General features: G+C 69.5%; 47 protein-coding genes and 1 pseudogene. 27 read left to right on the forward strand and 21 right to left on the reverse strand.

Features of this window, described 5'->3' with window-relative positions:
- Positions 1-21: 21 nt before the first annotated feature.
- From E1161_RS22355 to E1161_RS22365, 3 genes are all read right to left on the reverse strand, one after another.
- Positions 22-1,239, reverse strand: a complete 1,218-nt coding sequence (locus E1161_RS22355; protein WP_132626447.1) for an acyl-CoA dehydrogenase family protein — start codon at positions 1,237-1,239, stop codon at positions 22-24.
- A 3-nt stretch (positions 1,240-1,242) separates the two neighbouring features.
- A complete protein-coding gene (locus E1161_RS22360; protein WP_132626529.1) occupies positions 1,243-2,208 on the reverse strand; it encodes a phosphotransferase family protein in 966 nt (321 codons plus the stop codon).
- Between the two features lie 68 nt (positions 2,209-2,276).
- Complete coding sequence (locus E1161_RS22365; RefSeq protein ID WP_132626449.1) at positions 2,277-2,960, reverse strand: HAD family hydrolase; 684 nt, start codon at positions 2,958-2,960, stop codon at positions 2,277-2,279.
- Between the two features lie 348 nt (positions 2,961-3,308).
- Here E1161_RS22365 and E1161_RS22370 point away from each other — a divergent pair, with 348 nt between their 5' ends.
- Positions 3,309-3,944, forward strand: a complete 636-nt coding sequence (locus E1161_RS22370; RefSeq protein ID WP_132626451.1) for a cyclase — start codon at positions 3,309-3,311, stop codon at positions 3,942-3,944.
- A 35-nt stretch (positions 3,945-3,979) separates the two neighbouring features.
- On the opposite strand, the gene E1161_RS22375 is transcribed toward E1161_RS22370, so the two are convergent.
- On the reverse strand, positions 3,980-5,146 hold the full coding sequence (locus tag E1161_RS22375) for a benzoate/H(+) symporter BenE family transporter (RefSeq protein ID WP_132626453.1): 1,167 nt from the start codon (positions 5,144-5,146) through the stop codon (positions 3,980-3,982).
- A gap of 51 nt (positions 5,147-5,197) precedes the next feature.
- Between E1161_RS22375 and E1161_RS22380 the strand changes: the two genes are divergently transcribed.
- Positions 5,198-5,755, forward strand: coding sequence for a helix-turn-helix domain-containing protein (locus E1161_RS22380; protein WP_132626455.1), 558 nt, complete (start codon positions 5,198-5,200; stop codon positions 5,753-5,755).
- Between the two features lie 144 nt (positions 5,756-5,899).
- On the opposite strand, the gene E1161_RS22385 is transcribed toward E1161_RS22380, so the two are convergent.
- From E1161_RS22385 to E1161_RS22395, 3 genes are all read right to left on the reverse strand, one after another.
- Entirely contained in the window at positions 5,900-7,453 is a 1,554-nt protein-coding gene (locus E1161_RS22385) for a GMC family oxidoreductase (protein ID WP_132626457.1), read from the reverse strand.
- An 18-nt stretch (positions 7,454-7,471) separates the two neighbouring features.
- Positions 7,472-9,019: an APC family permease gene (locus tag E1161_RS22390; RefSeq protein ID WP_132626459.1), complete on the reverse strand. Its 1,548-nt coding sequence runs from the start codon at positions 9,017-9,019 to the stop codon at positions 7,472-7,474.
- A gap of 160 nt (positions 9,020-9,179) precedes the next feature.
- On the reverse strand, positions 9,180-10,673 hold the full coding sequence (locus E1161_RS22395; RefSeq protein WP_132626461.1) for an aldehyde dehydrogenase family protein: 1,494 nt from the start codon (positions 10,671-10,673) through the stop codon (positions 9,180-9,182).
- Between the two features lie 522 nt (positions 10,674-11,195).
- Between E1161_RS22395 and E1161_RS22400 the strand changes: the two genes are divergently transcribed.
- From E1161_RS22400 to E1161_RS22410, 3 genes are all read left to right on the forward strand, one after another.
- Positions 11,196-11,771 carry a TetR/AcrR family transcriptional regulator gene (locus E1161_RS22400; protein WP_132626463.1) on the forward strand — a complete coding sequence of 192 codons (576 nt, stop codon included), beginning with the start codon at positions 11,196-11,198 and terminating at the stop codon, positions 11,769-11,771.
- 271 nt (positions 11,772-12,042) lie between these two features.
- Positions 12,043-12,978 carry a coiled-coil domain-containing protein gene (locus tag E1161_RS22405; RefSeq protein ID WP_132626465.1) on the forward strand — a complete coding sequence of 312 codons (936 nt, stop codon included), beginning with the start codon at positions 12,043-12,045 and terminating at the stop codon, positions 12,976-12,978.
- A gap of 152 nt (positions 12,979-13,130) precedes the next feature.
- Positions 13,131-14,492, forward strand: a complete 1,362-nt coding sequence (locus E1161_RS22410; protein WP_132626467.1) for a S28 family serine protease — start codon at positions 13,131-13,133, stop codon at positions 14,490-14,492.
- On the opposite strand, the gene E1161_RS22415 is transcribed toward E1161_RS22410, so the two are convergent.
- Both E1161_RS22415 and E1161_RS22420 read right to left on the reverse strand, forming a co-directional pair.
- Positions 14,480-15,586 carry an acyltransferase family protein gene (locus tag E1161_RS22415; protein WP_132626469.1) on the reverse strand — a complete coding sequence of 369 codons (1,107 nt, stop codon included), beginning with the start codon at positions 15,584-15,586 and terminating at the stop codon, positions 14,480-14,482. The two genes, E1161_RS22410 and E1161_RS22415, sit on opposite strands and share 13 nt — an antisense overlap.
- A gap of 66 nt (positions 15,587-15,652) precedes the next feature.
- Complete coding sequence (locus E1161_RS22420) at positions 15,653-16,456, reverse strand: SAM-dependent methyltransferase (RefSeq protein ID WP_132626471.1); 804 nt, start codon at positions 16,454-16,456, stop codon at positions 15,653-15,655.
- 382 nt (positions 16,457-16,838) lie between these two features.
- Between E1161_RS22420 and E1161_RS22425 the strand changes: the two genes are divergently transcribed.
- The 5 genes from E1161_RS22425 to E1161_RS22445 all read left to right on the forward strand — a co-directional run bounded on the left by E1161_RS22425 (position 16,839) and on the right by E1161_RS22445 (position 20,780).
- The gene (locus E1161_RS22425; protein WP_132626473.1) at positions 16,839-18,176 is read left to right on the forward strand and encodes a sensor histidine kinase; all 1,338 of its coding nucleotides are present in this window, start codon (positions 16,839-16,841) and stop codon (positions 18,174-18,176) included.
- Positions 18,177-18,243: 67 nt separating this feature from the next.
- The gene (locus E1161_RS22430) at positions 18,244-18,648 is read left to right on the forward strand and encodes a roadblock/LC7 domain-containing protein (RefSeq protein WP_132626475.1); all 405 of its coding nucleotides are present in this window, start codon (positions 18,244-18,246) and stop codon (positions 18,646-18,648) included.
- Positions 18,645-19,004 (forward strand): DUF742 domain-containing protein, encoded by a 360-nt coding sequence (locus tag E1161_RS22435; protein WP_132626477.1) that lies wholly within the window; start codon positions 18,645-18,647, stop codon positions 19,002-19,004. Before E1161_RS22430 ends, E1161_RS22435 begins: the two co-directional genes overlap by 4 nt.
- Positions 19,005-19,014: 10 nt before the next feature.
- On the forward strand, positions 19,015-19,578 hold the full coding sequence (locus tag E1161_RS22440; protein WP_235875227.1) for a GTP-binding protein: 564 nt from the start codon (positions 19,015-19,017) through the stop codon (positions 19,576-19,578).
- Positions 19,578-20,780 carry a cytochrome P450 gene (locus E1161_RS22445; RefSeq protein ID WP_132626481.1) on the forward strand — a complete coding sequence of 401 codons (1,203 nt, stop codon included), beginning with the start codon at positions 19,578-19,580 and terminating at the stop codon, positions 20,778-20,780. Before E1161_RS22440 ends, E1161_RS22445 begins: the two co-directional genes overlap by 1 nt.
- 86 nt (positions 20,781-20,866) lie before the next feature.
- Here E1161_RS22445 and E1161_RS22450 read toward each other — a convergent pair whose 3' ends face one another.
- Positions 20,867-21,550, reverse strand: coding sequence for a response regulator (locus E1161_RS22450; RefSeq protein ID WP_132626483.1), 684 nt, complete (start codon positions 21,548-21,550; stop codon positions 20,867-20,869).
- The gene (locus tag E1161_RS22455) at positions 21,547-23,109 is read right to left on the reverse strand and encodes a sensor histidine kinase (protein ID WP_408012014.1); all 1,563 of its coding nucleotides are present in this window, start codon (positions 23,107-23,109) and stop codon (positions 21,547-21,549) included. The genes E1161_RS22450 and E1161_RS22455 overlap by 4 nt, the downstream gene beginning before the upstream one ends.
- A 287-nt stretch (positions 23,110-23,396) precedes the next feature.
- Between E1161_RS22455 and E1161_RS22460 the strand changes: the two genes are divergently transcribed.
- From E1161_RS22460 to E1161_RS22480, 5 genes are all read left to right on the forward strand, one after another.
- Positions 23,397-24,383, forward strand: coding sequence for a Bug family tripartite tricarboxylate transporter substrate binding protein (locus tag E1161_RS22460; protein WP_132626485.1), 987 nt, complete (start codon positions 23,397-23,399; stop codon positions 24,381-24,383).
- The gene (locus tag E1161_RS22465; protein ID WP_132626487.1) at positions 24,380-24,916 is read left to right on the forward strand and encodes a tripartite tricarboxylate transporter TctB family protein; all 537 of its coding nucleotides are present in this window, start codon (positions 24,380-24,382) and stop codon (positions 24,914-24,916) included. Before E1161_RS22460 ends, E1161_RS22465 begins: the two co-directional genes overlap by 4 nt.
- A 3-nt stretch (positions 24,917-24,919) precedes the next feature.
- Positions 24,920-26,446: a tripartite tricarboxylate transporter permease gene (locus E1161_RS22470; protein WP_132626489.1), complete on the forward strand. Its 1,527-nt coding sequence runs from the start codon at positions 24,920-24,922 to the stop codon at positions 26,444-26,446.
- 250 nt (positions 26,447-26,696) lie between these two features.
- Positions 26,697-27,458, forward strand: a complete 762-nt coding sequence (locus E1161_RS22475) for a MerR family transcriptional regulator (protein ID WP_132626491.1) — start codon at positions 26,697-26,699, stop codon at positions 27,456-27,458.
- 227 nt (positions 27,459-27,685) lie between these two features.
- The gene (locus E1161_RS22480) at positions 27,686-27,880 is read left to right on the forward strand and encodes a DUF397 domain-containing protein (RefSeq protein WP_132626493.1); all 195 of its coding nucleotides are present in this window, start codon (positions 27,686-27,688) and stop codon (positions 27,878-27,880) included.
- A 53-nt stretch (positions 27,881-27,933) separates the two neighbouring features.
- Here the strand turns inward: E1161_RS22480 and E1161_RS22485 are convergent, their stop codons facing one another.
- Positions 27,934-30,339 carry a Tex family protein gene (locus E1161_RS22485; RefSeq protein WP_132626495.1) on the reverse strand — a complete coding sequence of 802 codons (2,406 nt, stop codon included), beginning with the start codon at positions 30,337-30,339 and terminating at the stop codon, positions 27,934-27,936.
- A 228-nt stretch (positions 30,340-30,567) separates the two neighbouring features.
- Between E1161_RS22485 and E1161_RS22490 the strand changes: the two genes are divergently transcribed.
- From E1161_RS22490 to E1161_RS22510, 5 genes and pseudogenes are all read left to right on the forward strand, one after another.
- Positions 30,568-31,566, forward strand: coding sequence for a tripartite tricarboxylate transporter substrate binding protein (locus E1161_RS22490; RefSeq protein ID WP_132626497.1), 999 nt, complete (start codon positions 30,568-30,570; stop codon positions 31,564-31,566).
- Between the two features lie 5 nt (positions 31,567-31,571).
- Entirely contained in the window at positions 31,572-32,033 is a 462-nt protein-coding gene (locus E1161_RS22495; RefSeq protein WP_165939908.1) for a tripartite tricarboxylate transporter TctB family protein, read from the forward strand.
- 101 nt (positions 32,034-32,134) lie between these two features.
- Positions 32,135-33,528, forward strand: a pseudogene (locus E1161_RS22500) (tripartite tricarboxylate transporter permease).
- 196 nt (positions 33,529-33,724) lie between these two features.
- Entirely contained in the window at positions 33,725-34,912 is a 1,188-nt protein-coding gene (locus E1161_RS22505; RefSeq protein ID WP_235875228.1) for a lysozyme, read from the forward strand.
- Between the two features lie 153 nt (positions 34,913-35,065).
- Positions 35,066-39,106: a tetratricopeptide repeat protein gene (locus tag E1161_RS22510; protein WP_132626501.1), complete on the forward strand. Its 4,041-nt coding sequence runs from the start codon at positions 35,066-35,068 to the stop codon at positions 39,104-39,106.
- Positions 39,107-39,118: 12 nt separating this feature from the next.
- Here E1161_RS22510 and E1161_RS22515 read toward each other — a convergent pair whose 3' ends face one another.
- Positions 39,119-39,433: a hypothetical protein gene (locus E1161_RS22515; protein WP_132626503.1), complete on the reverse strand. Its 315-nt coding sequence runs from the start codon at positions 39,431-39,433 to the stop codon at positions 39,119-39,121.
- A gap of 224 nt (positions 39,434-39,657) precedes the next feature.
- Here E1161_RS22515 and E1161_RS22520 point away from each other — a divergent pair, with 224 nt between their 5' ends.
- From E1161_RS22520 to E1161_RS22530, 3 genes are all read left to right on the forward strand, one after another.
- The gene (locus E1161_RS22520) at positions 39,658-40,818 is read left to right on the forward strand and encodes an acetyl-CoA C-acetyltransferase (RefSeq protein ID WP_132626505.1); all 1,161 of its coding nucleotides are present in this window, start codon (positions 39,658-39,660) and stop codon (positions 40,816-40,818) included.
- Between the two features lie 137 nt (positions 40,819-40,955).
- Positions 40,956-41,417, forward strand: coding sequence for a MaoC family dehydratase N-terminal domain-containing protein (locus E1161_RS22525; RefSeq protein ID WP_132626507.1), 462 nt, complete (start codon positions 40,956-40,958; stop codon positions 41,415-41,417).
- 2 nt (positions 41,418-41,419) lie between these two features.
- The gene (locus tag E1161_RS22530) at positions 41,420-41,848 is read left to right on the forward strand and encodes a MaoC family dehydratase (RefSeq protein ID WP_132626509.1); all 429 of its coding nucleotides are present in this window, start codon (positions 41,420-41,422) and stop codon (positions 41,846-41,848) included.
- A 201-nt stretch (positions 41,849-42,049) separates the two neighbouring features.
- On the opposite strand, the gene E1161_RS22535 is transcribed toward E1161_RS22530, so the two are convergent.
- From E1161_RS22535 to E1161_RS22550, 4 genes are all read right to left on the reverse strand, one after another.
- Positions 42,050-43,123 carry an acyl-CoA dehydrogenase family protein gene (locus E1161_RS22535; RefSeq protein WP_132626511.1) on the reverse strand — a complete coding sequence of 358 codons (1,074 nt, stop codon included), beginning with the start codon at positions 43,121-43,123 and terminating at the stop codon, positions 42,050-42,052.
- A 123-nt stretch (positions 43,124-43,246) separates the two neighbouring features.
- Positions 43,247-44,221 (reverse strand): acyl-CoA dehydrogenase, encoded by a 975-nt coding sequence (locus E1161_RS22540; protein ID WP_132626513.1) that lies wholly within the window; start codon positions 44,219-44,221, stop codon positions 43,247-43,249.
- On the reverse strand, positions 44,218-45,333 hold the full coding sequence (locus E1161_RS22545) for an acyl-CoA dehydrogenase family protein (RefSeq protein ID WP_132626515.1): 1,116 nt from the start codon (positions 45,331-45,333) through the stop codon (positions 44,218-44,220). The genes E1161_RS22540 and E1161_RS22545 overlap by 4 nt, the downstream gene beginning before the upstream one ends.
- Before the next feature lie 3 nt (positions 45,334-45,336).
- A complete protein-coding gene (locus E1161_RS22550) occupies positions 45,337-46,191 on the reverse strand; it encodes an enoyl-CoA hydratase (protein WP_132626517.1) in 855 nt (284 codons plus the stop codon).
- 104 nt (positions 46,192-46,295) lie between these two features.
- Between E1161_RS22550 and E1161_RS22555 the strand changes: the two genes are divergently transcribed.
- Genes E1161_RS22555 through E1161_RS22565 form a run of 3 tightly spaced genes read left to right on the forward strand, consistent with a single transcriptional unit; the run spans position 46,296 to position 48,927 of the window.
- A complete protein-coding gene (locus tag E1161_RS22555; protein WP_132626519.1) occupies positions 46,296-47,486 on the forward strand; it encodes an acyl-CoA dehydrogenase family protein in 1,191 nt (396 codons plus the stop codon).
- Positions 47,483-48,256 (forward strand): SDR family oxidoreductase, encoded by a 774-nt coding sequence (locus tag E1161_RS22560; RefSeq protein WP_132626521.1) that lies wholly within the window; start codon positions 47,483-47,485, stop codon positions 48,254-48,256. The genes E1161_RS22555 and E1161_RS22560 overlap by 4 nt, the downstream gene beginning before the upstream one ends.
- Before the next feature lie 44 nt (positions 48,257-48,300).
- Positions 48,301-48,927, forward strand: coding sequence for a TetR/AcrR family transcriptional regulator (locus E1161_RS22565; protein ID WP_235875229.1), 627 nt, complete (start codon positions 48,301-48,303; stop codon positions 48,925-48,927).
- Between the two features lie 50 nt (positions 48,928-48,977).
- On the opposite strand, the gene E1161_RS22570 is transcribed toward E1161_RS22565, so the two are convergent.
- From E1161_RS22570 to E1161_RS22585, 4 genes are read right to left on the reverse strand one after another with little or no spacing between them, the layout of a single operon-like run.
- Positions 48,978-50,030 (reverse strand): NAD(P)H-dependent flavin oxidoreductase, encoded by a 1,053-nt coding sequence (locus E1161_RS22570; RefSeq protein ID WP_132626537.1) that lies wholly within the window; start codon positions 50,028-50,030, stop codon positions 48,978-48,980.
- A gap of 11 nt (positions 50,031-50,041) precedes the next feature.
- Entirely contained in the window at positions 50,042-50,785 is a 744-nt protein-coding gene (locus E1161_RS22575; RefSeq protein WP_132626523.1) for a CoA-transferase subunit beta, read from the reverse strand.
- Positions 50,782-51,651, reverse strand: a complete 870-nt coding sequence (locus tag E1161_RS22580; protein WP_132626525.1) for a CoA transferase subunit A — start codon at positions 51,649-51,651, stop codon at positions 50,782-50,784. The genes E1161_RS22575 and E1161_RS22580 overlap by 4 nt, the downstream gene beginning before the upstream one ends.
- Positions 51,652-52,401, reverse strand: a complete 750-nt coding sequence (locus E1161_RS22585; protein ID WP_132626527.1) for an enoyl-CoA hydratase family protein — start codon at positions 52,399-52,401, stop codon at positions 51,652-51,654.
- 94 nt (positions 52,402-52,495) lie between these two features.
- Here E1161_RS22585 and E1161_RS22590 point away from each other — a divergent pair, with 94 nt between their 5' ends.
- Positions 52,496-53,248, forward strand: coding sequence for an SDR family oxidoreductase (locus tag E1161_RS22590; protein WP_207920351.1), 753 nt, complete (start codon positions 52,496-52,498; stop codon positions 53,246-53,248).
- Positions 53,249-53,361: the final 113 nt, after the last annotated feature.

The following is a 53,361-nucleotide window of genomic DNA, read 5'->3' on the forward strand; positions in this document are numbered from 1 at the left end:
ACGGGGAAGAGGGGTGGTGGGTTACTTCTTCTTGTACTTGCCGAGTTCGCGGCGGGCCAGGGAGCGGCGGTGGACCTCGTCGGGGCCATCCACCAGGTGGAGGGTCCGGGCGTGGGCGTAGAGCGCCGCCAGGGGGAACTCCTGGGAGACGCCGCCTCCGCCGTGGGCCTGGATGGCGCGGTCGACGACCCAGGTTGCCACCTCGGGAACGGCGACCTTGATGGACTGGATCTCGGTGTGCGCGCCCTGGTTGCCGACTGTGTCCATCAGCCATGCCGTCTTGAGCACCAGCAGCCGGGCCTGCTCGATCTTCACCCGGGACTCGGCGATCCAGTGCTGCACCACGCCCTGCTCGGCCAGCGGCTTGCCGAACGCGACCCGCTCGGAGGTGCGCCGGCACATCAGCTCCAACGCCCGCTCGGCCATGCCGATGGCGCGCATGCAGTGGTGGATGCGGCCGGGGCCGAGCCGCGCCTGGGCGATCGCGAAGCCCTCGCCCTCACCGGAGATGACGTTGTCCACCGGCACGCGGACGTCGTTGAACACGATCTCGGCGTGGCCACCGTGGTCGGCGTCGTCGTAGCCGAAGACGTGCATGCCGCGCTTGACCTCGACGCCCGGGGTGTCCTTGGGCACCAGGACCTGGCTCTGCTGGCGGTGCCGCTCGGCGTCCGGGTCGGTCTTGCCCATCACGATCAGGACCTTGCAGCGCGGGCTCATCGCCCCCGAGGAGAACCACTTGCGCCCGTTGATGACGTAGTGGTCGCCGTCGCGGGTGATGCGGGTGCCGATGTTGGTCGCGTCGGAGGAGGCGACATCGGGCTCGGTCATGCAGAACGCCGAGCGGATCTCCCCGTCCAGCAGCGGCTGGAGCCACTGCTTGCGCTGCGCGTCGGAGCCGAACTGCGCCAGAACCTCCATGTTCCCGGTGTCCGGTGCGGCGCAGTTGGTGGCCTCCGGTGCCAGCTGACCGGAGCGCCCCATGATCTCCGCCAGCGGCGCGTACTGCAGGTTGGTCAGCCCCGCGCCGTGCTCACCGGGCAGGAAGAGGTTCCACAGGCCGCGCTTGCGCGCTTCGGCCTTGAGCTCCTCCATGATCGGCGGGTGCGCCGACCAGCGATCCGTTCCTTCGTCCATCTGCTCGGCGAACACCGGCTCGGCCGGGTAGATGTGCGAGTCCATGAACTCCAGCAGCTGACCGCGCAGCTCCTCGGTTCGTGCGTCGAACGCGAAATCCATCTCTCATGCCTCCTTGAGGGTCGCCAGGCCATGCGCGACGAGCGGAGCGACCAGGCCGCCGACGTGCTCGAAGCCCTCGCCGACGGTCTGGTCGTGGATGAAGCGGTAGTGGATGCCTTCCAGGATCACCGCGATCTTGAAGTAGCCGAACGCCAGGTACCAGTCCACATCGGACAGGTCCAGCTCGCTGCGCTCGGCGTAACGGGCGAAGAGCTGCTTGGCGCTGGGGAATCCGTACTCCGGTCCGACGCCCTTGGCGATCGGGTTGTTCTCCAAACCGCTGAAGCCCTCCCAGTACACCGCCAGCAGGCCGAGGTCGGTGAGCGGGTCGCCGATGGTGGCCATCTCCCAGTCCAGGACGGCCTTGATCCGCTGGTCGTCGCCGACGATGACGTTGTCCAGCCGGTAATCGCCGTGCACGATGCCGACGCGCCCGCTGGTCGGCACCGAAGCCGCCAGCCGCTGGGAGAGCTCGTCGATGCCCTCGACCTCGCGGCTGTGGGAGGCCTTGAGCTGCTTGGTCCACCGGCGCACCTGGCGTTCCAGGAAGCCTTCCGGGCGGCCGAACTCGGCCAGCCCCACTGAGGCCGGGTCGATGGAGTGCAGGTCGGCTAGCACGTCCATCAGCTGGAAGGACAGGTCTTGGCGCTGCTGCTCGCCGAGCGCCTTGGTCTGCTCGGCCGTGCGGAAGACGGTGCCGCGCACGTACTCCATGACGTAGAACGGGGCGCCCAGCACCTCCTCGTCCTGGCACAGCAGCTCGGTGCGCGGCACCGGCACGCGGGTGTCGGCCAGGGCGGTGAGCATCCGGTGCTCGCGGCTCATGTCGTGCGCGGTGGCCAGCACGTGACCCAACGGCGGGCGGCGCACGACCCACTCGCGGTTGCCGTCGCCGACGATGTAGGTCAGGTTCGAGCGGCCCCCCTGCACCAGCTCGCCGGTGAGCTCGCCGGGGACCATGCCGGGCATCTCGACGTTGAGGTACGCCCGCAGCCTGTGCAGGTCGAGGCCGGGCAGCTCGTCGGGCTCGGGTGCGTTCACCTGGTCTCCTCGTCTTGCGGTGCGGATCCGGTCAACAGCAGTTCCGCCAACCGGGTTCGGGTTGCCGCCGGGCCGGTGTGCAGCACGGCGTGCATGCCCAGGGCGTGGGCGGCGTCGACGTTGGGCCTGCCGTCGTCGACGAAGGCGGTCTGCTCGGCGGGCAGGTCGAGCTCGTCCAGGCTCATCCAGTAGATGCGGGGGTCGGGTTTGCGCAGCCCGACCTGGCCGGAGAGGACGGTGGAATCGAACAGGCCCGTCAGCTGCTCCCACGGGTAGGCGTCGATGTTGCCCCAGCTGTTGGACAGCAGTGCGGTGCGGATTCCGCGCTCGCGCAGTCCTCGCACCACTTCCAGCATGGCCGGTTCGGGGCGCATCCGCGCGAAGAGGCGTCCGAGCAGGTCATCGGGCGCGACGGGCTGATCGTCGAGGGTGCGCAGCCGGGCCGCCATGGCCTCGTTGAAGCCGTCGGCGTCGAGCTCCCCGGTTTCCAGCAGGTGCACGGGCGTGCCCGCGGGCGCGTCGCGGGAGAGCCACTCCTTGAGCGCGGCGGAGAACAGCTCCGGGCGGATCCGCTCTTCGGTCAGCCAGGCGTTGATCGAGTCGCGGGTGGGTGTGGTCAGCACACCTCCGTAGTCGAAGACGACCGCGCGGACGGTCGGGCCGACAGCACTGGAACCCATGGACAGGACCGTACCGACTAGACGGTATGTCGCGCTAGACCCAGTCCGGAGGGGCTGGTGGGGCACGTGCGCCAGGGTGATGTCGGGGTCGCCCGGGTGGAGGCCGCGCGATCACGGCGGGTCAGCGGGCGCCTGGTTCATCCCGATCGAACGAGGCCGGTCAGGCCAGTCGCGCTCGTCGAGGTGGCGGTTGCGGAAACTCGTTCGGCCCAATCCGGCGACCCTGGGTCAAAGGTGGTAAGTCCGGCAAAAACACCGTCGTTGACCTGGTGTTTACTCGTCGGTAGGTTACGAAATCGCCGCGCGGACAGCACTTTTCGACTCCCACCGATCGTGCAGGAGAGGCCAATGAAGTCCGTCCTCAGTGGAAAGCGCGCCGCGATCGCGGCCGCCTTCGCAGCAACCGCAGCCCTCGCCGTCGCCCCGCAGGCGGTAGCAGCCCCCTTCGACATCAACTTCGACTGCAACGGTGATGCGCCGACGGGTGCTCAGCAGTTCACCCTGCAGCAGAGCACCGACGTCTCCGCTCCCGAAACCGTCGCTCCCGGAGCGGCTTTCGACGTCGTCGTCGACCCGGCCGTGAACACCATCCCCGGCGAGGTCAACGGCAACACGGTCAAGGAGGTCGGCGGCTTCGACCTGAAGCTCCCGATCCCGGCGAACTCCACCTACGTCTCGGCCGAACTGTCCGGTGGCTCGAACCTGGGCCCGAACCCACCGACCATCAACGTCGAGAACGGCGTCGCCACGCTGCACCTCGACGGTCCGATCGCCGGTGGCAGCGAGTTCGAGCTTCCCACCATCACCGTGCACCTCACCGCGGGTGAGTCCGGCACGATCGAGACCAAGCTGGCGGGGACCAGCTACGACGACCCCGGACTGACCTTCACGGCGGTCGTGTCCTCGATCATCGGTGACGTCGACGTCCCGTCGGCTTGCTTCCCGAACCCCAACCCGACGCTGACCACGACGACCATCGGCTGATGCGGGGAGTGGCGGGACGCGACGGCGTCCCGCCACTACTTCCGGGTGATCAAGTGCGCGCCGATCCCGGCGATCAGGCCCCAGAAGACCGACGCGACGCCGAACGCCGTGACGCCCGAGGCGGTCACCAGGAAGGCGATCAGCGCGGCGGTGCGGCTCGCAGTACCGGAGGTGGCCTTGGCCAGTGACCCGCCGATCGTGTCCAGGAGGCCGATGCCGCCCAGCGCGGCGATCAACGCGCCGGGGAACGCCGCGATGAGGCTCGCCAACGTCGCCCCGAACACCGCGATGACCAGGTACAGCGCCCCCGAGGTGATCGCGGCCTTGTAGCGCTGGCCGGGGTCGGGGTGGACCTCCTCGCCCATGGCGAGCGCAGCGGTGATCGCCGCCAGGTTGATGCCGAAGCACCCCAGCGGCGCCAGCAGCACGTTCACCGCTCCGGTCCACGACAGCACCGGCGAGATCGGCGTTGTGTAGCCGTGGGCTCGCAGCGTCACGACGCCGGGCAGGTTCTGCGAGGTCATGGTGATCACGAACAGCGGGATCGCGATGCCGACCACCGAGTGCACCGAGAAGTCCGGCCACGTCCACACCGGAGTCGCCAGCGCCAGGTCGACGTCGCCGGCCCGCAGGCCGCCCCCGAACGCGGTCCCGGCCACACCGATGACCAGCGCGATCAGCACCGCGTAGGGCGGTAGGAAGCGCTTGCCCAGCAGGTAGCCCACGAGCATCGCCGCGACCAGCGCGAACTGCTCCCGCATCGTGGTGAACAGGTCGATCCCGAACCGCAGCAGCACACCGCCCAGCAGCGCGGCGGCGATCGCCGACGGGATCAGGTTCACCGCCCGCTCGAACAGCCCGGTCACGCCCACCAGCAGCGACAGCGCTGCGGCCAGCAGGAACGCGCCCACGGCCTCCGGCATCGACAGCCCGTGCCCGCTCGCCGCCAGCAGCGCCGCGCCCGGCGTGGACCAGGCGAGCACGATCGGCGCGCGGGTGCGCAGCGACAGCGCGATCGAGGTGGCGCCGATGCCGATGCCCAGCGCCAGGATCCACGAGGAGATCTCGGCGGGGGTGGCTCCCAGCGCGCGGGCGGCCTCGAAGACGATGGCGGCCGAACTCACCACCCCGACCAAGGTGGTGACGGCTCCGGCGACCAGGGTGGGAAGCGGTGCGGCGGAGATCCGCTGACGCAACTGCACGAGACCCGTCCGTTCTGCATATGGAACGATCGGGGATGTTAGGAGGTGCCCGTGGAACCGGTCAAGCTCGTCGGGGAGAACCTGCGCGCGGCCCGCACCCGCCGCGGCCTGTCGCTGTCGGAGGTGGCCAGGCAGGCCGGAATCGGCAAGGGCACGCTCTCCGAACTCGAAGCGGGCAACCGGAACCCGACCTTGGAGACCCTCTACGCCCTCGCCACGGTGCTCGGACTGCCCCTCGGCCGGCTCCTGGCCGCCGAACCCGAGCCGCGAGACGGGGGAGCTCTCCACGTCCACCGCTCGGCCGGGCCCGAGATCTCCGGCCACGCCGCTGACGTCGAGCTGCTGGACAGCGTCGATGACGGGCGGACCCGTCTGGAGATCTACCGCCTGCACGTCCGCGCGGGCACCCGCTACACCTCCCCGGCGCACCACCCCAGGGTCATCGAGCAGCTGCACGTCCACACCGGAACGCTCCACACCGGACCCGAATCGGACCCGCAGACCCTCGGCCCCGGCGACTACATCCGCTTCGACGCCACGGTCCCCCACGTCTACGAAGCCCCCGAAGACGCCACCACGGCAACCCTCGTCATGCGCTACCCGGCCTGAGCCGGGCGCCAGGCAGGGAAGCGAAAGTCCCTCCGGGGCGGGGGACCGGAGGGACTCTCAGGGGGTGAGCACCTGGCCGTTTCGGGGCGGTTCAGGGGCCCGGGAGCGGGTGTCCTCGCCGGAGGACACCCGCCGCGTGCATGCTCAGGCGTTGTCCTGCTTGAGCATGTCGGAGCACTTCTCGCCGATGGCCATGGTGGTGATGTTGGGGTTCACCGCCACCAGGAACGGCATCACCGAGGCGTCGGCGACGCGCAAGCCCTGCACGCCCTTGACGCGCAGGCGCGGGTCCAGCGGCTTCGAGTTGTCGTCCACGGCGCCCATCTTCACCGAACCAGCGGGGTGGTAGACGGTGTTGTGGGTGCGCTTGATGTAGTCGGCGATCTCGTCGTCGGTCTGCACGTCCTCGCCCGGGAACAGCTCTTGGCCGGCCCACTCCTGCATCGCCGACTGCGCGACGATCTCGCGGGCCAGCTTGATGCCCTCGGTCATGACGCGGATGTCGTGACCTTCCGGGTCGGTGAAGTACTTCGGGTCCACCTTGGCCTTGTCCCGGAAGTCCTTGCTGCGCAACCGGACCGTGCCGGTGGAGCGCGCGCGGGTGACGTTCGGCGTCAGGCAGAAGGAGTTCTCCGACGACGGGTAGCCCTGCCGCACGGTGTGCATGTCGAACGGAACCGAACCGTAGTGGAACATCAGGTCCGGTCGGTCCAGGCCCTCTGCGGTCCGGGTGAAGATGCCGATCTCCCACCACTGGGTGGAGTCCTCCACCATCGGCTTCTTGGCCTCCCAGCTGATCACGCCCTCGGGGTGGTCCTCCAGGGTGGAGCCGACTCCGGGGGAGTCGACCAGCACGTCGATGCCGAACTCGCGCAGGTGCTCGGCCGGGCCGATGCCCGAGAGCATCAGCAGCTTCGGCGTGTCGATCGCGCCGGTGGACAGCACGACCTCCTCGCGGGCGGTGATCGTCCGCGAGTGGACCAGGTCGTCGCTGAGGTACTCCACACCGGTGGCTCGGGTGCCGTCGAAGGTGACCTTCTTGGCCCAGGCGTTGGTGCGGATCTCCAGGTTCGGCCGGTCCATGATCGGGTGCAGGTAGGACACCGACGAGGAGGAACGGGTGCCGTCCTGCTTGGCGTTGATCTGGAACCAGTTGGCGCCGTGGGTGACGGTCTTGCCGGAGTTGAACTCGGTGGTCGGAATGCCCCGCTGCTCGCAGGCTTCGAGCAGCGCGACACCGGTCGGGTCCTTCGGCGGGACCGAGCGGATGGTCACCGGTCCGCTGCGGCCGTGGTGGTCGCCCGGTCCGTCGTTGGTCTCCAGCCGCTTGTACAGCGGGAACATGTCCGCCGAGCCCCAGCCCGGCAGGCCCATCGACTCCCACTCGTCGAGGTCCTCGGCGGGCGCCCAGAACGCGATGCAGGAGTTGTGCGAGGAACAGCCGCCCAGCACGCGGGCACGGGCGTGCCGCATGAAGGAGTTGCCGTTCTCCTGCGGCTCGATCAGGTAGTCCCAGTCGTAACCGGACTCCAGCAGCGCCATCCACTTCTTGAGCTCGAGGATGTTGCTGTCGCCGACGTCGGACGGGCCGGCTTCGAGGAGGCACACGGTGGTGCCGGGGTCCTCCGAAAGCCGTGCCGCGACCGCCGCACCCGCGCTACCGCCGCCCACCACGACGTAGTCGAACTGATCGGTCATGGTCATTCCTTTCAGGACTCAGACGAGTGAGGTCTTCTCGTTGCCTTCGGCGTCCTTCTCGGACACCGCGTGGTCGGCGAGCACACCCACCTTGTGCCGCTGGACGAACCAGTAGTAGGCGAATCCGCCCACGGCCGCGATCCCGACGAACAGCACCGAGCTGTACTGCAAGTACCAGTGGTACGGCGGTTCGGCGTTGTAGACGTCCTTGCGCGGCCACGCGAGGTTGATCGACATCCCGAGGCCCCACAGCACGGCCAGGACGTTGATCGGCAGCCCGAGCTTGCCGAGGCTGAAGCGGCCTTCCTCCTTGACCGGCTTCCACTTGCCGCGCAAGCGCGCGACCAGCATCGGGATCGTCACCAGCAGGTAGGAGATGTAGATCAGGATGATCGCCAGCGAGGTGATGGCGGTGAAGATCTGCGGCTGACCGATGTTGACCAGCAGCAGCACGACCGCGACGACACCGATGAACACCGCGGGGGCGACCGGCGTCTGGAACCGCGGGCTCACCCGGGCCAGCAGGTGGCCGGCGGGCAGCGCGTTGTCGCGGGCCATGGCGAACATGATGCGGATCGCGGCGGTGTGCACGGCCAGCACGCACACGGTGATCGCCACGAAGATCGCCAGCAGGAACAGTCGGCCGACGAACGGGCCGAGCGCGTCGCTGAGGACGAACTGCAGGCCGGATTCGGCCAGCTCCGGGGCGCTGAAGTCGCGGGTGGCCATCATGCCGAACAGCAGGATCAGACCGCCGAGGACGAACGAGGCGATCAGCGCCCGCAGGATGGCGCGCGGCGCGTTCTTGTGCGGGTCGATCGACTCCTCGCCGAGCGAGGCAGCGGTGTCGAAGCCGTACATGACGTAGGACGAGGCGATGCCGGCGACCAGGAAGGCGCTCAGGTAGCTGCCGCCGTACGCGGCCTCGGTGCCGTTGGTGTCGAGGATGACCGTCGGCGGGTTCACCACGACCAGCGCCAGCGCGATGATCAGCAGCACCGCTGCGGCCAGCTCGATGAACACACCGGTGGAGTTGATCTGCGCCATCAGCTTCACGCCGTAGGCGTTGACCAGCGTGGTGAAGAGGATCAGCACCAGCGCCAGCAGCACCGCGTTGACCGCGGAGTCGGTGGCGTCCGAGCCATCACCGATCAGCTGGAAACCGGCCCAGATCTGAGGCAGCGTGTTCTGGTAGGCCAGCGCGGTGGCCGAGATCGACACGATCGACGCCAGCAGCATCATCCAGCCGGCCAGCCAGCCGACGTGGGGACCTCCGAGCTTCTTGGCCCAGTTGTAGATGGAACCGGCGATCGGGTAACGCGATGCCAGCTCGGCGAAACTCAACGCCACCAGCAACTGCCCCAGGAACACGATCGGCCAGGACCACACGTAGGCGGGTCCGCCGAAACCGATGCCGAAGTACGACAGTTGGAAGGCGCCGGTGAGCACCGAGATGTAACTGATGCCTGCGGCGAAGGTGTGGAAACTGCCCAGGCTTCTCTTCAGTTTGTTGGTGTATCCGAACTCGTTGAGCTCGGCGTCGTGATTGGTGGTGGGCGCGCTCATGCCCCGAACTCCTTCCCCGGCCGACCGCACCCGCCCGGATGGCAGGTGCGACGACGCGGGTTGGTTGTTTTCTGCTAGCGCGAAATCCCGCTTCCCACAATAGTTTTGCGGGCGGTGCGGTGGCACTCGGGCCACCGCACCGAACACAAGATTCCTCTCCTTACTTCGCGGAGAACCAGTTCTGCGGACCGGGCCGCAGGTTCTGGTAGACGTGCTTGGCCTCCTGGTACTCGCCGAGTCCGGCTCGGCCGAGTTCGCGTCCGATGCCGGACTGCTTGAAACCACCCCACTCGGCCTGCGGGAGGTAGGGGTGGAAGTCGTTGATCCACACGGTGCCGTGCCGCAGCCGGTTGGCCACCCGCTGCGCCTTGGCGGGGTCGCCGGTGAACACCGCGCCGGCCAGTCCGTAGTGGGTGTCGTTGGCGATGCGGATCGCGTCGTCCTCATCGGTGAAGCGCTCGACGGTCAGCACCGGGCCGAACGATTCCTCGGTGACCGCATGGGTTCCCTGCTTCACCTCGTCGAGAACCGTGGGCAGGTAGTAGTGCCCGTCGGCGTAGCGCTCGCCCTCGGGGCGCTTGCCGCCGGTGCGCAGCACCGCGCCTTCGGCGACCGACTTGGTGACGTAGTCGTCGACCTTCTGCAGGTGCGCGGCGGAGATCAGCGGGCCGGTCTCGGCGTCGTCGTCGAACGGGCCGCCGATGCGGATCTGCTCGGCGCGGCGCACGATCTCGTCGACCAGCGCGTCGTGCAGCTCGTCCTGCACGATCAGCCGGGCGCCCGCGGAGCAGACCTGGCCGGAGTGCAGGAAGATCGCGGTCAGCGCGAAGTCCACGGCGGTGTCGAAGTCGGCGTCCGCGAAGACCACGTTGGGGTTCTTGCCGCCGAGCTCCAGGGCGACCTTCTTGACGGTCGGCGCGGCCATCGCGGAGATCCTGCGGCCGGTGTGCAGACCACCGGTGAACGAGATCAGGTCGACGTCGGGGTGCTCGGCCAGCACCGAACCGACCTCGGCGCCGGCGCCCAGCACCAGGTTCCCGACGCCGGCGGGCAGCCCGGCTTCTTCCAGGGCGCGCATCAGCAGGATCGCGGTGGCCGGGGTCAGCTCGCTGGGCTTGAGGATGAAGGTGTCGCCCGCGGCGATGGCCGGCGCGACCTTCCAGGCGACCTGCAGCAGCGGGAAGTTCCAGGGGGTGATCATGCCGCAGACGCCGACGGGCTCGTACTGCACGCGGCTGATGGCGTCCGGCGTGCCGGTGTCGACGAGGCTGCCCGCGTCGGTGCCCGCGATCTTGCCGAAGTAGCGGAAGCACGCGGCGATGTCGTCCATGTCGTACTCGCTCTCCACCAGGCGCTTGCCGGTGTCGAGCGATTCGGCGCGGGCGAACTCGTCCTTGTCGCGGACGAGGATGTCGGCGACGCGCAGCAGCAGATCACCCCGGTCCCAGGCCGAGCTGGTCGACCAGGCGCCCTCGTCGAAGACCCGGCGCGCGGCGGCGATGGCCTGCTCGGCGTCGGCGCGGCCGCCCTCGGAGACGGTGGCGACCAGCTTCCCGTCGGCGGGGCAGTGGATCTGCCGGGTGCGGCCGTCGGCGGCCGGGACCCACTTGCCGTCGATGTGCAGCGTGGCTGCCGAATTGTCTGCTTGCGGCATGGCTCTTCCCCGTTTGTCGCTCGTTTGTCCGCGTTCGCGCCATCGTGAACAAGCCTCGCGAGAGGCGGCTGTTGCACGATGCGGCGGACGCCATTCATCGCCACACGAATCCGCACCTAGATGCGGAGCAATTCGCCGAATTCGTACCCCTCATCGGTACGATGCGGTTTCCGAATTCACCTCCTGGTGGTCCATTCGGTGGCTATCTGGCGCGTTTTTCGTCCAATTCGCGCGGCGCATTTCCGCATCGCGCACGTCCATTGGCTGCGGTGCCGGGAGAAGACACTAACACCAGGGATGTACATCTGTACATCATCAAGTGTTCAGCATCGGTAGGACTCGTGGAAAAATGCGCGCTGAACTGGTCAAACGCCTGGTCGGTGACGTGGACCGCATCGCGATCGGGGCGGGCATGGCAAGCTGAGTCTCCGCATGCGGGCCGAGCACCCCACCCCCGACCGGTTCGCCACCCGGATGCCGAAGAGCGTTCACGCGCTGTGACAGGGGAGGAACACCGAGCGCATGTCGAGCACCCAGCCCGCGCCGCCGGCTCGCCGCAAGGACCCCGATCGCCGCGAGCGCATCGCCCGCGCCGCGATCGAGGTGGTCGCCGAACGCGGCGTCGAGAAGCTCACGCACCGCAGCGTGGCGGCTGCCGCGGGTGTCCCGCTCGGATCCACCACCTACTACTTCGCGACCCTCGATGACCTGCTCGCCAGCGCCCTGCGGCAGGCCGCGGAGGACGACGTCGAGCACATGCGGCAGTGGGCCGCCGGCCTGGAATCGGGCAACGACCTCGCCCAGGCGCTGACCGACCTGGTGCTGCACTACCTCGGGCCCGCCCGCGCGCAGACGGCCGTGGAGCACCAGCTCTACATCGCCGCACTGCACAAGCCGGCCTTGCGCCAGGTGAGCCAGGAGTGGGACACGTGGTTGGCCGAGCTGTTCGCCTCCTACACCGACGAGGCGACCGGCCGGGCTCTGTCGGTGCTGTTCTGCGGTTGGCAGCTGCAGGGGATCGTCCGGGAATCGGTGCCGAGCCGAGACGAAATCGAGATGACTTTTCGGCGGATGCTGCAACCGGGCGCGAAAACCTGATTCCACCGGGCATTTCAGGGCGGGTGTCCGGACGGTCAACATCGGATGTCCGTTGGATTGCACCGAATCAGGGCAGTTGATCTCAATGCTGTCTGCGAGGAAGATGTAGGCATAGCGATCCGTGGCATCGGTGTCGTTGATGTCGTCGAAGTCGTCGGTTTTCGGACCGGCGGGCGCATCAACGGAGGAATCACCGGTGCGGGCACGGACTTGCCGCGTCGGGGCGTGGCTCGCTCCCAGCAAATTTGATCAACTCAAGTGGGGTGAGACCGTGGGGCACATCGAAGACCGCGAACTGGTACCGCTCAAGGCAGATTTCGACACCGTCTGGTACGGGTACCGTCGCTCGCAGGTGAAGTTCTACATCCAGCAGACCGAGGCCGAACTGCGCCTGGTCACCGAGGACAGGGATTCGGCGTTAAGCCAGGTCAACGAGCTGTCAGCGCAGCTCGACCAGGCTCGCGCTCAGGTCGAGGAGCTCAAGCAGGAGCTCGACGCCCAGGCGCAGGAGCCGATTTCGCTGGACGCGCTGTCCGACCGGATGCGCCGCATGGTCCGGCTGGCCGAGGACGAGGCCAAGGAGATAGTGGCCAGCGCTCAGGCGGCCTCCGAGCACGAGTGGGCCCGCTCCGAGCAGGCCGCAGCCGAGCTGCGCAACCGCTACGAGAAGCTGGTCGCCGAGGCCGATGAGTGGCGCCGCCAGTCCGAGCAGCAGCGCAACGAGCTGATCGCGCGCACCCGTTCCGAGGTGCAGGCCATGGCCAAGGAGGCCGAGCAGCAGCGCAGGCAGCTCGACGCGGAGGCCGAAGAGCGCCGCGTCCAGGTGGAGCGCGACTTCGAGACGTCCATGTCCGCCCGCCGCGACGAGGCCATGCGGGTCCTCGCCGAGCGCGAGCAGGCCAGCCGCGAGGAAGCTCAGCGCCGCGTCCGCGAGGCCACGGCCGAGGGCGAGCGCCGGATCCTGCGCGCCGACGAGTACTCGGCGACGATGCACAAGACCCGCCAGCAGCTGGCTGAGCAGGTTCGCAACGCGCAGCGGATCCTGGGCAACGCCGAGCCGTTCCTGGTGGCCACCGAGAGCGGTTCCGACACCGAGGCTTCGGACGCGTACGTGGCCGACACCGTCCACGGTGGAGACTCGGACGTCGAGGTGCCCAAGCAGCGCGACGAGGAGACGCTGCCGCAGGAGGCAGAAGCCACCGTCTGATCGGTCGTGATCAGCACGTGGGCCGCCCGCTGGTGTTCGGCGGGTGGCCCACTGCTGCCTCCGACGAACGTGTCGAGAACTCGCCTCGCGCTTCCCCGTGATCCGCTCGGCTGGCTAGATTGCTCCGATCGTCGTGCTCACCGGGAGGTCGGATGAACTGGCGCGGATGGGGAACCATCGCCGTGGCCTGCGCGATGTTGCTCGTCGGAATGCCTGCGGGAGCCGCTCCGCCGGAGGACCTCGCGCAGCGGCTGGAGGAGCTGCCGGGCATGACGGTCGTGGGCGAGCGACCGACCGAACCGGGTTTCCGGTTGTTCGACCTGACCTTCACCCAGCTGACCGATCACCGGCACCGGGACGCCGGTTCCTTCGAGCAGCGCCTCACCCTGCTGCACCGCGACCTCAGCCGACCCACGGTCCTCCACACCACCGGCTACGGCCTCCCGGCCAGCACCAACCGCACCGAGCCGACGCAGCTGGTCGACGGCAACCAGGTGAACCTGGAGCACCGCTTCTTCACCCCGTCGCGCCCGGAACCCGCAGACTGGAACGATCTCGACACCTGGCAGGCCGCCACCGATGAGCACGAGGTCATCTTGGCGCTGCGCGAGATCTACGACCAGCGGTGGATCACCACCGGTGCGAGCAAGGGCGGCATGACTGCGGTGTACCACCGCCACTTCTACCCGGACGACGTGGCCGGAACCGTTGCGTACGTCGCACCGAACGATGTGGACAACGATCGCGACGCCTACGACCGGTTCCTCTCTTCCGTCGGCACCGATCAAGCCTGCCGCGAGGCGCTGTCCGCCGTTCAGCGCGAGGCCCTGATCCGCCGACCCGAGATGATCGCCAGGTTCCAGTCGTTCGCCGACGCGCAGGGGATGACCTTCGACCGGATCATCGGTGACATCGATCGGGGCCTGGAGCTGGTCGTGCTGGACGCGCCGTGGAGCTTCTGGCAGTACCGCGGTCAGCAGGACTGCGGGCAGGTTCCGGCGCCCACCGCGAGCACCGACGAGATCTACCGGTTCCTGGACGAGACCGTCGAGTTCGCCTTCTACACCGATCAGGGCATGGAGCCCTACACGCCGTACTACTACCAGGCGGGAACCCAGCTGGGCTGGCCCGGCGTTTCCGACGAGCCGCTGGCCGACCTGCTGCACCACCGCGAGCTCAGCCAGCCGCGCAACCTGGTGCCCCGGGAGATCCCCATGGAGTTCGAGGCGGGCGTGATGCGCGAGGTCGACACCTGGGTCCGCACCCGGGGCTCGGAGCTGATGTTCGTCAACGGCCAGAACGACCCGTGGAGCGCCGAGCCCTTCGAGCCGGGCCGCGACGACTCGCACTCCTACCTGGTCCCGGGCGCCAACCACGGCGCCAAGATCGCCGGACTGCCCGTCGGCCAGCGTGCCGAGGCCGAGGCCACCGTCCGCCGCTGGGCCGGGGTCGACGTCCCGGCGCTGCGCAGCACCCGCATCGACCACCAGCCGGTGGAGCGTCACCCGCTCTGACGGGCGGCCGTCCGGTCGTAGAAGCGCATGAGGTAGTCGTGGGCCGGGCGTTCGACCGCTCTGGTCAGCGCCCAGCCCACGGCCGTGCCGGTGGCCAGCATCGCCAACGTCTGCAGCAGCGGGGGCACGCCGTTGGTGTCCAGGTAGTGCAGCAGGACGTAGCCGATGGTCTGGTGGCTGAGGAACACGCCGTAGGAGATCCCGGCGAACCAGGTCACGCCGCGCGCGAGCGCGGGCGGCAGCTTCCAGTCCGGGCCGCACGCCACCAGGGTCAGCACCAGCAGTCCGAGCCACACGCCGAGGGTGGAACCCCAGTCGCAGTCGAGCTGCCCGTCGGGCAGGCGGATGTAGTTGTGCATGGCCTGGGCGAACATGCAGCTGGCCAGCAGCAGCGCGAAGTGCCCGCGTGAGAGGCGCCCGGTGGAGACCGTCCAGATCGCCACCCCGGCCACGAACAGGTGCCAGCGGTGCACGCCGAGACCGTCCACGAGCATCCGGTAGGTCTCCGGCGCTCCGGAGATGCGGATGTGCCACTGCGCGAGCGGCAGCAGCACCGCCGTCCACAGAACCCAGAGGATCTTGTTGCCGTGGCCCAGTTTGGTGGCGTAGAGCACCGCTGCGAAGGTGAATCCCAGCAGCTGCAGCGGGACCGTCCAATGTGAACCGTCCAGGAAGGCGTAGGCGGACGGCTTCCAATTCCACAGCATCAGCAGGTGGCCGACGAGGTCCCGCCCGCTCGGCTCCACCCAGCCTGGCGGGCGCAGGAAGCGCAGGACCAGCCAGATCAGCAGCACCGAGCCGACGAAGGGCGGCAGGAGGCGCGCCATCCGCTTCCACCAGTAGCGCCGCAGGCTCCCGCGCCCGATGGTGGCCGCCGCGAAGTAGGCCGAGATGACCAGCAGCATGCTCGCGCCGACCTGGTACGGGAAGGCGAGCGTGCGCGGGGAGAGCTCGGGATGGGTCACGCGGCTCATGTGGGTCGCGTGGTAGATCATCACCAGCACCACGCATCCGGTGCGCACGGCGTCCCAGCTGATTTTCCGGGTGCTCCGCTGCGGGGGGTTGCCCGCGCGCGTAGCGGTTAGTTCGTGCACGCTCGCTACCTCAAGGTCGGTCCGTCCGCATCTTCGCTGGTAGAAGTGTGATTCTGGGCGAACAGTCTAGATGCCTGAGCTGTTCGGGTGAGGTGGGGGCGTGGGTGCGGTGCGGGCCAGCAGCGCGAAGGTCAGCGGCTCGGGCGTGCGCAGGTCGGCGTCGCCCGGTTCGGGCCGCCAGTCGGCGACCGGCACCGCGCCGGGCTCCAGCAGCTCGACATCACCGAGGAGGGACAGCACGGTGGCCCGGTCGCGCAAGGCCGGGCGCGGGCAGTCGGGCAGAACCGTGAGGATGTCGTGCGCCGGTTTCGGCGCGAACTCGTCGGTGAAGTGCGACAGCGCCAGCAGCGAGCCGGGGGCCAGCGCGTCGGTGTAGTGGCGGATCACCTCGGCCGGCTGGTGGTGCTCACCGAACTGGTGCAGCACGCCGAGCATCAGCACGGCCACCGGCTGGTCGAAGTCCAGCAGCCGCCGCGTCTCCTCGGCGGCCAGGACGAATTCCGGATCTCGGATGTCGGCGTGCACCATCGCAGCGGTCTCGCTCCCGGCGAGCAGCAGCTGGCCCTGGGTGGCGGCGATCTGATCGTTGTCGACGTAGAGCACGCGCGCGGCGATCTCGTGCGGGCTGCCCGCGATGGGGATGCCCGAGCCGAGGTCCAGGAACTGCCGGACGCCCTGGTCGAGGCAGGTTCGCATCATGCGCCGCAGGCAGTCGCGGGCGGCAAGGGCTTCCAGCCTGGCGTAGGGCGCCTTCGCGAGGATTCGGCGGGCCAGCGCGCGGTCGGCGGCGAAGTTGCTGCCGCCGCCGAGCAGGTAGTCGTGCACACGAGCGTCGCTCGGACGGTCCAGGTCTAGGGTCCTGGTGATCATCGGTCGGGCCGCCAATGTGTCTGCGAGTGACTTTGCTGATGCGTAGCGTAGTGATCAGCGGCCGTCCTGATCAGGTGAAAATTCCGCAGCGCAGTGACGCAGCGTCACCTCTATGGAGTAGTGCGAATGATCTGCGAATGGTGGTGATCGGATTCCGGGGAGGGAAGAAAAGCAACTCCACTCTTGTGAAAGAACTGAAAAAACTACGCGGATAACCGGCAGGGCGGGTTCCGGATGAAGATCAAATGAGGAGCTGGTTGCCACAGTGAGGCGAGTATCACCCAGAAGGGAGTCATCGGCTGTACGCTCTCCGTTACTATCTGCGTCGCGTACAACGTGCCCAAAGCAAGCCCGACCCGCATCCGGCGATGAGGAACCGTTGATGTCGACCGACACCCAGCTGCATCCGCGAGGAGAGTTCCCTAACCGGATTCCGGCTGTCGTCGCGTTCGTGCTGACCCTCCTCGTCTCCGGGACGATCTTCTCCTGGGTCGTCCTCCAGATCCCCGCAGGCGCGGGACCCGTCGCCGTGATCGGCGCGTTGCTCGTCCTCGCGCTGTCGGTCGCCGTCGCCGCGACTGTTCGCGGGGTGCAGATGACCCGGCACTACCGCCTCGCCGCGGCCAGCATGAACAGCGACATGGTGCGGCTGGCCGGCGAGGCCTTGCCAGGCGTGGCCCGGCAGCTGCGCGCGGGAGCCACCCCCGAGGAGGCGGTCAAGGACCACAAGCAGGACTTCAGCGTTCCGCACCGGCGCGTCATCAAGGCCATGACCAAAGAGCTGGCCACCAGCGAGAAGATGCGCGCCGCCGCGCTGTCGACGTGCGCCAGCGCCGCAAGCCGGGTTCAGGCGCTGGCCACCGGGATGCTCGCCGACCTCCGCGAGATGGAGGGCAAGCACGAATCCGAAGACGTCCTCGCGGACCTGCTCAAGCTCGACCACAGCACCGCGCAGGCCGGCCGGCTCGCCGACAGCATCGCGGTGCTCACCGGAGCGCGCAGCGGCAGGCGCTGGACCAAGCCGATCGTGATGGAGAGCGTCCTGCGCGGCGCGATGGGCCGGATCTGCTCCTACCAGCGAATCCGGTTGCACTCCACCAGCACCGTCGCGGTCGTCGGCTACGCGGCCGAGGGCGTGATGCACGCGCTGGCCGAGATCATGGACAACGCCACCAAGTTCTCGCCTCCCACCGAGGAGGTGCACGTCTACGTCGAAGAGGTGCACAGCGGTGTTGTCGTCACCGTCGAGGACAGCGGATTGGCGATGGGCGACGCCGCGCTGGCCCGCGCTGAGCACGCGGTGTCCGACACCCCGCTGGACCTCGCCGAGATCTCCGGGAGCCGACTCGGCCTGGCAGTGGTCGGATGCCTGGCGCGCAAGCACGAGCTGTCGGTGTCCTTCCGCGCTTCGGCGCGCGGTGGGACCGGTGTGGTCGTCATGATCCCGCAGAAGCTGATCACCCAGCCGCGTCAGGACGCCGAGCCTCCCGCGGACGAACCGGGCAAGCCGACCCTCGACGTGCACGCCGACACCGAGACCGAACCGACCGAACCCGGCGAGCTCCCCAAGCGCCGCCGGGGACGAACCCTCGCCGCAGTGCGCTCGGCCCCCGCCACCAGGCAGGCCGAGGGCAAGCGGTCGGACGCGGGTGCGCGCTTCGGCGCGTTCTCCAAGTCCCGACGCGACGACTCGTCCACTTCGGACGAGGAAACCCGATGACACCCCCGAAGACTTCGATTGGAGGTGTGGGACAGCGGGTCACCCCGCCCGTCGTCCCGCAACCGCGATGACCATCGACACCCGCGAGCTCGACTGGATGTTGGAGAACCTGCTGCAGAACACCCCCGGCAGCAGACACGCGCTGGTGCTGTCCAAGGACGGCCTCAAGCTCTGCCACACCGCCGGTCTGAGCCCCGACCAGGCCGACCAGCTCTCAGCCATCGCCTCGGGAATCCAGAGCCTGTCCTACGGCGCGTCGGTGGAGTTCGGCGACGGCAGCGGGGGAGTGCGCCAGTCCATGACCGAGTTCCACGGCGGTGTGCTGTGCATCGTCGAGGCCGGGTTCGGCGCGCACTTGGCGGTGCTCGCCTCCGACGAGACCGACGTGGGCATCGTCGGCCACAACATGAACGAGCTCGTCGAGCAGATCGGCGAGCACCTGCGGAGTCCGAACCGGTCCGAGGTCTCATGACCAGGCGGCTGCTCGATGACGAGGACCCGGACCGGCTCTACATCGTCACCGGCGGCCGCACCCGTCCCGCCGACGACTCCTTCGACTCGGTGACCCTGGTGGTCGCCGAGGGCGAAGCTATTCCGGGCATGCAGTCGGAGCACGCCGCCATCCTGCGGCTCAGCCGCGAACCGATCTCGGTGGTCGAGCTCTCCGCCGAACTCCGGCTCCCGGTGAGCGTGGTGCGCATCCTGCTCGGTGATCTCCACGCGATGGGCAAGATCACCGCGCGACACCCCTCCGCCCGGCGCGACCCGTCGGAGGTCCCGACTCCCGATTTCCTCAAGCAGGTGCTCGTTGGACTTCGCAACATCTGACCGAACCCCCTTGCGGCACACCGCGTCCGATGGTTTGAAGATCGTCATCATCGGCGGCTTCGCGGTCGGCAAGACCACCATGGTGGGCTCGGTCAGCGAGATCCGGCCGCTGAACACGGAGGAGACCATGACCACCGCCAGCGTCGGCGTGGACTCCACCGCCGGCGTGGGCGCGAAGGCAGCCACGACGGTGGCCTTCGACTTCGGCCGCATCACGCTCAACGAGCAGATGGTGCTGTACCTGTTCGGCGCGCCGGGGCAGGAGCGGTTCTGGTTCATCTGGGACCAGCTGTTCAGCGGCTGCCTCGGCGCGGTCGTGCTGGTGGACTCCCGCCGCATCGCCGACTGCTGGTACGCCATCGACCGGCTGGAGGAGCAGGGAACGCCGTTCGTGGTGGCGCGCAACAACTTCGGCGTTCCCAAGCACGGGCTGGAGCAGGTGCGCGACGCGCTGGCCCTGCCCGATGAGGTGCCGATGCTCGATTGCGACGCCCGGGACCGGGAGTCCAGCAAGGAGGTGCTGGTGCGGCTGGTGGAGCACCTGCACGAGACGTCGCTGGCGCGGGGCCTGTGATGGGCCCGCACGTCAGCACGACTCCCTTGTACGGCGAGCGCTTCCACCGCGACCCGGCCGCGGTGTACCGGCAGCTGCGGCGCGACCACGGTCCGGTGGCGCCCGTGCAGCTGGAGGGCGGCGTCCCGGCCTGGTGCGTGCTCGGCTACCGCGAAGTGCACTACGTGGTGCGCAATCCCGAGTTGTTCAGCCGCGACCCGCGACGCTGGAACCGCTGGCACATCGTCCCGGAGAACTGGTCGCTGCGCGCCTACGTCGAACCCAGGCCGTCGGCGCTGCTGGCCGACGTCGATGAACACCACACCCGCGGCGCAGTCGTGCGGGAAGCACTGGACACAGTGGACGCGTTCGAAATCTCGGCTGCGGTGGAACGAATCTGCGACACGCTGATCGACCGGTTCGCCGGTCGCGGTTTCGCCGACCTCGTCGTGGAGTACACCCACCAGATCCCGCTGCTGGCGATGGCCAAGGTCTACGGGCTGGCCGACGACGAGGCCCCGATGCTCACCCACGACGTCGCGCTCTCCGGACAGGAGGGCGAGGAAGCGGTGGGCGCGCACGAGCGCACGGTCGCCCGGATGCAGCGGCTGGTCCGCGAGCGACGCGCGAGACCGACCGGCGACCTGGTGTCCCACCTGGTGAAGCACCCGATCGGCTTCACCGAGGACGAGATCGCCGCTGACCTGTTCATCATCCTCGGCAAGGCGCACCTGACGACGTCGGACTGGATGGGCAACGCGCTGCGGCTGATGCTCACCGAACCCCGCTTCGCCGTCGACCTCGCGGGTGGGCGCAGCAGCGTCGGGCACGCGCTCAACGAAGTCCTCTGGGAGGACACCCCGATCCAGAACCACGTGGGCCGCTGGGCAACTCAGGACGTCCAACTCGGCGGGAAACCCATCCGGGAGGGAGATCTGCTGGCCTTGGGCCTGGCGGCGGCCAACGCCGATCCGCAGGTCCGGCCGCACGGGCACGAGGGCGCCACCGGGAACCACGCGCACCTGTCGTTCAGCCACGGTGAGTACGGCTGCCCCTACCCCGCCCAGGAGATCGCCCGGACGATCACCACCACCGGGATCGAGGTCCTCCTCGACCGCCTCCCGGACACGGACCTGGGCGTCCACCCGGAAGACCTGACCTGGCGTCCGTCCGTGCTGATGCGAGGTCTGACCTCACTACCGGTGACCTTCTCCCCGCACTAGACGAACCCGTCCTCGGCCGAAGTTCCCGATTTCAATGGAAATCAGGAATCGGATTTCCATTGAAACCGGACACCTCCCGGGGAGGGTCAGAGCCAGCGGTAGCGGCGTTCTGGGCGGCCCGTTCCTCCGTAGCGGAGGCGGACCTCGGCCCTGCCGGACTCGACGAAGTGCTCCAGGTACTTGCGAGCGCTGACCCTGGAGATCTCGGTGGCGTCGGCGCACTCGGTCGCGGAGAGGTCGCCGCCTGCGGTGGAGCGCTCGCGGAGGATGTCCTCGACCACGCGGGAGGTTTCGGAGGAAAGCCCCTTCGGCGGCGTGACGCCCCGGGCGCGGGTGCCGAAGAGGCGGTCGACGTCCTGCTGGGCGGCAGGCGCGTCGCCGGGGAGGTCGGCGAGGGTGCGGTGCAGCGAGCGGAAGCTCTCCAGGCGTTCCCGCAGGGCCTCGTAGCTGAACGGCTTGATCAGGTAGTGCAGCGCGCCGCCGTGGATCGCACCGCGGACGGTGTCCAGGTCGCGGGCGGCGGTGATCACGATGACGTCCGGGTCGGCGGCCGGCCGTCCGCGCAGCTGGCGCAGCACCGACATGCCGTCGATGTCGGGCAGGTAGATGTCCAGCAGCACCAGGTCCGGGCGCAGCTCGTCGGCGGCGACGACCGCGTCGGCCCCGGTGTGGGCGACGCCGACGACCTCGAAGCCGTCCACCCGCGAGACGTACCCGCTGTGGATCTTGGCGACCATGAAGTCGTCGTCGACCACCAGAACTCTGATCATGCTCCCTCCCACGGCAGCCGCGCGGTGAACACCGCGCCGTCGGCGTTGTGCACCTCCACCGATCCGCCGCGCCTGCGGCAGATCTGCCTGGTCAGCGCCAGGCCCAGCCCCCGTTCACCACCGCGCGCGGCCTTGGTGGTGAAGCCGTGCCGGAACACCTCCTCGACGATCTCCGGGGCCACCCCCGGGCCGGAATCGCGCACCACGATGGTGATCTCGTCGTTCTGCCGCAGCTCCACCTCGATCCACGCGTCTTGCGTGGACTCCAGCGCGTCGAGTGCGTTGTCGATGAAGTTGCCGAGCACGGTCACCACGTCGGCGGACAGCTCCTCATCGATCTCGCCGAGGAAACCGCCCTCGTTGAGCCGCAGGCCCACCCCTCGCTCGGCGGCGAGGCTCGACTTGGCGATCAGCAGCGCTGCCGTGGCCGGGTCCTGCACGCGGGCGGTGACCTCGGCGTGCCACTGCTCGCTGTGGTGGCTGATGCGTTGGACGTAGCGCTGCAGCTCGTCGTGCTCGCCGAGCTCCACCAGACCGGAGATGGTGTGCAGGCGGTTGGAGAACTCGTGGGCCTGGGCGCGCAGCGTGTCGGTGGTGTCGCGGTGGACAGCGAGCTCGCGCTGCAGGTCGACCAGTTCGGTGCGGTCGCGCATGGTCACCACCGCGCCGACCGTGGAGATCGGCATCCGGTTGAGCACCACGACCCGCCCCTCCCGCAGCACGATCTGGTCCACGCCGTCGGAGCGCCCGGTGAGCACGTCGCGGGCGCGGTCGCCCAGTTCGAGGGAGTCGATGTCGTGGCCGAGGCAGTCCTGCGGCAACGACAGCAGTCGCAGCGCCTGGTCGTTGACCAGCGTGATCCGGTTCTGCTCGTCCACACCGAGCACGCCTTCGCGCACTCCGTGCAGCAGCGCCTCGCGGTGCTCGACGAGCCGGGTGATCTCCTGGGGCTCCAGCCCCAGCGTCTGGCGCTTGACCCGCCGGGCCAGCAGCACCGACCCGGCGATGCCCAGGAACGCGGCGAAGGCCAGCAGGGCGAGGGGGTTCTCCGGGGCTTCGCGCAACCCCTGCAGCACGTCGGGGGTGTTGCGGCCGGCGGCGACGACACCGACGAGCCGGGCGTCGTTGGCGATGACCGGAACGTGCGCCACCAGCGTGTCGGTCCCGTCCGCCGAGACCTCGCCGACCCACGCCGAACCGCGCAGCACGCTCGACTCGCCCAGCGGCAGCGGCTGCCCGCGCTGGCCCGGATCGGGCGAGGTCAGCACCTTGCCGCGAGCGTCGGCGATGATCACCTGGTCAGCACCGGACAGGCTGCGCGCGCTCTCGGCGAGGATCGGGAGCGCATCCCGCCGGTAGGGGTCCGCCAGACTCGCCCGGACGGTCTCGGTGGCCGCCAGGTCTTCGGCGACCGAGAGCATCTTGCGCCCCTCGCTCGCCCGGAAAGCGACGTCGCTCTGGGCCACGGAGTACACCGCGACGGTGCCGAGCAGCACGAGGATGATCAGCAGCTGCCAGCTCAGCAGCTGCCGGGACAAGCTCCCCTGCACACGCAACACCGCGCACCTCCTCGCCCGGAACGTTAACCGCTCGCAGCCCCACTTCCGCGAAGAACCTGGTCGAGGCGCGCGTTCCCCCGGTCGTGGAGGCGAAGTGGATCAAGGGTCGGGAGGGTCGGGCTGGTGGAGGGGTGCAGCGCGTTCTGCTCGATGTTCGTGTTCTTCACTCGGTCGGGTTACAGAAGTTCCGGAAGTGTCGTTACGTGCCTAAGCGAGACACGGCGGTGTGCGGGCGTGCAGCATGAGCCAGCTCACGTTCCGACCACAATGGAGAGGCGGGATTGCCCGTGCGGCTACGCAGCGCGCTGGCTGCCATCGCAGCCGTGCTGCTGGTGCTCCTGGTGCCGCCACTGATCAGCACCAGCGGTGACAGCAGCGCCGAAGCACAGATCCGGGGCCTGCGAGTGCTGGTGCCCAACTCGCCCGGCGGCGGGTACGACATCACAGCCCGGACCGCGGTCAAGGCGATGGAAGACGCCGGTCTGCAGAGCAACACCGAGGTCTTCAACCTCCCGGGCGCCGGTGGCACCGTCGGGCTGGGGCGCGTCGTCAACGAGCGCGGCAACGGCAAGCTGGCCATGTCGATGGGGTTGGGCGTGGTCGGCAGCGTCTACACCAACCACTCGCCGGTGTCGCTGCAGGACACCACCCCGATCGCCAAGCTCGTCGAGGAATCCGACGTGATCGTGGTCGGCAAGGACTCGAAGTACCAGAACCTCGACCAGCTCATCGACGACTGGAAGGCCCGCCCCGGCGAGGTCCCGGTCGGCGGCGGTTCGTCCCCGGGCGGGCCGGACCACCTGGCGCCGATGCTGATGGCCAAGGCCATCGGCCTGGCTCCCAAGCAGGTCAACTACGTGCCCTTCGACGGCGGTGGCGAGCTGCTCGCCTCGGTGCTCGGCGGCAAGGTGGCCTTCGGCGTCTCCGGAATCGGCGAGTACCGCGACCAGATCGAGGCCGGCGAACTGCGAGTGCTGGCGGTGACCGGCCCGGAGCGCCTGCCGGGTGTCGACGCGCCGACGCTGCTGGAGTCCGGTGTGGACGTCAACTTCACCAACTGGCGCGGCGTCGTCGCCCCGCCTGAGATGAACGAACGCGACCGCGCCAAGCTCGTGTCGCTGTACGAGCGCCTCAACGCGACCCCCGAGTGGAAGGAAGCGTTGCAGCGCAACGGCTGGACCGAGGCGTACCAGCCCGGACCGCAGTTCGGTGAGTTCCTGGCGCAGGAGAACGACCGGGTGGCCACGGTGCTCAAGGAGTTGGGGCTGGCATGACAGGAACCGCGACCAAGACCCCCGAGACCGAAGGCTCCAAGCGGAACTGGATGCGCGAGCACTCCGAGCTGGGCATCTGCGTGCTGCTGGCGCTGCTGGGCGTGCTGGTGCTCTCCGATGCCGCGTCGATCTCGACCGACTTCACCCAGCGCGGACCCGTCGGGCCCAAGACCGTGCCGTTCCTCATCGGCGGTCTGCTGCTGCTCGTGTCGGTGCTGCTGGCCCGCGACGTGCTGCGCGGCGGGCACGGCGAATCCGAAACCGGTGAGGACGTGGACCTCTCGGCGCCCAGCGACTGGCGGACCGTCCTGCTGCTGTCGGCGTCGTTCCTGGCCAACGCGGTGCTGATCAACGTCATCGGGTTCCCGCTGTCCGGGATGATCCTGTTCTGGGCCTGCGCGTACGCGCTGGGCAGCCGCAACGCGGTGCGGGATCCGCTGCTGGCGGCCGTGCTGTCGGTGGTGACCTACTTCGTGTTCAACAACCTGCTCGGTGTCCCCCTGCCCGGCGGCCCGCTGATGGGGGTGCTGTAACAGATGGAATCGCTGAACCTGCTGCTCGACGGTTTCGCCACCGCGCTGACCCCGATGAACCTGGTGTGGGCGGCGCTCGGCGTGCTGCTGGGCACCGCGATCGGCGTCCTGCCAGGAATCGGACCGGCGATGGCGGTGGCGCTGCTGCTGCCCGTCACCTACGCGTTGGAGCCGACGAGCGCCTTCATCATGTTCGCCGGCATCTACTTCGGCGGCATGTTCGGCGGGTCGACGACCTCGATCCTGCTGAACACGCCGGGTGAGAGCTTCTCGGTGATCGCGGCGCTGGAAGGGAACCCGATGGCCCGCAAGGGTCGTGGCGCGCAGGCGCTCGCGACCGCGGCCGTCGGGCACTTCATCGGCGCGATCGTCGGTCTGACCCTGCTGGTGCTGCTCGCGCCGACCGTGGCCTCGCTGGCGGTGGACATCGGTGCGCCGGACTACCTGGCGATCACCGTGCTGGCGTTCATCGCGATCACCTCGGTGCTGGGCAAGTCCCGGATCCGCGGCTTCGCCTCGCTGCTGATCGGTTTGACGATCGGGATCATCGGTCTGGACGAGATGACCGGTCAGCAGCGGCTGACCTTCGGCCTGCTGCACCTGTCCGACGGCATCGACGTCATCATCGTCGCGGTGGGCCTGTTCGCCATCGGTGAGTCGTTGTGGGTCGCCGCGCACCTGCGTCGCAGCAACGCCGCGCCGATCCCGGTCGGCCGCGCCCTGCTGTCCGGCGCGGACGTGCGACGCACGTGGAAGCCGTGGCTGCGCGGCCCGTTCATCGGGTTCCCGTTCGGGGCGATCCCAGCTGGTGGCGCGGAGATCCCGACGTTCCTGTCCTATGTGGCCGAACGTCGGCTGTCCAAGCACCGCGAGGAGTTCGGCAAGGGCGCGATCGAGGGCGTGGCCGGCCCGGAGGCAGCGGCGAGCGCGTCCGCGGCGGGGACCATGGTCTCGATGCTGACGTTGGGCCTGCCCACCACGGCGGTGGCCGCGGTGATGCTGGCGGCCTTCCAGCAGTACGGCATCCAGCCCGGTCCGCTGCTGTTCGCCCGTGAGCCCGAGCTCGTCTGGGCGCTGATCGCGAGCATGTTCATCGGCTCGGTGCTGCTGCTGGTGCTCAACCTGCCGCTGGCGCCGGTCTGGGCGAAGCTGCTGCAGATCCCGCGGCCGCACCTGTACGCGGGCATCCTGTTCTTCGCCAGCGTCGGTGCGTACGCGGTCGGCGGTGAGCCTATGGACCTGCTGCTGCTGTTCGTGATCGGCTTGATCGGTTTCGCCATGCGCCGCTACGGCCTGCCGGTCCTGCCCGCGATCATCGCGGTGATCCTGGGACCGACGTCGGAGCAGCAGATGCGCCGGGCGCTGCAGATCAGCGACGGGAGCCTCAGCGGCCTGGTCAACACGTCGTTCTCGATCACGGTCTACTGCATCGTCGCGGTGATCCTCGTCTGGCCCTTGCTGGCTCGTCTGCTGCCCAAGCGCGAGGCGAACCGCCAGGAACCCCACGAGGGGAAGAAGGTGGACGTCTAACCCCCGAAGACGCCACCTCCTGAAGTGGCCCGGTCGAACGCAACCGTTCGACCGGGCCACTGCGTGATTGGCTGCTGCAAAGCGGTATCGAGCGCTCCGATCAGCGGCGCGGGCACGCGGCCGACCCTGGTTCGCCTGCGGGACCTCGGAAGGATCACAATCCGCCGCAGCGGAACTCGTCCGCTGTCCGGCCTGTGCGCGGGGCACGGGCATCGGTGCGCCTTTGCGCGGAGTTACTACACTGTGCGAGGTGGTGGACTATCGGATCGACGACCTCGCCCGGGCTGCGGGAACGACGGTGCGCAACGTGCGCGTCTACCAGGACCGCGAGCTCTTGCCGCCGCCACGCAAGGAGGGGCGCACGGCGATCTACTCCGATGCGCACCTGACACGGCTCAAGCTGATCATCAGCATGCTGGAGCGCGGGTACGCGTTCGCCCAGATCAAGGAGATGCTCGGCGCCTGGGAATCCGGCCGCAGTCTCGGCGAGGTGCTGGGTCTGGAGGAGGCCGTCGCCGACCGCACCTGGGCGATGGAGGAACCGCGTTCGGTGACGCTGGGGGAGCTGCGCGAGAAGTTCGGCTCGCGGATCACCCCGAGCGCGATCAAGCGCGTCATCGCCCTGGGAATCCTGGAACGGCGCGGACGCGGGTTCGTCACCACGAGTCCGCTGCTCTACGACGCGGCCGCGGAGATGGTGGCCCTCGGCATTCCGCTCGATGAAACGCTGACGATCGCCGAGAACATGCTGAATAAGGTCGACGGGCTCGGCGACGACCTCGCCGACCTGGTCCGCAGGCACGTCGTGACGCGCGTGACGACCGTGGAGGAGGCGACGCCCTTCTACAGCGACGTCATCGACCGGCTTCGGCCGTTGGTGTTCAACGCGCTGCAGGCGGCGGCGATCCGTTCCGCTGAACGGCTGATCCCCGCCGTCGTCGGCGAGCGCATGGCCGATGTCATGGCCCAGGGCAGCGTCCCTGAGGGCAGCCGGGAGGCGGCGAAGAGCTGATCGGCCCGAACGCTGGTCGCACTCCCCGTTTTCCGCTCCGGTGTGGACGTGTCCTGCGTCACGAGATCGGTTCAGCTCGCGGCCCGGAAGGCCCGCGACGTCGTTCGGCCACGAGGAAGTGGGGAGCTGCCGGAACCCGACGTCTACCCTTCTTGGACTGGTGATCGGTCCGTGTGAGACAACGGATTTTGGTCGCGATACTCTGATGAGCTGGAAGGCGCGAGAACATGACAGCGAACCCGGCCGGTTGGCGAGCTTCGTCGCGGTCTCAGAACGTGAGTTCCCGCGTCGAGGTCGGTACTTCGAGATTCGGTGTTGCAGTGCGGAATTCGGCGCACCGCCAGGACGACCCCCTCACCGCTTCGGTCCAGCAGTGGAGATCGTTCGTGACGGCGGTCAAGGCCGGGCGTTTCGACCGGTGACGTGCGTAGGTGCCCTCCGAAGCGATTCGGAGGGCACCTACGAGCCTTCGGCTTCAGTTCTTGCCGAAACCCGCCTTGCGCAGGGCATCTGCCATCGCGCCGCTGGGGGCGTCGTTGCGCTGACGGCCTCCGCCACCGCGGTTCTGCTTGCTGCCGCCGTTGCGGTTGCCACCGCCACCGCCGCGGTTGCCGCCTCCACCGTTCCCGCCGCCGTTGCGCGGGGCGTTGCCCCGGCCGCCGCCGTTGCGCGCGCCCTGCTCGGCGCGCTCGGGCTTGCCGCCCTTGCCCGGCTCGTCGTCGAGCCGCAGCGTCAGCGAGATCCGCTTGCGCGGGATGTCGACGTCGAGGACCTTCACGCGGACGATGTCCCCGGACTTGACCACGTCGTGCGGGTCGTTGACGAAGTTCTTCGACATCGCCGAGACGTGCACCAGACCGTCCTGGTGCACACCCACGTCCACGAACGCGCCGAAGGCGGCGACGTTGGTGACCACGCCCTCCAACGTCATGCCCTGCTGGAGGTCGGCGATCTTCTCCACGCCCTCGGCGAACGTCGCGGTCTTGAACTCCGGACGCGGGTCGCGGCCCGGTTTGTCGAGCTCGGAGAGGATGTCGCTCACCGTGGGAAGACCGAACTGCTCGTCCACGAAGTCCTGCGGGCTCAGCTGCCTGAGCAGCTCCGCGTTGCCGATCAGCGCGTCGATCTCGCTCTGGGTGCGCTCCAGGATCCGGTGCACCACCGGGTACGCCTCGGGGTGCACCGCGGAGGAGTCCAGCGGGTCGTCGCCGTCGGGGATCCGCAGGAAGCCGGCGCACTGCTCGAACGCCTTCGGCCCCAGCCGGGCCACGTCCTTGAGCGCTTTGCGGTTGCGGAACGGGCCGTTGCCGTCGCGGTGGCCGACGATGTTCTCCGCGAGGGTCTCGCTGATGCCGGAAACGCGGGTGAGCAGCGGCGCCGACGCGGTGTTGACGTCGACGCCGACGGCGTTCACGCAGTCCTCGACCACCGCGTCCAGCGAGCGCGACAGCTTCGATTCCGAGACGTCGTGCTGGTACTGGCCGACGCCGATCGACTTCGGGTCGATCTTGACCAGCTCGGCCAGCGGGTCCTGCAACCGGCGGGCGATCGAGACCGCGCCGCGCAGCGACACGTCCATGTCGGGCAGCTCCCGCGAGGCGTAGGCGGAGGCCGAGTAGACCGACGCGCCTGCCTCGGAGACCGAGACCTTGCTCAGCCCCAGTTCGGGGTGCTTGGCGATCAGCTCACCGGCCAGCTTGTCGGTCTCGCGCGATGCGGTGCCGTTGCCGATGGCGATCAGGTCGACGTCGTGCTGCTGGGCGAGGGCGGCCAGCTTGGCCAGGGCCTGGTCCCACTGCCGCTGCGGCTGGTGCGGGAAGATCGTGTCGGTGGCCACGACCTTGCCGGTGCCGTCGACGATCGCGACCTTGACTCCGGTGCGGTAGCCCGGGTCCAGACCCATCGTGGCGCGGGAACCGGCGGGGGCGGCCAGCAGCAGGTCGCGCAAGTTCGCCGCGAACACCCGCACGGCCTCGTCCTCGGCGTGCTGGCGCAGCCGCAGCCGCAGGTCCACGCTCAGCCGGGTCAGGATCCGGGTGCGCCAGGCCCAGCGGACCACGTCGGAGAGCCACTTGTCGGCCGGGCGGCCCTGCGCGGAGATGTCGAACCGCTGGGCGATCCGCAGCTCGTAGGAGGTCGGGCCCTCGACCGGCGTGCCGTCGTCGGGCTCCAGCGAGAGCTCCAGCGCGTCCTCGTTCTCGCCGCGGAACAGCGCCAGGATGCGGTGCGAGGGCAGCGCGGTGAAGGGCTCGTCGAAGTCGAAGTAGTCGGCGAACTTCGCGCCGTCCTCTTCCTTGCCCTCGCGGACCTTGGAGACGATCCGACCGCGCGTCCACACCTGTTCGCGCAGCTCCCCGATCAGGTCGGCGTCCTCGGAGAAGCGCTCCACGAGGATCGAGCGGGCGCCGTCCAGCGCGGCCTGGGTGTCGGCGACGCCCTTGTCGGCGTCCACGAAGCCCTCGGCGGTGGCCTGCGGATCGTTGCTCGGATCCGCCAGCAGCTGGTCGGCCAGGGGTTCCAGGCCCGCCTCGATGGCGATCTGGGCCTTGGTGCGCCGCTTGGGCTTGTAGGGGAGGTAGATGTCCTCCAGCCGCGCCTTGGATTCGGCGGCGTTGATCTGGGTTTCGAGCTCGTCGCTGAGCTTGCCCTGCGAACGGATCGACTCCAGCACCGTGGCGCGCCGCTCTTCGAGCTCGCGCAGGTAGCGCAGCCGCTCTTCGAGCGTGCGCAGCTGGGCGTCGTCCAGCGCCCCGGTCACTTCCTTCCGGTAGCGCGCGATGAAGGGCACGGTCGACCCGCCGTCGAGCAACTCGACAGCAGAGGCCACCTGGCCTTCGCGGACCCCGAGCTCCTCGGCGATCTTCTGATGAACAGTCGTCACGTTTCCTGGTTCCGCCTTCTCTGCGATCTTCGCCAGATCCGATCGAGCATTGTGCCCGAAGGGACACCAGCGCAACCGTGCCACTCGACCCGGCGTGTCGGGTCGGGCGGGGGGCTTTCGGAGATCCGTTGTGACGTACCGATTCGAGATCTTGTGACCCTTGTCTCAGGCGAGTGCGGGTCTGTATACAGTTGTGGACAGTCCGCTCGGCGTTGAACGAGGCGAACAATGCGGCACTCTCCGACGAAGGTGATCCCGTGGGTGGTGGCGGTGCTGCTCACCGGAGCGGTGATCGTTGCCGCACCAGCCGAGCAGCGGCACGGCAGCCCCGTGGCGCAGGTGCTCGGCGACCGGCAGTTGCGGTTGATGGCACCGGCCGCGCCCGGCGGCGGCTGGGACCAGACAGCGCGCGAGATGCAGAGCTCGTTGCAGGACAGCGTCGGTCGCACCGAGGTCTACAACGTCACCGGCGCGGGCGGGACGATCGGGCTCAGCCAGTTCGTCCGCTTCCAGGGTGATCCGGCACAGCTGCTGGTGACCGGGCTGATCATGGTCGGCGCCGTCAAGGCCAACGACTCACCGGTCTCGCTCGACGACACCACCCCGCTGGTCAGGCTGACCACCGACGCCGAAGTCATCGCCGTGCCGAAGGACTCGCCGATCCAGTCGCTGTCGGACCTCACCACGCGGATGCGGGGGGACCTGCGCGCGGTGTCCATCGCGGGCGGATCGGCCGGGGGAGCCGAGCACATCCTCGCCGGCCTGATCGCCCAGGCCGTCGGTGCCGATCCGGGGCAGCTGTCCTACGTCGCGCACTCCGGTGGCGGTGAGCTGCTCAGCACCGCGCTGTCCGGGCGGGCCACCGTCGCGATCTCAGGCGTCTCCGAGCTCGAACCGCAGATCACCTCCGGGCAGATGCGGGCGCTGGCGGTCTCCAGCGCGCAGCGGGCGCCGACGCTGCCCGACGTGCCGACGCTCGAGGAGCGCGGCCTGGACGTGGAGCTGGACAACTGGCGCGGGGTCGTCGCGCCGAAGGGCATTTCCGCTGATCAAGAACGGGCTTTGGAGCAGGCGCTGCTCGAGATGACCCGGTCGCCGAAGTGGCGCGAGGCGCTCGCCGAAGAGGGCTGGGGCGACGCGACCCTCGGCGGCCCGGAGTTCGAGACCTTCCTCCGCGCCGAGCAGGACCGGGTGTCCGACGTGCTCGGCAAGATCGGGTTGGGGTGATGGCCGTGCAGGACCGTCGAAACGTGCTCGCCACCGGCCTGTTCGGGGCGCTGATGCTGCTGGGCGCGGTGGTGATCATCGTCGACGCGACGCGGCTGCCGGACCAGAATTCGGCGATGGGACCGGCCGTGATGCCGGCGCTGGTCGCGGTGCTGCTCGGTGCGGTCGGCATCGGCCTGCTGGTGCAGGCCAAGATCCGGTTACCCGGAGCCGCGCACGCGCAGCTCCCCGGCGCCTGGTGGCGGGTGGTCGCGCTGGTCGTGGTGCTGCTCGCCTTCGCGGTGCTGCTGCCGCTGGCCGGTTACGTGCTCACCGGGACGGGGCTGTTCGTCGGCGCCGCGCTGCTGCTCGGTGCGCCGCGCCGCTGGGTGCTGCTCGCCTACGGGTGGGCGTTGGCCGCGGGCGTGTTCTTCGTCTTCGACCGGCTCATCGGGTTGAGCCTGCCCAGCGGACCTTGGGGCTTCTAGTGGAACAGATCGGACTGCTACTCGACGGATTCGCCAACGCCCTCACGCCGGGGCACCTGCTCTGGGCGCTGGTGGGCGTGACCATCGGCACGGCCGTGGGAGTGCTGCCCGGCATCGGTCCGGCGCTGACCGTGGCGCTGCTGCTGCCGATCACCTTCCGGCTGGAGGCCTCCAGCGCGCTGATCCTGTTCGCCGGGATCTACTACGGCGGGATGTACGGCGGGTCGACGACCTCGATCCTGCTCAACACCCCCGGCGAGAGCGCCTCGATGGTCTCCGCGCTGGAGGGCAACAAGATGGCGCGCGCCGGACGTGCCGCCTCCGCGCTGGCCACCGCCGCGCTCGGCAGCTTCGTGGCCGGGACCATCGGCACGCTCGGGCTGACGTTCCTGGCGCCCGTGGTCGCCGGGTTCGCCACCAGCTTCGGCCCGCCGGAGTACGTGGCGCTGATGGCGGTGGCGTTCGTGACCGTCAGCGCGCTGCTCGGCCCCGACCTGCTCAAGGGGGTCGCGAGCCTGCTGGTCGGCGTGGCGGTCGGTCTGGTGGGCATCGACTCGCAGACAGGGCAGCCCCGGCTGACGTTCGGCGTGGACTCGCTGCTGGACGGCATCGACGTCGTCATCGTGGTAATCGCGCTTTTCGCGCTCAGCGAGTCCTTCGGGCACCTGCTCAGCGGGACCGGGTCCTCGACCGTGCAGCCGCTGCGCGACCGCGTCGTGCTGTCGCGCTCCGACCTGCGGCGGTCCTGGCCGGCGTGGCTGCGCGGGACGGCGCTGGGCTTCCCGATCGGCAGCCTTCCTGCCGGCGGAGCGGAGGTGCCGACCTTCCTGAGCTACAGCGTGGAGAAGCGGCTGACCAAGCACCCGGAGGAGTTCGGGCACGGCGCGATCGAGGGGGTGGCGGGGCCGGAGGCGGCCAACAACGCCGCCTCGGCGGGTGTGCTGGTGCCGCTGCTGACCATCGGGCTGCCGACCTCGGCGACCGCGGCGGTCATCCTCACCGCGTTCCAGTCCTACGGGCTGCAACCGGGGCCTGAGCTGTTCGAGGAGTCCGGACCGCTGGTGTGGACGCTCATCGCCAGCCTCTACATCGGGAACCTGATGCTGCTGGTGCTCAACCTCCCGCTGGTGCGGATGTGGGCGAAGCTGCTGACGATCCCGGCTACGGCATTTACGCCGGGGTGCTGGTCTTCGCCGCGCTGGGCACCTACGCGGCCGGTGGCACGACGGTCGACCTGGTAGTTCTGTGCGCGCTGGGGCTGCTGGGGCTCCTGATGCGCCAGGCCGACATCCCGGTCGCTCCGGCGGTGGTCGGCCTGATCCTCGGGCCGATCGCCGAACAGCAGCTGCGCCGAGCGCTGACCATCTCGGAGGGTGACCTGTCGATCCTGGTCTCCGGCCCGATCGCCATCAGTCTTTGGGTCGTGGCTGTGCTGGCCCTGCTCGTCGCGCTCGGGGCTCCGCTGCGCCGCGCGGTCACGCGCCGTGCCCGGTGACCGAGCGCCGGGACGAGCCGGGGGTTGGTTGCAGGGACGGGGTGGCGCTGTGGTTAGGATTCCGGCACGCCCTGGGGGGTGCCTGACAGTGCGTAAATGGCCATGTGGGCATTGATACCCGATGGAGTGAAACTAGGTAGTTGCCTAGGTATTAACCTCGATGGCAGACCACTCTCCGTCGCGGAGTGTGGGGTGCGTGAAACCCGAGACCCCCGACCACAGCAGATCCCCCGAAAGCAACGACCACGTCTCTACCCCGAAGCACGAGGCGAACGAGCGCGGGTGGCAGGCCAAGGCGCTGGGAGCGGACAACGCTCTGCGCACGGCAGTGGATCGAGTGCGGCCAGCGGCGCACAGCGTCGGCCAGTGGCTCGCGCCGCTGCTCCAGCGCCTGATGCAGTGGCTCGCGCCGCTGCTCCAGCGCCTGATGCAGTGGCTGTCGCCGCTGCTCCAGCGCGTGCAGGACGCCCCCGCCGTGCGGCGCCTCCGGGAGAGGGTTGCGCCGCACGTCCCCGAATCCGTCAAGAAGGCTCCCCGACTCCGCTCCATGCAGGTGGGTGCCGGTATCGCCGCGGTCGGCGTCGTCGGCCTGATCATCGGCGGCGTCGCCGGTGGTAACGACGAGCACGACGTCGAAGAGGCCGCCGTGGCCGCTCCGATCGAGCAGCAGAAGGCCGACCCGCCGCAGACCCGCGCGGAGACCAAGTCCCAGGCCCAGGCCGAGGAGGCCAAGCAGGACGCACCGCTGGGCCCGCCGGTCGAAGGCATCGACGTTTCCAACCACAACGGGAACATCGATTGGAAGAAGGTCGCCGCCGACAACAAGAAGTTCACCTTCGTGCTCGCCAGCGACGGCACCGACTTCTCCAACCCGAAGTACTCCGAGCAGTACCACGGTGCCAAGGACGCGGGCCTGATCGCGGGTGCTTACCACTTCGCGCGGCCTGACGACTCCGACGGAGCGACCCAGGCCAACCGCTTCCTTGACATCATGGACTACAAGAACGACGGCAAGACCCTGCCTCCGGTGCTCGACCTCGAGGTCGACCCCAACGGCGGCAGCTGCTACGGCATGAGCGTCGACCAGATGCACCAGTGGACCAAGTCGTTCAACGACACGGTCAAGCAGCGCACCGGCAAGGACCCGATCGTCTACGCGAACCCGTCCTTCTGGAAGCAGTGCATGGGCAGCACCGACACGTTCAAGGACCACGACCTGTGGCTCGCCGCCTACGAGGTTGACAGCCCCACGGTGCCCAAGGGGTTCCAGGACTGGGACTTCTGGCAGTACACCGACAAGGGCGAGGTCGCCGGAGTCGCAGGCAACACCGACATCAACCAGTACAAGGAAGGCTTCGAGCGCCTCAAGCAGCTCGCCAGCTGACCGAGCGCGCAAATCCTGGGAGCGGGTCGTCCATCGCATGGGCGGCCCGCTCCTTTCGCGCGTGCGGGGGAAAGGTGGCCGCGGCCGGTCTGCACGCGCGCCGAGGGCGATATTCTCGTCCTCGGCGATCACCCGATCGGAGGGCGCGGCGGAATGTCACGGTGGGAGCAAGAGGTCACGCGAGCGAGGCAGCTGCTGCTCGACAGTGATCACGACGCCGCTGCGCAGGCGTTACGCACCGTGCTGGAGGATGGCGACTACGAAGCGGCCGCTCAAGCCGGCCTGATGCTCGGGGCGATCCTCACCGAGAACGAAGCCCTCGCCGCCGCCCGCGACGTCTACCAACGAGTGATCGACTCCGGCCACCCCGTGCACGCTCAGGCCGCCGCCCTCGCCCTCGGGCACCTGCTGCTCAACACCGGGGAACTGCCCACCGCCCAGGTGCTGCTGCGCTTCGCCACCGAAGGCGCCGAACCCGACGAGGCGGGCCGTGCCGACGTCCTGCTGGCCCAGGTGCTCCAACAGCTCGGCGACATCGCCGGGGCCCGCGAGGCCCGCACCCGCGCGCTGTCCTGCGGCGATCCCGCCGTGGTCGAAGCCGCCCAGCAGCTCAACCTGCCGCCCGAGCGCACCGAGGGAACCGAGTTCCTCCAGATCGCCTACCAGCGCGCGCTGGCGATGCTGGAGCAGGGACGCGACCACGACGCCGAACCGCTGCTGCGCAAGCTGCTCGACAGCGGTCACCCGCACTACGGGTCGCTCGGCGCGGGCAAGCTCTACGCGCTGCACGCCGATGACACCGAGGTCACCCGGCGGCTCGCCGAGCAGATCATCGAGCTCGGCCATCCCGAACACCTCGCCTGGGGCCACGTGCTGCGCGGTGGTGTGCTGGTGGCGCTCGACGACCCGGCCGGAGCCGTGCGGGCCTACGAACGCGCCGCGCGCGACCCGCGCCCCAGCGTGCGGTTGCGGGCGCTGATCCAGCTGAGCCTGCAACTGCGCCGGACGGACCGGATTCCGCAGGCCCGTGAGGTGCTGCAGCGAGTCATCGACAGCCGCCACCCGCGCTACGGCCTGGAGGCGCTGGGCGTGCTGGCCGAGCTGCAGCGCGACACCGGTGAGGTCGAGGCCGCGATCGAGACGTTCGGCCGGGTCGTGGCGTCCGGGCACCCGGACAAGGCGCCGCGGGCGGCCTACCACGTAGGCGTGCTGAGGTACGACCAGGGAGATGAGGCAGCGGCGGCGGAGGCGTTCCGGCTGGCCGCGGAGGCCGAGGACGCCACCGTCGCGCACGAAGCGGCACTGGCGCTGTCCATGATGGACGCCGAAGAGACGGGCGTGGAGGACACCGCGCGGCTGGTCATCCCGCCGATCGAACGCGAGCCCGTCGACCCCGCCGAGCTGGAACGCCGTGCGCGGCAGGCCGCCGCCTCCGGTGACATCACCGGTGCGCGCGAGGCCTACCAAGTCCTCGTCGACGGCGATCCCGAAACCGCTTCGCGCGCGCAGGTTTCGCTGGCCATCGCTGAAGCCGCGCTGGGTGATGCTGGTCGCGCCCGGGAGCAGCTGCGCCGCCTCGCGGCCACCGGCACCGGTCCGGACGCGCGGCACGCCGCGTTCATCGACGCGCTGCTGGACGAACCTGCCGCGCGAGGCGTGCTCCCCGTGCTGCTGCGCGTCGAACGCGACGATGAGTCCGAATTGGACGCACTGCTCGCAGGTGCGGAACCGGCGGTGCGCGAGCTCGCCGAGGCCACCCGCGCCGAACGCGGCGGGGACACCCCGCTGGAAGACCTCACGCGGCTCGCCGAGTCGCCGAACGAGCTGTGCGCCACCGCCGCGCGCTACGCGCTGGCCGAGGACCTGCTGCTCGGCGATGACCAGGAGCAGGCCCGCTGGTTGCTGCAACGCGTCGTCGACGAGGGCCACCCCGCGCTGCGGCCGTGGGCAGCCAGCAGGTTGGGCGAGCTGCTCATGGAGCAGGGAGACCCGGACGGCACCATCGCCGCGTTCGAAACCGCGCTGGTCACCGGGCATCCGGCGATCCTCGGTGACGTGTTCGGCAAGCTTTCGCTGATCTACCGGACGCTGGAGCGCAACGAGGCGCTGATCGACCTCTACCAGCGCACCGCCGCCAGCGGGCACTCCGAGTACGGGCCGCGCGCGGCGTTCCTGCTCGGCGAGCACCACGTCCACAACGATCGCCTCGACCTGGCGCTGGAGATGTTCACCCGCGCCGCGGGGTCGTCGTCCACGGTGGCCCCGGCGTCGGTGTTCGCGATGCGCGCGCTTCGTCAGGAGCTCGAACCGGCGCGCGCGAGCTTCATGTGGCTCGCCGACGAGGACGAAGCGCACTTCACCGTCAGCCAGCTGTGCCTCGACCTCGCGCACTGCTACCTGCGGCGCGGTGTCCCCGAGTTCACCGACTGGGCGCTGCGGCTGATCGCCGAATCCGGGCACGTCGAACTGCGGCAGCGCGCTCTGCTGCTCCTCGGTGCGATGCGCGAGGAGAAGGGCGACGCAGAGGGCGCGCTGGACGCCTGGCGCCGGGCGGCTGAGGGCTCGGACCCGGAAGAATCCGCCGTCGCGAAGTTCAGCATGGCGGATCTGCTGCAGCACGGCGGCAAACCCGAGCACGCCGCCGAACTGCTCGCCGAGGTCGCCGCCGCCGGGGTCGACAGGTCCGAGGAGGCCGCCGCGCGCCTCACCGAGATCCGGGCCACCCTCCCGGAGCCGGAACCCCCCGCCGGTGAAGAGGAATCCTTCGACGAACGCGCGCACCGGTTGTTGCGCGAGGGCCAGGTGGACGCCGCGCGCAGCGCGGTGGCCGAGCACTACGGCTCCGGGCCGGTCGCCGACTTCTGGTGCGCGGCCTGGACCGATCTGGCCGCCGCTGCCCGCGTCCTCGCCGACGCCGCTGACGAGGACGCGCGCATCTGCTCCGAACTGGGCCTGGACTTCGGCCGCCGGTCGCAGGCGGCAGGCGGCTCGGACGCGCCCGCGTTCTTCCGCTTGGTCGCCGACCACGGCCACCGCACCGCGCTGCCGAAGGCGCACATAGCGCTGGGCAAGCTCGCCGACGAGCGGGGCGAGAACGCCATCGCGCTGAGCTGGTACCGCCGCGCGATCCGCACTGGTGAACCCGCCGCCATAGCGCGCGCCGGGGTGCTCATGGCCCAGCTGCTGATCCGCGTGCACGACCTCAACGGCGCGATCGCCGTCGCCCGCCACGCCAAGACCGGAGGAACCGGGACGGCGGCGGTGGAGGCCGGGGTGCTGCTGGGCTACCTGCAGCACCGGGTCGGCGAGGCCGCCGAGGCCAAGCGGACCTGGGACGAGACCGAGCGCGATGCCGAGTCGCCCGAGATCTTCGGCATGGCACTGCAGCGCCGCATCCGCGCCGTCGGTGAATCCGCGCCCGGATCAGCGGAGATGCTGCTGCGCGCCGCCGAATCGGAAGACCCATCGACCGCCGTCCTGTCGCACCTGCTGCTCGCCGACCGCGCCGAGGAGCGTTCCGAGACGGTGCGGTGGCTGGAACGCGCGGTGGCGCTGGGAGTTCCGCTGCATTCCGACTCCGCTCGCAGCCGGCTCGGCGAACTGCTGCTGGAGGACGGAGACAGGGACGCCGCGCAGCGCCACTTCGAGCGCGTCAGCAACTGCGAGGACCCGGAACTGGCCGGGCGAGGCGATTTCGGCATCGGGCTGATCCGGTACGAGACCGGTGACCTGCCGGGCGCGGTGAACGCGTTCGTCAGGGCAGCGACGCACGTGCCGGAGGCGGAGCTGGGGGAGGACGCGTTGAACAACGTGCGGGTCGTCCTCGACGAGCAGCGCGGCCACGGCGACCACCTGGAGGCCGCCGACACGCTGCGGCGGATGACCGCGGTGGTTCCCGAAGCGCACGTCGCGGAATGGGCGCAGGAGACGGGTTCGGCGCTGCTTGCCGACGACGACCCGGACTCGGCGCTGGTCTACCTGCGCTGCGCGGTGGAGATCGGCGCACCGGAGCCTGCCCCGGAAGCGGTGCTGAGCCTGGGGGAGGCGCTGCACCGGCGCGGCGACCTGGCCGGAGCACGCCAAGCATACGAACGGGTCCTCGGCGCGGGCGAGCACCTCGCGGCCCAGGCCAACTACCGCCTCAACGAACTGCGGGCGGCGGAAACCCCGGTGGGCAGCCGCGAAGCCCGCTAGTGATCCGGGTCCTCAGGCCCGGATCAGCGATTTCGGCAGGGAGAGAACCTGGTCCACGACGTCGACGACGGTGCCGGTCGTGCGCCAGCAGGCTTCGTTGTCGTCGGTGCGGATCTCGCCGCGGCGCGGTACTCGCGCGGCGCGGACGTGGTCTTCGGCCAGGACCTCGACGATGTCGATGACGTCACCGTGCGGGCGCACGTAGATCAGCGCCTCCAGCTCCCCGGTGCCGTCGCGCACCGGTGGCATGAGTTGGAACCCCCGCAGCACCAACTGGCGCAACCACATGCTCGGGTCGGGTTCGCCGACTCGTTCTGACGAAGGCATCTGAAACCCCCAGATCTTTCGTCGCAGCTCGTCTGCACGTGCACGGCATTTCGCCAGACTTTAACACAGCGGAGAGCTACCAGTCGATCACGGAAAGTGATTTCAGGGGCCGTTCGCAAGGCGAACGCGGGCTAATTCGAGTGCAACCAAACGCTTGCTTGTTTCCCGCGTTTCGCCGACACTACTCTCTGAGCTGGCCACTGGTGCCGACGAAGGGACTCCTCATGGCGGAGGCTTACATCATCGACGCGGTTCGCACGCCGGTCGGCAAGCGCGGCGGCGGGCTCAGCGGGGTTCACCCGGCGGACCTGTCCGCGCACGTGCTGCAGAGCCTCGTGGACCGCACCGGGATCGACCCGGCGGGGGTCGACGACGTGATCTGGGGCTGCGTCGACACCGTCGGGGCGCAGGCGGGCAACATCGGCCGCACCGGATGGCTCGCGGCCGGCTTCCCCGAGCACGTGCCCGGCGTCACCGTGGACCGCCAGTGCGGTTCCTCGCAGCAGGCGGTGCACTTCGCCGCACAAGCGGTGATGTCCGGTGTCAACGACGTGGTGGTCGCGGGCGGTGTCCAGAACATGACCGCCATCCCGATCGGTAGCTCGCTGCGCGGGTCCGACCAACTCGGGTTCCCCCGCGCTTACGGGCCGGACTGCGGATCGGAGGGCTGGGCCAAGCGCTACGGCGACGAGGTCGTCACCCAGTTCCGGGGCGCCGAGCTCATCGCCGAGCAGTGGGACATCTCCCGCGAGGCGATGGAGGAGTTCGCGCTGCGCAGCCACCTCCGCGCGATCGCCGCGATCGACGGCGGGCACTTCGACAGCGAGATCGCACCGCTGGCAGGCGTCGAGCACGACGAGGGGCCGCGGCGCGACACCGGCTTGGACAAGCTCGCCGGGCTCAAGACCCTCACAGACGGGGGTCGTCTCACCGCCGGTGTGGCCAGCCAGATCTCGGACGGATCAGCGGCGCTGCTGGTGGCTTCCGAGCAGGCCGTCCGAGAGCACGGGCTGACCCCCCGCGCCCGCATCCGGCACATGAGCGTGCGCGGCGACGACCCGGTGAAGATGCTGACCGCGCCGATCCCCGCCACGAAGCACGCGCTGGACAAGGCAGGTCTCACCGCGTCGGAGATCGACGTGGTGGAGATCAACGAAGCCTTCGCCAGCGTCGTCCTGTCTTGGCAGGACGAGATCGACATCGACCCAGCCAAGGTCAACCCCAACGGGGGCGCCATCGCGCTCGGCCACCCGCTCGGCGCCACCGGCGCGAAGCTGATGACCACCCTGCTCAACGAGCTGGAGCGCGCCGGGGGGAAGTACGGCCTGCAAACCATGTGCGAAGGCGGGGGAACCGCCAACGTCACCATCATCGAGCGGCTGTGAACCCCTTCCAGCCAACACTTCGCTCAGCGGTGCGAGTGGGGGAACCTGAGCGGCTCCGCGCCACTCCTCGAGCATGTCGTTCACGCGGCGTCGCGGTGCATCGCCACGACGCTGCTCAGGTGGTGGAAGGAGGAAGCGTGGCGATCAACAGGGATTACATCGGGTTCGAGTTCGCCTCCGACGAGGCCTACGAGGTCACCCGCGGCAAGATCCGCGAGTTCGCCGACGCGATCGGTGACCCCCACCCGGCTTACCGGGATCAGGCCGCGGCTCGCGCGCTCGGGCACCCGGACGTGATCGCACCGCCGACCTTCGGCATCGTGGCCACGGGTGCGGCGTCGGAGAAGAACCCGATCCTGCGTCCCGACTTCGGGCTGAACTACCGGATGGTGGTGCACGGCGAGCAGAAGTTCAGCTACCGGCGCCCCATCCGGGCCGGTGACGTCCTCAGCACGAAGGGCCGGATCGTGGAGATCCGCGATGCGGGCCGCAACGAGCTGGTGCGCATCGAGACCGACATCGTCGACGTCCACGGCGACGTGGTCGGAACAGCGGTCAACACGATCATCTCTCGTGGAACCGCAGAGGGAGGGCGGTGAACGTGGCTGCGAGCGTGGCTTTCGACCAGGTCGAGGTCGGCACGGAGATCCCTCCGCAGCGCTATCCCATCCAGCGGCTGACGCTGGTGCGCTACTGCGGTGCCTCGGGCGATTTCAACACGATCCACTGGAACGAGCGGATCGCCAAGTCGGCCGGACTTCCGGACGTCATCGCGCACGGGATGCTCACGATGGCCGAGGCCGCCCGGCTGGTCACCGACTGGGTCGGTGACCCCGGCGCGGTCGAGGAGTACGGCGTGCGGTTCGCCAAGCCGGTGGTCGTGCCCGACGACGACACCGGCGTCGAGGTCGAGGTAGCAGGTCAGGTGACGGACAAGCTCGACGACAACCGCGCGGTGGTGGAACTCTCAGCCACCTCCGGCGGAGCCGAGGTCCTGGCCGAAGCCCGAGCCGTCGTCCGCCTGGCGTAGGGGTCGTCATTTCCCAGTGCGGCGATAGCCGCCGCCTCAGGTGTGGGACCCAGCTCGCACCGCCGCGGTTCAGCGGTTCACTGGTGAGGACGGCCGCAACGCCGTGCACCGGCTTCATCGTTGTGGCTCCCGGAGCCAGAGGGCCGCTGGAGTTCCGCCACCCGCACCGCTGAGCGAGGTGATGTCCGGGAGGAACAACCCTCAGGTCAGCAGGGTGGATCTGTGGGTGCTCGGGGTCCCGAACAGCTGGATCGCGGAGTGGGCGCGCTTGAGGTGCAGGTGCGCCTCGTGCTCCCAGGTGATCCCGATGCCTCCGTGCAGTTGCACGCCTTCGGCGGCGATCGCGTAGTAGGCCTCGGTGCAGGCGGACTTCGCCATGGCCGCCAGTTCGCTCGCCCGATCGTCCTGAGTGGACACGGACCAGGACGTGGCGTAGGACAGCGAGCGCGCGGACTCCACGGCCACGTAGCAGTCGGCCAGCCGGTGCTTGAGCGCTTGGAACGAGCCGATCGGACGGCCGAACTGGGTCCGCACCTTGGTGTACTCGACGGTTTCGTGCAGCCACCGCTGAGCGGCTCCCACCGATTCCGCGGCCACCGCCGCTGCGGCGACGTCGAGGATGCGCTGCACCGGGGGAACGCCCAGCAGTCGCGCCGGGGCGTTGTGCAGGTGGATCTCGGCCATCCGGCGGGTCAAGTCCAGGGGAGCGGTAGCGGTGGCCTCGGGCTCGGCGACCTCGAACAGCGCGGGTCGTCCGTCGGCGGTGGCCAGCACCAGGACGGTGTCGGCCTGGGCCCCGTCGAGCACGTGCACCTTGCGCCCGTCGAGCAGCCACGCGTCGCCGTCGCTTCGGGCCGTCGTGCGGAAACTGCCACGCGCCCAGCCCGTTCCGGGCTCAGCCCAGGCGAGGGACACCACCTGCTCGCCCGAGGCGATCCCCGGCAGCAGCCGCTCGCACGCCGCCCGGTCACCCGTGGCCAGCACCGCCTCGGAGGCCAGGACCACGCCGCCCAGGAACGGGATGTCCGACAACCGCCGACCCAGCTCCTCCACCACGATCAACGTTTCCAGCAGGCTGAACCCACCACCTCCGAACTCCTCCGGAATCCCCAGCGAATGCGCCCCGACCTGCTCGGCGAGCTGCGCCCACACCTCCCGGTCGAACCCCTCGGCCACGACATCGGGCTCATGGACCTCCGGTCCACCCCGCCGGTCCACCAACCGCCGCACGACCCCGCGCAACTCGTCCTGCTCCTCGGTGAAAGCAAACCTCACGACAACCTCCCAACTCCGGGTCTCATCCGACTCGTATCCGTGCTGACCTTCCGGTGAGGTTCCCCATTCCAGTGGGAATCGGAGTCCTGATTTCCATTGAAATCGGGAACCCCGCGCGGGCGGTCAGGGGCTACCGATGGGGGTGTCCGGGTCTGTGGTGAGGGTTCGGGCGATGCGGCGGCGGTGCCATGCGGGGGTTCCCCAGGACTGGCGGAGGGCCGCGGTCTTGGTGAGGTGGCGGTGGAGGTCGTGCTCGGCGGTGTAGCCGATGGCGCCGTGGACCTGCAGGGCGATTCGGCTGGTCAGGTGGGCGGCGTCGGCCGCTGCGAGCTTGGCGGCCGAGGCATCGCGGCCGCCGTGCGGGGTGCCCGCGGACAGCGCCGCGCCTCGGACTAGGGGACGGGTGAACTCGAGCTTGAGCAGGGCGTTGGCGAGGTGGTGCTTGACCGCCTGGAACTCACCGACCGGCCGTCCGAACTGCTGCCGCTGCTTGACGTGCTCGGTGGCCAGGTCGAGCATCCGGTGCCCCAGTCCGAGCAGGTAGGCGGCGCACCCCAGCACGGCGACGTCGAAGGCTCGCTCGAAATCCGCGCCGGGGATCTCCTCCCCGGAGCCGTCCCCGACCTCGAACAACCGGCGCGCGGCGTCGAAGGAACCCTTGCGCTGCGATGGGGCCCCGGGTAGGAGGCGGCTCGATCCCGGGCCGCACGCGTAGACCTCGTCGGCGAGGTCGGCGTCCAGCGCGTGGGGAACGTGCCGCTCGACGACCGCGGTGCGGACCCTGGTGTCGGCGATGAGGTCGGGCAGCAGCGCCGGGAGGAACGCCAGCGACTCGATCACCGGCCCCGGCAATCCGGCGTAGCCGCATTCCTGCAGGCAGAGGGTGAGCTCGACGGGGCCGAGGCCGAGCCCGCCGCGCTCCTCCGGCAGCGTCACGCCGGTGACGCCGAGGTCGGCGAGGCTCCGCCACAGCTTGCGCCAGCTCTCGGCGTCCCCGTCGGCCCAGGAGCGGGCGATGGCCGGCACGTCGGCCGCGGTGAACATCGCACGCAAGGTGTCGGCCATGTCCTGCTGCTCGGGTTCGAGCACGAATCTCATCGCGACCCCCTCGGCAGGCCGAGCAACCGCTCGGCGGCGATGTTGCGCTGGACCTCGTTGGTCCCGGCGTAGATCGGGCCGGCCAGCGAGAAGAGGTATCCCTCGACCCACGAGCTCGTCTCCGCGTCCGGCCCGAGCAGGTCCCAGGCGGTTTCGTGCATCGACGTGTCCAGTTCGGACCAGAAGACCTTGTTCAGGCTCGCCTCGGCGCCCAGGCCCGCGCCGTCGAGCACCTTGGTCACCGTCTCGAACGTCGCCAGCCGGTACGCCTGCGCGGACACCCACGCGTCGACCACCCGGTCGTCGTCGAGCCCGCCGGGCAGCTCGGTCAGCTTCCGCGCGGTGGCCAGGAATCGGCCCGGACTGCGCAGCGTGAGCCCGCGTTCGTTGCTGGCCGTGCTCATCGCGACCCGCCAGCCGTCGCCGACCTCGCCCAGCACGTCGGCGTCCGGTACGAAGACCTCGTCGAGGAACAGCTCGGCGAAGGCCGGTTTGCCGTCGATCCGCTGGATGGGCCGCACCGTGACCCCGGGCGCGTCCAGCGGGAACAGGAAGTAGGTCAGGCCCTTGTGGCGTGGCGCGTCCGGGTCGCTGCGGAACAGGCCGAACGCGATGTCGGCGAACGCCGCGCGCGAACTCCACGTCTTGTTGCCGCTGAGCAGCCAGCCGCCGTCGACGCGGCGCGCGGTCGAGCGGATCCCGGCCAGGTCGCTGCCTGCTTCGGGTTCGGACCACGCCTGCGCCCAGATGTCCTCGCCCGCGGCCATCCGCGGCAGGTAGCGCTGCTTCTGCTGGTCGGTCCCGTGCTCGAAGAGCGTGGGGGCGAGCAGGAAGATGCCGTTCTGGCTGACGCGACCGGGAGCTCCGGCGGCGTAGTACTCCTCCTCGAAGATCACCCACTGCAGCAGCGACGCGCCGCGACCGCCGAACTCCTCGGGCCACGACACCACCGACAAACCCGCTGAGTGCAGCAGCTCCTCCCACTCGCGGTGCGCGGCGAATCCCTCAGCGGTCTCCAGGGACGGCAGCGGTTCGGCGGGCACGTGCTCGCGCAGCCACGCCCGCACCTCGTCGCGGAAGGCCAGTTCGGTCTGCGAGAACTCCAGGTCCACGGCTCACCCACGTTCCCGGTTGGACTTCTTCATGCTGCGCGCGTCCATGCCCGCCAGGGAGTCCTTGCCGACCTCGGCGTTGTGCGCGTGGGCGAAGTGGTGCAGTCCGAAGGCGGAGTCCATGCCGCTGTGCATGCCCATCAGGTCCTCGGCCTGGTTGATCGCCTTCTTGGTCAGCGACAGGCCGAACATCGGCATCTCCGCGATGTTGCCCGCCAGGTTCAAGGTCGCGTCGGCGAGCTCCTCGCGCGGCACCACCTGGTTGACCATGCCGATCTCGTGGGCCCGCTGCGCGCTCATCCGCCTGCCGGTGAACAGGAACTCCTTGGCTATCCGCGGGCCGAGCATCCACGGGTGGGCGAAGTACTCCACCCCGGGGATGCCCATCTTCACCACGGGGTCGGCGAAGAACGCGTCGTCGCTGGCCACGATCAGGTCGCACACCCATGCAAGCATCAGGCCGCCGGCCACGCAGGCGCCCTGCACGGAGGCGATGGCGGGCTTGGGCATCTCGCGCCAGCGGCGGCACATGCCCAGGTAAACCTCCTGCTCGCGGGCGTAGCGCGACTCGCCGCCGGAGTGCTTGGTGTGGTCCCACCACAGGCCCGCCCGACGGGGGTAGCTGACGTCGATGTCGCGCTCGGGCGATCCGATGTCGTGACCGGCGGAGAAGTGCTTGCCCTCGCCGGCCAGCACGATCACCTTGACCCGGTCGTCCTCGCAGGCCCGGTAGAACGCGTCGTCGAGCGCGTAGGTCATCACCGAGTTCTGCGCGTTGCGGTAGTCGGGCCGGTTCATCGTCACCACGGCGACCTGGTCGCGGACCTCGTAGTGGACGACCGCTTCTTCTGCTGCCATCGGGAGCTCCTAGCTCGGCCTTGCGATTGCGGCACGTCGAGGTTAGCCGAACAAGCAAGTGCTTGGTAGTGTGCCGACGCGGGAACGACGCCGAGGAGGCGGTTGTGGACCTCACCGACAGCGCCGAGGAAGCGGCCTTCCGCCGCGAAGTCCGGCAGTGGTTGTCCGAGAACCTGACCGGAGAGTTCGCCGAAGCACGAGGACTCGGCGGCCCCGGACGCGAGCACGAGGGGTTCGACGTGCGGCTCGCGTGGGACCGGCTGCTGGCCGAACACGGGTGGACTTGCCTGGGCTGGCCCGGGGAGTTCGGGGGGCGCGGAGCCAGCGTCGGCCAGCAGGTCATCTTCCACGAGGAGTACGCCCGTGCTCGGGCGCCGGTGCGCGTCGGCCACATCGGCGAGGAGCTGCTCGGGCCCACCCTGATGGCCTTCGGCAGCCCCGAGCAGCAGGAGCGGTTCCTGCCCGAGATCGTCGGTGCGCGCGAGCTGTGGTGCCAGGGCTACTCCGAGCCCGGCGCGGGCTCCGACCTCGCCAACGTCGCCACCACCGCCCGCCTGGAAGGCGATGAGTGGGTGCTCAACGGCCAGAAGGTGTGGACGTCGATGGCGCACGTCGCCGACTGGTGCTTCGTGCTCGCCCGCACCGACCCCGAACGGCGCCGCCACCAGGGGCTGTCCTACTTCCTGGTGCCGATGGACCAGCCCGGCATCCGGGTGAGCCCGATCATGCAGCTCACCGGCACCTCGGAGTTCAACGAGGTGTTCTTCGACGACGCCCGCACCGCAGCCGGGAACGTCGTCGGCGAGGTCGGGCAGGGCTGGGAGGTCGCGATGGGCACGCTCGGGTTCGAACGCGGCATCGGAACCGTCGACCAGCAGGTCGTCTTCCGCCGTGAGCTCGCCGAGATCACCGAGCAGGCCCGCGCCAGCGGTGCCCTCGGCGACCCGCTGCTGCGCGACCGCATCGCCCGCGCGTGGACCGACCTTGAAGCCCTGCGCTGCACCGTCTTCCGGTTGCTCGGCGCCGAAGGTCCGCCCGGTCCCGAATCATCGGTGGTCAAGCTGCTGTGGTCGAACTTCCACCGCGAGCTCGGCGAACTCGCCGTGGCGGTCGCCGGCCCCGACGGGCTCATCGCCCAGGGCGAGCCCTACGACCTCGACAGCCGTCAGCGGCTGTTCTTGTTCACCCGCGCCGACACGATCTACGGCGGCTCCAACGAGATCCAGCGCAACATCATCGCCGAGCGGGTGCTCGGCCTGCCGCGCGAACCCCGACCCCAGGAGGGCACCCGATGACCCAGGCCCCGCCCGCGCACGGACTGCTCAACGGCAAGACCGCGGTGGTCACCGCCGCCGCAGGCACCGGAATCGGCTCGGCGGTCGCGCGCCGGATGCTCGAAGAAGGCGCGCAGGTGCTCATCAGCGACCGGCACGAGCGCCGGCTCGCCGAGACCTGCGCCGAACTCGCCGAGCTGGCCGGAGCCAAGGTCACCTCAGTGGCCTGCGACGTCACCGACGAGCCCCAGGTGCAGCGGATGTTCGACACCGCGACCAGCACCTTCGGCCAGGTCGACGTGGTGGTCAACAACGCCGGTCTCGGCGGCACGGCCTCGATCCTGGAGATGACCGACGAGCAGTGGGACAAGGTCGTCGACGTCACCCTCGGCGGCACCTTCCGCTGCACGCGCGCCGCGACCCGGCTCTTCCGCGACCAGGGCAACCCCGGCGTCGTGGTCAACAACGCCTCCGTCGTCGGCTGGCGGGCGCAGGCCGGGCAGTCCCACTACGCGGCCGCCAAGGCCGGGGTCATGGCGCTGACCCGCTGCGCCGCGATGGACGCCGCCGCGCTCGGCGTCCGGATCAACGCCGTGGCCCCGAGCCTGGTGATGCACGAGAACCTGGCCAAGGTCACCTCCGACGAACTCCTGTCCACGCTCACCCAGCGCGAGGCGTTCGGCCGCTCCGCCGAGCCGTGGGAGATCGCCAACGTGATCGTCTTCCTCGCGTCGGACTACTCGACCTACCTCACCGGCGAGGTCATCTCGGTCTCCAACCAGCACCCATGACCCTCCGGCGCGCAACGCCGCAGCGGCTTTGAGAGGATGGTCTCGTGGTCTCGACCAAGCGCTTGTCCGCACGCAACCGCCCGGCGCGGGAGAACGGCTCCGAACGCCGAGCCGAACTGCTCGCGATCGCCGGCGAGCTGTTCGCCACCCGTGGGTTCCTCGCGACCACGGTCCGCGACATCGCTGACGCCGCAGGCATCCTCTCCGGCAGCCTCTACCACCACTTCGACTCCAAGGAGGCGATGGTGGACGAGATCCTGCGCGAATTCCTCGACGACCAGCGGCAGGCCAACGCCAAGATCATCGAGGAGGCCGAGGACCCGCGCACCGCGCTCACCGAGCTGATCAAGCGGTCCTACGCGGCGCTGCGCCAGCACCCGGCCGCGATCGCGATCTTCCAGAACGAGGCCAACTACCTGGCCCAGTTCGAGCGCTTCGACTACCTGCCCGGTGTGGCCGACGAGTTCGAGAAGACCTGGCTGAAGGTCCTCCAGGAAGGGCAGAAGAGCGGGGTCTTCCGGGAAGACCTCAACGCCAAGCTCACCTACCGCTTCATCCGCGACACCGTGTGGACGACCGTCCACTGGTTCAACCCGGGCGGCAAGCTGAGCATCAAGTCCATCGCGGACCAGTACATCAACATCCTCTGCGACGGCATCGTCACCCGCTGACGCGCGAAGTTCGACTCCGGAGCCCGGGCGTCGAACTTCGCGGGTCGTGGTCACGTGGTGAGCGCGCCGGCCCGTCGGAGGGTGCTCGCCGCTTCGGCGACGAGGTCGTCGATGAGCTCCTCGCAGCTCGGGAGCTCGTCGATCATGCCGACGACCTGGCCCGCGGGGAGGACCCCGGCTTCCGGATGACCGTCCACCAGGGCCGACTTGATGAGCATCGGCGTGTTGGCGGCGAGCAGGACGCGGTGCAGCGGGAGCTTCTGGGCCTTGCGCATGGCCAACCCGTCGGTGACGAGCTGCCGCCACGACATGCCCGTGAGCGACTTGAAAGCCACCGCCTGGCGCAGCGCGTCCGGGAGACGGCGGAGCAGCCCCCGCGACTCGGCTGATTCGGTGAGATCGGTGCGCAGCATCCGGTGCGGCAGACCGTCCACCTGGGACGTGACGACGGTGTCGCCGACCTGGGCCTCCAAGTAGGAGCGCTTGACCTCGTCCGGAACACGGCTGTCGGTGGTGAGCAGGAAGCGGGTCCCCATCGCCACTCCCGCCGCGCCGTAGCACAGCGCAGCGGCCAGGCCGCGGCCGTCGAAGAAACCGCCCGCGGCGATGACCGGGATGTCCACCGCGTCCACCACCTGCGGCAGCAGCAGGGTCGTGGCCACCGCGCCGGTGTGCCCGCCGCCCTCGCCGCCCTGCACCAGCACCGCGTCCGCGCCCCACGCCGCGACCTTCTCGGCGTGCCTGCGGGCGCCGATGGACGGGATCACCACGACCCCGGCGTCCTTGAGCTTGCCGATGAGCCGCTGCGACGGCGCGAGCGCGAACGAGGCAACTTTCACGCCCTCGCGGATGAGCAGGTCGACGCGCTCCTCCGCGTCACCGGCGTCGGCGCGCAGGTTCACCCCGAACGGCTCGCCGGTGCGCTCCTTGACCTCGCGAACCGCGTCGGTGAGCTGCGGCAACGTCATCGTCGCCGAGGCCAGCACGCCCAGCCCGCCCGCGTTCGCGGTCGCCGAGACCAGGCTCGGCCCGGCCACCCAGCCCATGCCCGTTTGCACGATCGGGTGGCGCACGCCGGTCAGGTCGCACAGCGGCGTGCGCAGCAGCTGCTCGGTCACGCCGAAACCTCCTCGTCCCGCAACCCTCTCGGGTCGATCCGGTCGCGGATCAGGGCGAGCTCGTCGTCGGTCGGCAACCGGGTCTCGGCGACCTCGTCGACGGCGAGCTCGAAACCGGTCTTGTCCCGGACCTCCTCCACGCTCACCCCGGGGTGCACCGAACGCAGCCGCATCGAGCCGTCCGGGCCACGGAAGTCCATCACCGCCAGGTCGGTCACCACGACCTGCACGTCGTGGTGCTTCGCGCTGACCTGACGCGCCCGGTCGTGCCCGACACCGGCCACCAGGTCCACGGCTTCGACGAAGATCTTGGTGCTGTGGTTGGGGACCCAGTAGTTCGTCGTGTGGTTGACCGAGTTGCCCGGTGCCCCGCGGACCCCGATCAGCTGCACCTTGGGCTGCGCCCAGTCGCCGATGCGGGAGATGTTCTGGTTGCCGAACCGGTCCACTTGCGAGGCACCCATCATCACCCGGCGCTTCCCGCCCGCCAGCAGGTCGAGGACCTTGCCGTAGGGCAGCCAGCCCTCGACCGTGGCGGTGGACTCCTCGCCCAGCGGCGGTGTTCCGGCGATCAGCATCGCCTCGCCGTCGGAGAGCAGCAGCTCGGGAGCCGTGGTCAGCCGCGCCAGGCGGGCGCCGATCGAGGGGATCGTGCCGAACGGCGAGGCGATGACCGAACCCGCGTCGGCGAAGCTGTCCGCGCAGGCCACCGCGCAGACCTCGGCCCTGGTGATCGTCATGCCGGCACCTCCGCGCGCGCGTGGAACTCCTCGACGGCCGCTTGGTAGTCCGCTTCGTCCCCGTCGAGGAACTCGGCGCGGAACGCCTCCCACCGCTCGGGTTTCGCGCTGGCGACGTAGTGCCGCTGGAAGGCCTCGTCGCGGCCGTAGTCGGGCACGCAGCTGGTGAAGTGCGCGCCGTGCGGCGTTTCCACCACGCCCTGCGGGTGGAGGCGGTTGATCAGCAGCGTTTGCGGGGGAGCGGCCTCGGTGAGCTCCTCGGTCGCGACGATCCGCTCGCAGCTGAGGAAGCTCGTCTCGGCCGCCGCGCACATCAGGTCGTCGAAGTACGGGTCGGGGCCGAGGTACTGGCCGTTGCCGTAGCGGTCGGCGCGGTTCATGTGCACCAGCGCGACGTCCAGTTCCAGCGCTGGCATCGCGACCAGCTCCTCGTCGTCGGCGTAGGGGGAGCGGACGGTGCGCAGGTCCGGGTTCAGCGCCATCACGTCGGAACCGAGTCCAGCGCGCGTGGGCAGGAACGGCAGTCGCGCCGCGGCCGCGCGGAGCCCCGCCAGCACCATGCCCTCGTCGTACTCGGCCACGTCGAGCTCTCCGCGCTGGCGGGCCGCTCGGAAGTGCGGGTCGAGCGGGATCGAGTCCAGCGAGACGAATCCGTAGACGACCTTGCGGAGCTTGCCCGCGGCGCACAGCAATCCGACGTCCGGACCGCCGTAGGACACCAGCGTCAGGTCCTCGAGGTCGGAGCGCAGGATCGCGCGCACCAGCGCCATCGGCTTGCGCCGCGAGCCCCAGCCACCGATGCCGATCGTCATGCCGTTGCGCAGGTGGGAGACCACCTCGTCGACGGTCAGCTGCTTGTCCTGCACCTACGCCTCCTTCTCGCGGCCGAACTCGGCGCGGATCTCGTCCGACACCCCGGTGAGGTTGAGCTCGAAGGTGAAGCCCTGCTCGAACCGGTAGCTGCGGTTGACGTCCACCGGGTCGATGCCGTTGAGCGCGGCCTTGGCCTTGCGGATCACCAGCGGGTTCTTGGCCGCGATGTCGGCGGCCACCTCCAGCGCGGCGTCCAGGAGCCCTTCGCGCGCAACGACCTCGTGCACCGAGCCGAACTCGGCCAGCTGCTGAGCGGTGGCCGTCTGCCCGGTGTAGAACATGGCGCGCATCATGTGCTGCGGCACCAGGCGGGACAGGTGCGTGGCCGCGCCCAGGGCTCCCCGGTCCACCTCCGGCAGGCCGAAGGTCGCGTCGTCGCTGGCAACGATCACGTCGGAGTTCCCGACCAGGCCGATGCCGCCGCCCACGCAGAACCCCTGCACCGCGCTGATGACCGGCACCGGGCACTCGTAGACGGCCTTGAACGCCTCGTAGCAGCCGTTGTTGACGGCGACGAGCTTGTCGTGGCCGGGGTCGGCGGCCAGTTCCTTGATGTCCACACCCGCGTTGAAGCCGCGTCCCTCGGCGCGCAGCACCACGACCCGGGTCTGCGGTTCGGCGCCGCTGTCGCGCAGCGCCTCGGCGAGGTCGAACCAGCCCTTGACCGGCAGTGCGTTCACCGGTGGGTGGTCGACGGTGAGGACCACGATTCCGCCGTCCCGCCGTTCGATGTGCGTGCCCATGCCACCTGCCAAACCTAGCACTTGTTTGGTTGGGTTGTTACCGTAGCAACACCGCAGGACACCCCGCCAGGGGCGAGAACGCAGGGAGCGGCGGATGGGCATCGAGATCGACCTCACCGGCCGGGTCGTGCTGGTGACAGGGGGAACCCGGGGCCTCGGCGCGGGCATCGCCGAGACGTTCCTGCGCGCCGGGGCGGAGGTCCACGTCTGCGCCCGCAAACCGGTCGACGAGCTGCCCTCGCACGGCTCGGCCACCGCGCACTTCGCGCAGGTCGACGTCCGGGAGAGCGAGCAGGTCGCCGAGCTGATCAGCAACATCCGGCAGCGCTCCGGGCGGTTGGACGTGCTGGTCAACAACGCGGGTGGCACGCCGGTCGCCGACACCGCCAGCGCGTCGATCCGGTTGCACCGCAAGGTCGTCGAGCTGAACCTGATCGCCCCGTTGCTGCTCGCCCAGCACGCGCGGGACGCGCTCGTGGAGTCCGGGGGCTCGATCATCAACATCAGCAGCGTCTCCGGGCGCCGTCCCTCACCGGGCACGGCGGCCTACGGAGCCGCCAAGGCGGGCTTGGACAACCTCACCGGCACGCTCGCCCAGGAACTCGCACCCGACGTGCGCGTCAACGGCGTGGTCGTGGGGCTGGTCCGCTCGGAGGACCAAGCCGACCACTACGGCGACACCGACCTGAGCTCGATCGTCCCCATGGGACGCCTGGCCGAGCCTTCCGACGTCGGCAACGCCAGCCTCTTCCTGGCCTCACCGCTGGCCTCCTACGTCACCGGTTCGACGATCACCGTCGACGGTGGAGGCGAACGAACGGCCTACCTCAACGCAATCCGCTCCTGACCACAACAACCCCAAGTCCGTCTCCTCCCCACGAGACCTCGATTTCAGTGGAAGTCCGGTTCCGGGTTTCAGTGGGATTTCGGGTCCGGATTTCACTGGGGGCTGGGCGGGGT

The organism is Saccharopolyspora aridisoli (assembly GCF_004348445.1).
GTDB classification, from domain to species: domain Bacteria; phylum Actinomycetota; class Actinomycetes; order Mycobacteriales; family Pseudonocardiaceae; genus Saccharopolyspora; species Saccharopolyspora aridisoli.

Excerpts from the sequence above, each read along its gene's own strand:
- E1161_RS22560 (WP_132626521.1), top strand. The coding sequence starts at position 47,483 with ATGACCCAGGCCCCGCCCGCGCACGGACTGCTCAACGGCAAGACCGCG.
- E1161_RS22360 (WP_132626529.1), bottom strand. The coding sequence starts at position 2,208 with ATGCCCGGCATGGTCCCCGGCGAGCTCACCGGCGAGCTGGTGCAGGGG.
- E1161_RS22410 (WP_132626467.1), top strand. The coding sequence starts at position 13,131 with ATGAACTGGCGCGGATGGGGAACCATCGCCGTGGCCTGCGCGATGTTG.
- E1161_RS22355 (WP_132626447.1), bottom strand. The coding sequence starts at position 1,239 with ATGGATTTCGCGTTCGACGCACGAACCGAGGAGCTGCGCGGTCAGCTG.
- E1161_RS22575 (WP_132626523.1), bottom strand. The coding sequence starts at position 50,785 with ATGACGATCACCAGGGCCGAGGTCTGCGCGGTGGCCTGCGCGGACAGC.
- E1161_RS22450 (WP_132626483.1), bottom strand. The coding sequence starts at position 21,550 with ATGATCAGAGTTCTGGTGGTCGACGACGACTTCATGGTCGCCAAGATC.
- E1161_RS22425 (WP_132626473.1), top strand. The coding sequence starts at position 16,839 with ATGTCGACCGACACCCAGCTGCATCCGCGAGGAGAGTTCCCTAACCGG.
- E1161_RS22470 (WP_132626489.1), top strand. The coding sequence starts at position 24,920 with ATGGAATCGCTGAACCTGCTGCTCGACGGTTTCGCCACCGCGCTGACC.
- E1161_RS22540 (WP_132626513.1), bottom strand. The coding sequence starts at position 44,221 with ATGAGATTCGTGCTCGAACCCGAGCAGCAGGACATGGCCGACACCTTG.
- E1161_RS22510 (WP_132626501.1), top strand. The coding sequence starts at position 35,066 with ATGTCACGGTGGGAGCAAGAGGTCACGCGAGCGAGGCAGCTGCTGCTC.
- E1161_RS22480 (WP_132626493.1), top strand. The coding sequence starts at position 27,686 with ATGACAGCGAACCCGGCCGGTTGGCGAGCTTCGTCGCGGTCTCAGAAC.
- E1161_RS22520 (WP_132626505.1), top strand. The coding sequence starts at position 39,658 with ATGGCGGAGGCTTACATCATCGACGCGGTTCGCACGCCGGTCGGCAAG.
- E1161_RS22365 (WP_132626449.1), bottom strand. The coding sequence starts at position 2,960 with ATGGGTTCCAGTGCTGTCGGCCCGACCGTCCGCGCGGTCGTCTTCGAC.
- E1161_RS22490 (WP_132626497.1), top strand. The coding sequence starts at position 30,568 with ATGCGGCACTCTCCGACGAAGGTGATCCCGTGGGTGGTGGCGGTGCTG.
- E1161_RS22585 (WP_132626527.1), bottom strand. The coding sequence starts at position 52,401 with ATGGGCACGCACATCGAACGGCGGGACGGCGGAATCGTGGTCCTCACC.
- E1161_RS22445 (WP_132626481.1), top strand. The coding sequence starts at position 19,578 with ATGGGCCCGCACGTCAGCACGACTCCCTTGTACGGCGAGCGCTTCCAC.
- E1161_RS22395 (WP_132626461.1), bottom strand. The coding sequence starts at position 10,673 with ATGCCGCAAGCAGACAATTCGGCAGCCACGCTGCACATCGACGGCAAG.
- E1161_RS22550 (WP_132626517.1), bottom strand. The coding sequence starts at position 46,191 with ATGGCAGCAGAAGAAGCGGTCGTCCACTACGAGGTCCGCGACCAGGTC.
- E1161_RS22590 (WP_207920351.1), top strand. The coding sequence starts at position 52,496 with ATGGGCATCGAGATCGACCTCACCGGCCGGGTCGTGCTGGTGACAGGG.
- E1161_RS22515 (WP_132626503.1), bottom strand. The coding sequence starts at position 39,433 with ATGCCTTCGTCAGAACGAGTCGGCGAACCCGACCCGAGCATGTGGTTG.
- E1161_RS22465 (WP_132626487.1), top strand. The coding sequence starts at position 24,380 with ATGACAGGAACCGCGACCAAGACCCCCGAGACCGAAGGCTCCAAGCGG.
- E1161_RS22385 (WP_132626457.1), bottom strand. The coding sequence starts at position 7,453 with ATGACCGATCAGTTCGACTACGTCGTGGTGGGCGGCGGTAGCGCGGGT.
- E1161_RS22370 (WP_132626451.1), top strand. The coding sequence starts at position 3,309 with ATGAAGTCCGTCCTCAGTGGAAAGCGCGCCGCGATCGCGGCCGCCTTC.
- E1161_RS22390 (WP_132626459.1), bottom strand. The coding sequence starts at position 9,019 with ATGAGCGCGCCCACCACCAATCACGACGCCGAGCTCAACGAGTTCGGA.
- E1161_RS22420 (WP_132626471.1), bottom strand. The coding sequence starts at position 16,456 with ATGATCACCAGGACCCTAGACCTGGACCGTCCGAGCGACGCTCGTGTG.
- E1161_RS22430 (WP_132626475.1), top strand. The coding sequence starts at position 18,244 with ATGACCATCGACACCCGCGAGCTCGACTGGATGTTGGAGAACCTGCTG.
- E1161_RS22435 (WP_132626477.1), top strand. The coding sequence starts at position 18,645 with ATGACCAGGCGGCTGCTCGATGACGAGGACCCGGACCGGCTCTACATC.
- E1161_RS22400 (WP_132626463.1), top strand. The coding sequence starts at position 11,196 with ATGTCGAGCACCCAGCCCGCGCCGCCGGCTCGCCGCAAGGACCCCGAT.